Here is a 57671-nt window from a genome sequence, read left to right on the forward strand (position 1 = left end):
CGGGCCAGAAACGTGCCGACACGCCAGGCCCAGACAGCCACGTCAATGAGCAGCGGTCCTTCGATCAGCTATCCGATCGTATCGCGCCTATCCATTTCCGGAACCAATCATGTCCGACTTCAAACCGTTCTCCGATCGAAACGCCAACTTCACGCTGCCACCCAACACCGATTTTCGCGCGATCTTTTTTGCCAACTCCCCGCCGGACTACCAGCAGCACATCAAGCTGTTTATCGGCGACAGTGCGGAACCGGCCGCGGAGTACAAGCTGACCACACGTGACGGCACGCGCGAGGCCACCCTGAATTCCGGCAACGGCAAGATTCGGGTGGAGGTGTGGGTCAACGGCAAACTGTCCGCCGCCGACGCTCGGTTGGCGCCCATCAGCGGCAAATCCGCAAATGGCACGCCGTTCACCGTCAATTTCGGCATCGTCGTCACGGAGGATCGCCAGACCGGCACCGACTATAACGACGGCATCGTCCTGCTCCAGTGGCCGATCGACAAAGCGGTCGAGCAATCGACCGGAGAGCATGAAGCGCAAACAGGTGGTGAAAGTCCGTCAGACCAGGCAACCGGCGGAGGTCAGCAGGCTGAGGCAGGCGATGGCAAGCCGGCGACGCAAGCACCGGGTGACGGCCCGGCGGCCCAGCCAGGCGGCAACGGTCCGGCAGATCAGGTCGCCGGCGGAGGTCAGCCAGCCCAGCCTGGCGGCACAAGTCCGGGCGCTCAAGCTGGCGGCGTCCCGCAAATCGACGCCAATACGTTGAAGTACGGCGACAGGGTTCACCTCCTGAACGGCTACAACAACTGGAATGGCGGCTATCTCGATACCTATGACTACGCCAGGCAAGCTGGCGCCAAGCACGGCGTCATCACGTCCGGCTCACCGACCCGGGATGGCGGCAGCGGCACCTGGATCGTCGAATCCGTGACCGGAAAGGCAAAAGGCACGGCAGTCCTCAGCGGCGACGCCATCCGGTTGTTCAACGCGTACGGCAACAACGGCGGCTATCTCGATACCAATGGCCATGCGGGCGCCCCTGAACTCTATAACGTATCCACCGCGGACAAGACGAGCCGCGGTGCCTACAAGACCCTGGACTGGGTCGTGCTTTCCGGTACCGCCGGCACCCCGGTGAAGATCGGCGATCAGGTTACGTTGCGCAACGAATACAACAACTCTCAAGGCGGCTTCCTGGACACCTGCCATGTCTTCGAAGGGCAAACCACCAAGGCCTTCCGGAAGGGCACCAATACGAAGTATGCGGTGTACACGCACGCCACTTCGAATCGCGCCGGGCAAGGCACGGGACACTGGAAATTCTTGCGATCGACGGTGTAGCCGCCCGTCGCCGGGTTCACCGGTTTCAATGTGATCGGCGCGTCGCCGGTCATCGTCCGCTTCATGCGCAATAGCGATATTGCGCATGAAGTATCCGGGTCGGGGCAGGTGAACCGGCCATACTCTCGAATGGAGCCGATCATGGCAAACGCTACTGAAGTACCCAATGGGCGCGACGGCAAACGCAATGGCGAAGCGGCACGCGAAGCCGAGACGCGGGCATTGGACACGCCCTCCATCGACTCGACGGGTTCGATCGGAATCAAGGAATCGGGCGATAGAGTACTCAACGTGAACACCTCCAACCCGAGCAATCCTCCCCCGGTCGCGGGTTATGCATATGACATCGCGCTTGGTCAGAGCGGTACCGCAAGTGCAGGCCCGGCGGTCGCGGGTTCCTACAGGCCGGCGATTGCAATCGGGACGCCGGCAATTGCCCAAGGTTATTGGACAATATCGATTGGACTGAGTGCCGGTGCACGCAGCGAGGCAGCGATTGCATTGGGCGCTTATTCGAGTGCAAGCGGCCAAAATTCGATTGCCATTGGCCGTAGCTCGACCAGTTCGGGTAACAACAGCGTCGTTGTCGGGTTCAGCGCCAGCACGACAGGCGTGAACTCCGCCGTTTTCGGCGCCAATGCGAGCAGCGGCGGTGCATCGCTGGCGGTCGGCTTCGACGCGAGCACGGGCGGCAGTTCCACCAACGCCAATGCCGGTAGTTACAACACCGCGATCGGCAACACCGCCAAGGTCACGCAGCGCAACATCAGCGGTGTGCCGACCAACTCATCCAACAGCAGCGCCATCGGCTACGGAGCCACTGTCAGCGGCACCGGCAGCAATGCCTTGGGAAATGCCGCAACCGTCAACGCGGGTTCTGGCACAGCGCTGGGCCATGTATCCCGCGTGCTGGCCGACAACGGCACGGCGATCGGCGCAACCGCACAAGTCACTGCGAATGGCACGAGCGCAGTCGCGCTCGGCGCGGGATCGGTTGCAGACACGGCCAACACGGTATCGATCGGCACCTCCGCCATACAGCGCCGGATCGTCAACGTGGGCGTCGGCATGAACAGCAACGATGCGGTGAATCTGGGCCAGCTGAACAGCGCGCTGGCTGCGAAGGCAGACGACGCGCGTGTCAAGGTGGGCGGTACCGGGACGGCCACCATCAGCGGCCGGCCAGGGAACATCGCTATAGGCAACAACGCGGAATCGACGGGCATTGCGACCAACAGCGCAACAATTGCCTTGGGGGAAAATGCCAGGGCAACCGGCATTGCCGGCGCGATGGCGTTGGGCACCGACACCGAAGCGGCCGCCCAGGCCGCCATCGCCCTGGGTCTTCGTGCCAAAGCAAGCGCGACGAACGGCATTGCCGTCGGCCTGGACAGCAACGTCACGGCCCAGAATGCCGTGGCGCTCGGTAACGGTTCTTCGGCCGACCGGGAGAATACGGTTTCCGTCGGCTCGGCCGCGCGACAGCGACAAATCGCCAACGTGGCCAACGGTACGCAAGCCACGGACGCCGTGAACCTGCGCCAACTTGACAATGTCGACGGCCGGGTGACGACACTCAACACCACCGTGGATGGCATCGGCGTCCAGGTGGCGAACAATAGCCAGGAAATCACGCAAATCCGCGCCGACCTGAACGGCGGCGCTATCGGTCTGGTGCAGCAAGCGTCAGCGGGTGCAGACCTCACCGTCGGCAAGGCTACCGATGGCCCTGCCGTCAACTTCACCAGCACGGTCGGCGACCGCAAACTGACCGGCGTGGGCGAAGGCGAATTGTCGAGCGCCAGCAACGATGCAGTCAACGGCAAGCAACTGAATGCCACCAATGTCAACGTGAACAACCTGTCGGCCCGGGTAGATGGTGTCGATACGCGCGTGACAAACAACGAAGCGGCCGTGACCAATATTCGCAACGAAATTGGTAGCGGCTCGCTGGGCCTGGTCCATCAAGACCCGGTGACGAAGACGATCACCGTGGCCGCGGACAGCGCGGGCTCGTTGACCAACTTCGCCGGCACGGAAGGCGTGCGCAGACTGACGGGTGTGGACGAAGGCGAACTATCGAGTTCCAGCAACGACGCGGTCAACGGCAAGCAACTGAACGCGACCAACGTCAGCGTGAAGACCCTGTCGAACCGCGTGGATGGCGTTGATGCACGCGTGACGAACAACGAAACGGCGGTCACGAACATCCGCAACGAACTGGGCAGTGGCGAGGTGGGCCTGGTCCGGCAAGACCCGGACACGAATGCGATCACCGTGGCAGCGGACCGCGCGGGCACGTCGGCCAACTTCGCCGGCGCGGAAGGCGCACGCAAACTGAGGGGCGTGGCCGAAGGCGAACTGTCGAGCGCCAGTAACGACGCGGTCAACGGAAAGCAACTGAACGCGACCAACGTCGACGTGAAGAACCTGTCGACCCGCGTGAACGGGATCGATGCGCGGGTGACGAACAACGAAACGGCGATCACGAACATCCGCAGCGAACTGGCCAGCGGCGAGGTGGGCCTGGTCCGGCAAGACCCGCTCTCCAACACGATCACCGTGGCCGCGGACCACGCGGGCGCGTCGGCCAACTTCGCCGGCACGGAAGGCGCGCGCAGGCTGATGGGCGTGGCCGACGGCGAGCTGTCGACTGCGAGCACTCACGCGGTGAACGGCAGTCAGCTGCACGCCACCAACGAGGCTGTCGACAACAACACCGCCGACATCGCCAAGCTGAATACCGACATGGGCGAACTCACCGGTCGCGTGACGATCATCGAAGGTAATGTCACGACGATCGACGCGAAGTTGAACGAGCTGGAAAGCGGCACGGCGGGCCTGGTGCAGCAAGCGAGCGCCGGCGCGAATCTGACCGTGGGCGCCGCGACCAATGGCGCAGCGGTCGACTTGCGCGGCACGGGAGGCGAACGCAGGTTGACAGGCGTTGCAGATGGCGTGCAGGACGCTGACGCTGTCAATCGGCGCCAAATGAACGCCGCGCTAGCGACGAAGGTCGACAACCGGTATGTCGACGTCAAAGGTCTCGGGCACGCTGCCACCGCAAGCGCAAACTCCATCGCGCTCGGTAACGCCGCCGTTGCTGGACCGGACGGTGGAAACGTCGCGGCTACCGCAATCGGCTATGCAGCGAAAGCGCCGGGAGAAGGTGCAACTGCACTGGGCCGCAATACGGAAGCGAATGCGTGGGGAACCATTGCGGTTGGGTGGAGAGCAAACGCGACCCCGCAGCGAGCCATCGCAATCGGCAGCTCCGCCACCGCTGGCGCGGAAAACAGCATCGCGCTTGGTTTCAACTCTGTAGCCAATCTCCCGAATACGCTCTCGGTCGGCTCGACGGCGCAGCTACGTCAGATCGTCAACGTCGCGGATGGCGAACAATTGACGGACGCAGCGACCATCGGACAACTCCGCGCCGCGCTTCTCGCCGAATCGGAAAGGGTCACTGCAGAATTGAGCGCTCAGTCGGCAATCATTGCCCAATTGAGAGCCGAAATCCTGGCACTCCAAGGTCGTCTCAACGCGGGCTGATTTCTCTTTACGGGTGACGCCGATTGCGTTCAGCCGCAAACCCGGGCGGCCGAACTCGAAGCGCATCGGCATAGCTGTGGCGACGCGCTCGGCCATTCCACATCGAAAAAGGGCTCCGGAAACCCGGAGCCCTGATCGAAACTCCGGCGACATCATGCCTGCGGGCGTCAATAGCCATATTCAATAAATAACCTCGCACTCCGTTTCTGGTCCGCGCGCCAGTCTTTCTGGAAAACTTAACCACTCCAACCGAATTCCAATCAACGTCCGTAATTTTCCTTGAAACCGGCATGACGATTTTCTAAGCTTCGTTGGCTCATAAAGCGACAAGCGCCGAGCAAGCCTTGTCTGGCTTGACGTTGAAACCCCGAACAATCAAATCAATATTTTCAGTTCCAGGAGTGATCATATGTCGTCAATCCCGTCGCACAATCGCAATACGCCTAGAACACGCGGCCTGGATCTCGCAGCATTGATTCCCGATTTTCCATTTCACTACGGCAGGTTCCTCGATAATGCCAAATCAGCCAACAAGCCGCTTTTTCAGGTTTCGTCCGATGCGAAATCGAAACGCGTGCTGGTAGTGGGTGCCGGCGTGGCAGGCACGGTCGCAGCCTACGAATTGTTGCGGCTGGGCTTTCGCCCAGTCATCGTCGAAGCGTCGGATCGCATCGGTGGTCGATTGAATGCGCAACGTCTCGGTTCGGACCCCGACCATCAGGTATTCGCCGAGCTTGGCGCAATGCGATTTCCGAGTTCCGGAAAGGCCGGCCTCCACTATTTCGAAAAAGTCGGCATGCTGAAAAATTGGGCTCCGTTTCCCAATCCCGGCAGTCAAGCCGCCTTCAGCACCGTCATCGACTACAAGGGCGAGCGGACCTATTACCAGTCGGTTCCGAGCGGCACCGAAAACCCGTTCCCCATCCCCGAAAAATACGTGGAACTCGAAGAATCCATGTTCGGCCCCCACGGGTGGCTAAACAACGACGACATCAAGCTTGACGAACTTCAGGCCGCGATGTCGCAGGATCCGCCCGATTACGATGCAATCAAGGCGACATGGAAAAATCTGCTGCACACCAAAGGCTGGGACAACCTGAGTTTTCACGGCGCCCTGGTTGACGTGGCGCAATGGGACCGCGAGACGATCGATCTATTCGGGCAAATCGGTTTCGGCACGGGCGGCTGGAATACCGATTACCCGAACGGTTTCCTGGAGGTGTTGCGCGTGCTCTATACCGGCCTCGACGTCGATCATCGACTGATGTACGACGGCACCTCCACGCTTCCGAACACATTGCTGACCCAAACACCAACCGAACTGCACGACGTCACGGATCCCGATACGCAGAACGAGTCCGTGTTGAAGACGACGATGCAGGCGCTCGCAACCGCCTTCCCCGGTAACCCGATACCGCACGGCAAGGAAGTTCGCCACTTGTCGCGCAACCCGGACAACACACTCACCGTGACGATCACCGATGTGTCCACTGGCGCGATACAGGAGATGCTGTTCGACGCGGTAATCTACACGCCGCATGTTCGTATTCTCGACAAACTCCGCCACTACGGTACGCATCAACAATACCAACAGACCACGAACCTGTTCGACGCCAGGACGTGGGAGGCCATTCAGTACACGCACTATATGCAATCGGCCAAGATCTTCATGGCGACGAAATCGGCGTTCTGGAAGGAGACCGATCCGGAGACCAACATGCGAAAAATGAGCGTGACGCTCTCCGACCGGCTCACGCGAGGCACGTATCTCGTCGATTACAGTGAGAGCGCCGGCAGTACGAGAGGGACCGGCATCTTCCTCTCGTACACGTGGAATGACGACGCACTCAAGCTTCTCGGCGATCGAGACGGCGCGGTTCACTCGCACGCGCACCTGTGCCGCCAGGTTCTCAAGGATATTTACCCGAAGGTCGATCTCGAGAGCGAGCTCGCCCCTGGCGGCAACGCAGAAGTCGAGATCAACTGGGAGAACGAACCGCTCTATCTCGGCGCATTCAAGATGAACCTGCCCGGTCAGTACGAACTGCAACGACGCCTCTTCTCGCAATTTATAGACGGTGTCGAACCGGACGAGCCGCCGCGCCCACACGCTAATCCAATGATCCTGGCCGGCGACGACATTTCGTGGGTGGCCGGCTGGATCGAAGGCGCCATCGGCACGGCGATCAACGCCGTGAACAAGGTGGTGCGCATGTTCGGCGGCGCGGACGCCGCGCTTGACAATCCCGGTCCGATCACGATGTGGGATCAACTGAAACCCGTTCAGCTTCCCCAAAGCACATCGATCCATTCCCGCCCCTGACTGGCTCCGGCGCGTCCCTTTCGCAACCGCGACACGTCGGCTATGGAATGTCCTGGGACGGGCCTGCGCCCGTCCCGTTCCCTGAAACCGTTCGTCATCCGCAAAACCGTTCCACGACCTCGACGACACGCATCCTTGCACTCCAGCTTCGAATAACCTCCTTACATCCCCCATGCATCGGTCCGGATCGATGTTTACGTCGATATATTCGCATTCCTCTTTTCGCATCACCCGCGTACAACTACGTCCAGTGGCGACGCGGCGCATCGAGACCGACGCTGACCACGTTCTTGCCGATCGCACGAAAGGAGACAACAAAATTGAGACAGCTGACGCGGTGATCCCTCCCGGCACCGTTTGCCCCGACATGTCGGCGCTTGCCGCAGTGCCGACACCGGGCTGCCGGTCCCGCATGCCCGGCTGACACGTCGATCCCCACGTACGACCGGTCGCCCACGCAGTCCCTGATCATACGAACATTCATCAAGCGCCACGCTCGTTGGCGCGCAAACATGCCGCCTGCCGCGGCATGCTCACGGAGACATCGTCGTCATGCATCGCCCCGAGACCCTCGACCTCGCTCGCGCCGAACCAACCGGCCTTCAGATCGAGCATCATTCGATCGACTACATTCCGGAGAGCGAGCGCCATGCGAAGCTCGCCAGCCAGGGACCGTTCTGGTTTCTCGGCAATTTCCACTTTTTCACGATCTCGATCGGTTTCGTCGGGCCCGGCATGGGCCTGTCGGCGGGCTGGACGACGCTCGCCGGCGCGCTCGGCATCATGTTCGGCACGCTGTTCATGGCGTTCCACGGCTCGCAGGGGCCCGAAATGGGGTTGCCGCAAATGATCCAGTCGCGCGCGCAGTTCGGCTATCGCGGCGTCATCGTCGCGCTGCTCGCCACGCTGTTCGTGTTCGTTGGCTTCAATGTCGTCAACGTGTCGCTGATGGTCGACGGCGTGCACAACGTCTTCGGCATCGACGGCGGTTTCGTCGCCGTCGCGGCGGTCGCCATCGGCGCACTGCTCGCGATCTACGGGCATGACCTGATGCATCGCACCTTCACGTGGGCGCTCGTCGCCACGCTGCCGCTCTATGCGCTCGTCACGCTCGCGCTCGTGTTCGGCCATGCCGCGCCGTCGAGCGCGCCCGTGTCGTCGACGCCATCCGGTTTCAACTGGATCGGCTTCGCGACCCAGTTTGCGATTGCCGCGAGCTACAACATCTCGTATGCCCCGTACGTATCCGACTATTCGCGCTATCTGCCGAAACAGACGAGCCGCGCGAAGCTGATCGCGGTGATCTTTGCCGGCGCGTCGCTGTCGGGCGCATGGATGATCGGCCTGGGGGCATGGCTCGCCCAGAAGTTGCACGCGGCCGATGCGCTGGTCGCGATGAACGACGTCGGCGCGTCGCTCGTCCCCGGTCTCGGCAAGCTGATCGCATTCGTGTCGCTCGCCGGTTTCCTCCCGATCATCGCGCTCAACGCATACAGCGCAATGCTGACGGTGCTGACCGGCATCGATTCGATCGTGCCGATCAAACCGACGCGCCGCGCGCGGGTCGCGTCGATTCTCGCGATCAGCACGTTCGTGCTCGCCTGCGTGTTCGCGATCCGAGGCAACGGCATCGCGCTGCTTCAAACATTCCTCACGCTGATGCTCTACTTCCTGGTGCCGTGGACCGCCGTCAACCTCGTCGACTACTTCTTCGTGCGTCGGGGCCATTACGCGATCGCGCATTTCTTCACACCGAGCGGCTTGTACGGAGCCTGGCAATTGCGCGGAATCCTGTCTTACCTGATCGGATTCGCGTCGATGGTGCCGTTCTTCTATGTGTTCGACGCGGAGGTGAACCGGGAGGTATTCGTCGGGCCGTTTGCACGGATGCTCGGGGGCGTCGATGTCGCCTGGCTCGTCGGATTGATCGTCTCCGGTGGCGTCTACTGGCTCATGTCGCGCTCGCTCGACCTCGATCGCGAACGCCGCATCATCGCTGAAACGCCCGCCGTCGACGTGCCGTCCAACTGAGCCTGCCGGTCAGCCTGTCCCGGCTCTGTCGCCGGAACCGCTTCCGTCATCCTCGCCATTAACTGTCATCGAGTACCGACAATGAGTATCTTGCGATTGCGCCTGATCCAGTCCACCCTGAAGGACGGCGCGCACGCGTCGAATCTTGCTCAGGCCCTCGCGCATATCGAAGCGGCGCGCGGCAACGCCGATCTGGTCATCTTCTCCGAGACGTACCTTCCGGGGTTTCCGACACCGGATGACGTCGCTCAACTGGCCGAGCCGCTCGACGGGCCGTCCGTACGGGCAATTCGCGCCGCCGCGCGTGACGCGCACGTCGCCGTCGTCATCGGATTCGCCGAACAGGACGACGGGCGCTACTTCAATACGGCGATTCTGGTCGATGAATTCGGCGAACTCCGGCTGCGCTATCGCAAGTCCCACCTGTACGAATCGGATGTGGGCGTCTTCGAAGCGGGCAGTACGTTCGACGTGTGCGAATGGCGCGGCGTCAAGGTCGGCATGTTGATCTGCTTCGATCTGGAATTCCCGGAAACCGCCCGGGCGCTCGCGCGGGCCGGCGCGGATCTGATCGTGATCCCCGACGGCATGATGCAACCTCATGGCCATGTCCATCGGAAAATGATTCCCGTACGCGCGCTCGAAAATCAGGTCTTCGTCGCGATGGCCAATCGGGTCGGCCCGGGCGATCGCTATACGTTCAGCGGAGAAAGCATCGTCGCTTCGCCCGACGGCGACGTCATTGCCGCGGCGCCGTCAGACCGGGACGCGGTGGTCGACGTCGGTATCGATCTGGATGCGATTCCGCGCAATCGCGCCGCTTTCCGCTATCTCGATCTGGTACACCCGGCCCTCTGGCCTGCGTCGTGCCGGGACACCGCAACCGACGCGGCGTCACGCGGCGACTAGCGCGCCTGGCTGCCACGGCTCCGCCAAATCGGACCAGGCTGATTGGCCTGCGTGGCGCCGGACGCTACTCTATCGCTGCGCGGTTCCGGATCGGCACGCTACCGACGGCGTGGGTTTTGCGGCGCATGCCTCGACCGCCTGCCATCCGGAACCGCGCACGATGTGTGCCGTGGCACGGGCACTGGATGGTGGCCGACGGCACGGCCATCTGGTTCAAACCCTGTTCCGCCTCAACTTCCAGTCCTGTGCCGTATGCGCGCGTCGAGCTCGCGCTACGGCCCGATCACACTCCGAGGCCGAATGTCGGTCGGCGCGCTTCGTCGTCACCATGCCCACCGCACGCCCGCATTGCCGGTGATCGTGCGCTGATGCTCGCCGCCGAGGTTCGTCAGGTAGCTGACCGTCGCATACACACTGCCGCGCTTCGTCAGTTGCGCGACGAGCCCCGCGCCGATCTGCCCGGCCGTCTGCCCGACTTGCGTGCCGATCGTCGTCGAGCCGCCGAACGTCGTCCTGTCATCGCTGCCGAACGAACGCAGCACATTCACGCGCAGATACGGCTTCCAGCTCACGCCATTCGAATCGAACGCGTATTGCAGCCGAGCGCCGATCCGGCCGAGGAACGTATTGCCGTTGTTCCATCCGATGCTCGACACGCCGTCGTTAAAGCGATCGAGCGACAGCCATTGCCACACGAGCTGCGCCTGCGGCTCGAGCGTCAATCCGTTGCCGAGCGCGATCGGCAGCCCGGCTTCGACGGAGCCCGTGAATGCGTTGCCGTTCGTCGAGCCGTTCACGTTGTCATTCGAGTGCGTACGCACCGTGAGCGCACTACCCATCAGCACCGCGTCCGTGTACCAGCCGCCCGGGCCGATGTGCGTCCAGTAGCCGCCGAGGTTGTATGCGTTCACCTGCAACGTGCCGACGCCCAGGTCCGGCTGCGCGAGCGCGAAGCCGTTCACGTCGCCAACCGCGCGCGAGAAACCGAGGAAGAAACCGTAGTGATTGCGATGGCCGCCGGCGGTCGTATCGGCGTAGAGATCCTGCCCGACCTGCATCCCCCACACCGTGCCGTCGAACGACGGCGTCGCGTCACCCTTCTGCTTGATGTTGCTGTTGCCGCCCCATACACGCGCCCACGACGCGGGCACCGACCCGTTTTCGGCGAGCAGGCCTTGCTCGCCCTGACGATCATGGAACGTATCGATCTGCAGCAGGCCAAGCTGGCGTGCGACGGCCGGCGCTTCCGCGTATAGCGGCACTTCGGGGCGATAGATCGGCTCCGGATTGGCGCCGATGCCGGCATGATCGACCGCCTCGACGATCGATTCGGGCGTGCCTTCGGCTGCGATCACCGGCGGCTCGGCCGGCGGCGTCGGCTGGCCGGGCTCGACGACGCGCGGCTGCGGTCTCGGCGGCACCGTGTTGCGCAGATACCAGCTGTCGCCTGTGCCATTCGACTCGCCCCCCTTCGCGAGGAAGTACGTGTACGCGCCGGCGCTGACCGTCCCGCCGGACAGCGAGAACGCGTTCGTGCTCGTGGTCGCGCCATTCGTCGCCTGCACGACCTGAATGCCGTCGCCCGTCGTCTGCGCGCCCGCGCCGTCGACGTTCGTCACCTTCAGCGTGCTCGAGCCGCTCGCCGTGCCGCCGCTGACGACCAGTTTGTCCGACGGCGTGCCATCGCCGGCCAGCGTCGTGTTCAGCGCGAGCGTCGCGTTCTGGCCGACGTAGTTGCCCGCGACCGTCAGCGTGTTGCCCACGCCGCTGCCGCCGAGCTGAACGAGCCCCGCGTTGGTCAGATTGCCGTTGATCCGGAAATTGCCGGTGGCGCCGCCGGCGACGCTCGCCAGCGCGTTCGCGACCGAGAGCGTGCCGTTGTTCGTCACGTTGCCCGTCACGCTGCCGTAGCCGCCGAGCGTGGCGCCCGCTGCTACCGTCACCGGCCCGCCACCGCCCAGCGCGGCCGACGCATGCGCGGCGTCACCGACGACGAGCGTGCCGGCATTCAGCGCGGTGCCGCCGGCATAGGCGTTCGCGCCGTTCATGGTCAGCGTGCCGGCCCCGAGTTTGGTGAGCCCGCCCGCGCCGGTGACGTTCTGCGCGATCGTGGAATTGAAACCCTGCGTGTCGATCGTGCCGTTGTTCGCCGTGATCGACACGGCGCGGCTCGCCGCGAGATCGAACGCGCTGCCGAGTTGCAGCGTGCCGCCGTTGAAGGTCAGCGGTCCCGACGCCGCGCCGAGCGCGTTGTCCGCCGCGACCGACAGCGTACCCTGCGTGATCGTCGTACCGCCCGAGTACGTGTTGCCGCCTGCAGAAGAAGGCGCGACCGTCAGCGTCCCCGCGCCGGTTTTCTCGACCGCCCCCGACCCGCCAATCGTGCCCGTGTACGTGCCGGCGCTGTCCTGCTGGAAGCGCACGAGCCCGTTGTCGGTGACCGACAGCGGCAGGTTCGACGCATTGGCCTGCAGCGTCGCGCCCGCGTTGACGGTCGCGACGACCGATGCCGTCGTCGTGCCGAGCGTGCCCGTGAGGTTCAGCGTGCCGCTCTGCACCAGCGCGGTCGAGAACGTGCCGGTGCCGCCCCACGTCCAGTCGGTGCCGGCCATCGTCAGGCTCTGGAAATTCGTGAACGCATTCGACGCGGTGCCGGTGCCCTGCAGCGTCACGGTGTTGGTGCCCGCGCCGCCGTTGGCCGTGCCGACGATCTGCGAGCCCGTCTGCAGGATCAGCGTCACGTTGCCGTTGCCGCCCTGGATCGCGGTGCCGCCGCCGCCCTGGATCAGCCCCGCGTTGGTGATTGTCGTCGCGCCGTTGGTCGAGCGCACGCCGATGCCGTTGTTGCTGATGATCCGGCCGCCGGCCTGGTTCGTGATCGTCGCGGTGAACGAGCTGCCGAGCGTGTTCGATACGACCGCGTCGACGCTGCCGCCGCTGGTCGCGGTGCCGGTGGTCTGGATCGTGCCGCTGTTGACCAGCGTGTCGTTGTTGCCCTGCATGTAGACGGCCGGCGCATCGCGGCCGTTCGACGTCAGCGTGCCGCTGTTGGTGATCGTGCCATTGCCGCCGAGCAGCGACGCGGCGCGCGCGTTGTTGCCGGATGTCGTCACGGTGCCCGTGTTGACGATCTGGTTGCCCGATGCGCCGGGATTGCTTTGCCCCCACGCGGCCGTCATCCCGTACGCGTTGTTGCCGGTGGTCGTGATCGTGCCGTTGTTGACCAGCGTATTGTTGTTGCCGTTCGCGGCCATCCCGTCGTTGTAGGTGCCCGACGTCGAAATCACGCCGGTCGCCGCATTGGTGAGCGTGTTGCCGTTGTTCACGCCGAGCAGCACCGCGCCGCGATTCGCGACGCCCGTGCCGTTGCCGGACATCGACAGGTTGCCGTTGTTGGTGATCGTGCTCGACGTGTCTATGGAGAACGGCGTCGGCGTGGACGTCAACACGTAGCTGCCCGTCACGGTCGAATCGAGGTTGATCGTCACGCCGGTGCTGCCGGCCGTGGCCACGACCGACGGCGCGTTCGCGCCGGTACACGTCACCGTCATGCCACTGCCCGGCGCGGTGGCCGAGCACGCCGCATACGCACTGACCGGCACCGCGCCGGTCAGAATCGCCATTCCACCCAAACCCAGGTTCCGCGCCTTTCTTTTCATTTTTCCGCTCGCATTTATTGGTGACGTTATTGCTGCAAATCGGTGCGTGAAACGGGTTATATCACTTGTCTTGAAATAATCGCAAGATCCATTGGCGTGATATCGGAAATCACGTCGCAATTCATTGCGGAACGGGAAATAAGGAAAATGGTCGCGTTGTTGCGTCGCGGAAAATGCTGCGGCACCGGCATCATGAAAGCGAATGGGAGCGAACCGGTTTAATTTTCCGGTTATCGCGAGACTGCTGAAAGTCGTGACGACGAGATTCGGGCGAATCGGAAAATATGACGCGATACCGCAATCGCACGGGTCGTGCAAAGCAACATGGACAACTCGGCCATGTTGCCTTGCACGAAGCAATGCCACGGGCTTTTGGACGACTACATGGCCAGAGGTGTTCGTCGATGCGCTCGACGATCCCGCCAGCAGATGTTCCGGATAGCTGGACGGCCGCCGTCGAAGCCGCCATGCGACGCACTCCGCCGACGATCGAACGACGGGCTACTTAACCGCGTTGCCGTCCACCACGTGCCATGCTGGAAAAAACGCCGTCCCGGTAAATCCACGCATGGACCAATGCGGCCGACAGATGGGCCAGCACGACGACGAACAGCAGCCGCGCCAACAGGCCGTGCGCATCGCGCAACCATGCAAAGAGCGTCGGGCTGGCCGGTACGATCGCAGGCAGGTTGACGCCCTTGAACAGGACAATCGGGAAACCGCCCGCCGACAACAAGGCCCAGCCGATCAGCGGCAATGCCAACATCAGCACATACAGTGCCCAGTGCGACGCTTTCGCTGCGAGCACCTGCCAATACGGCAGACTAGCCGGCAGTGCCGGCGGCCGGCTGCGCAACCGGTTCGCGACGCGCAGCAGCGCCAGCACGAGGATCGCGATACCCAGCGGCCGATGCAGGTCGATCAGCCAGATCCGGTGATGCAACGACGTCATCATGCCGGCGCCGATGAACAGCATGGCCAGGATCATCGCGGCCATCAGCCAGTGCAGACCGCGCGCCAGCGCGTTGAAATGGCGCGGTGCGCCGTTGCTCGCGAGCTTGTGCGTATTCATTTGACCTCCTGCTTGCCGACCGCCTCGGTCGCCTTGCCGTATCCGATTTCGCGTTCGCGGCGATTGAACGAATGCGCGTACGCTCCCGAGCGCGCGTTCAGGATCGGATCGTTCGACACCGCGACGCCCGCGGGCACGATCGACGGATCGAAGTTGATGTCGCGACACGCGCCCTCGGCCTGTTCGACGACACGCGTCATTTCCAGCGTGCCGGCGACGAGCTGCTTGCGATCGGCCGGCCACGGCTGCGACGCGTCGTCGACCGGATCGCCCGGCTGCGCGAGTTGCAACACGTAATCCCAATGGAGCGGCTTGCGCGCGAGCCGCTCGCGCACGCCTTCGAACAGGAAGTCGTGGTCGGCCTTCTGCCGCTGCGCATCGCTCATCGGCATGAACGGATCATGCGGGCGCATCATCCAGCGCACCGGCTGCCGGTGGCCGTCGGCGGCCACGAGATAGAAGGCATTGACGCTGTAGAACGTCGCGCCCGCGAAACTGCCGGGCGCCGGTTCCTGAGCCGCCCATTTCATGAATTTCTCCGCCTCCGGGTACGTTTTCAGGAACGCGGACACCCGCGCCGGGTCTGGCTGGCCCGTGGCCGGATCGGGCGCGGTCGCCTGCTGCATGGCCAGAAAGCCCTCCGGTTCGTGTGTCGCGAAGTACGGCTGGTTGTTCATCGCCATGCGCCATTGCTGCTTGTCATCGGTCGTCAGCAGCAGAGCCATGCTCAGCGTCGTCGTGGAGTTGTCGGCCGCGTACGGGCTGCCGGTGCCGATCGAGAGTCGTCCGACGACCGGGATGTCCGCCTGCGTGAAGACACGCGCGGTCGACAACGGCACCGCCGCGCGGTCGGGACGGAACGTGCCGACGAAGCAGACGCCCTTGCCGTGCGCGCGGCGAAAGCCGGGCGGAAACGGCTGCGGGGTTTCCGATACCAGCGATACGCTGGTCGTGCGCGAACCAATCCAGCCGGCCGTCCACGCAAGGGTCGACGTCAGTGCGCCGGCCACGACGGCAATCGCCGCCAGCGCCCCCCACGTGCGTTTCGACGTGAAATCCAGTTTTGACATAGATGGTTTTCATCCCGTTGTGTCGTCGTGCATGCCGCGCCGTGTTTTGCCCAGCGCGGTCGTCTATGCATGAAGCGCGCGACCGCGCTCACGGGCGCCGCCGGGTGCGCACGATCGAGTCGATTGAGGTACGAACGCGGTCGCGATGACTCGCTGTGGGAATCGCCACGCGCGTTGCATCCGAAAATCTTAGCGACGGGGCAAAAGCGGAACCATCAGACCAGGCTGAAATCGTCAACGGGGTGTAGGACCAGTCCGGCCGCGCGCGCAGCGTCGTTGCGCGCATGCCGAGACGGCGGGTGTCGGTTGGCCCATGCAACGATGCCGGCCATTGCGGCCAGCATCGAGGAGCGGGCAACTGCTAGGGGTCAGCCCGCATGGGATGCGGAGCGCGTCGACATCGCCACGGGTTGCGCCCAAGTGGCCGACGCCAGTTGAATGCGCGCATCACGCGCCACGCGGTTGAACGCCACGCGTTGCGCGCCCTTCAGTTTCGCCGCTCGGGCTGCGTGCACGAGCTCGATCGGATCGACGAGGCGCGCATGCCGGCGCACCTCGAAGTGCAGATGCGGGCCGGTCGCCGTTCCCGTGCTGCCGACCGCGCCGACGCGTTGACCGCGCATCACGCGCGCGCCGGTTCGCAACGTCGGCTCGAACGCCGACAGGTGCGCATAGTACGACGCGTAACCGCCGTCATGACGAATCACCACGTACTTGCCATAGCCGCGCGGCTCGGTGCCGATGAACGTCACGACGCCGCGCTCCGACGCATGAACGGCGCGGCCCGCCGGCGCCGCGAGATCGACGCCCGAATGCACGTGACGCGCACCGCTCACCGGATGCACGCGCGCGCCGAACGGCGAGCTGATGCGCGTCGCGGCGACCGGCATCGCGAAGCGTGCGCCGGCGAGCGGCATGCCGTCAAACTCGTAATAGGCGCCCGGCGAGCCGGCCTGCGCGGCGAACCACACGGCCGCGACGCGCTGCCCGCGAAAGCGGACATCGAGCGCCGTCACGCGTACGCGGCCCGGCCGCGTTGCGCCGTGGTCGGGCTCGAATGCCACGCGGAAAGTATCGCCATGCGCGCCGCGCTGCTTCGAATCGATGCGCCCGGCCAGCATGCGGGCGATCTGCGCGGCGACGCCGGCCGGCAGATCGGCGCGCGCCAGCGACGCGTGCAGGCTGCCGACGATCGCGCCGGCACGCGTGCCGCGATCCGGCTGCGCGAGCGTGAACGGCTCGGCGGCGGCCAGATCGACCGGACCTCGCGCGAACGCCGGCTGCGCGCCCGTCGCGGGCAACGCCGACGCCAGCCCGTAATCGAACCGCGATGCATAGCCGCGTTCGACCGCACCGCGCGCGGTATTGCACAGCACGCGATACGCGACGCAGGCGCCGAAGCGCGCCACCGGATCGTCTCGTTCGATGCCCGCCGACACGTTCAACGCGTGCGATGCATAAGCGACGTCGAGCGGCGCGGCGGATGATGCACGCAGGCCGCCCCACGTCGTGCGCGCGGAATTGAAGAAAGGCACGTCGCCAAGATCGGTGGTTTCCGCCGTCGCGGGCGCGGCCGGCGCGGCGTCGTGAAACGCCTGCGCTGCCGCGCCCTGTGCGCCGGCCACGCACGCCGCCGCGACGATGCCGCGCAGGAACGCACGACCCATCGGAAAACGGTGAACGCCGCGTGACGCGGGTCGACCTTGCTCGCGTGCGACACGGAAACGCAGGTCTGACCGCATGACGTCGTCACTCGCTATTCAATGAAAAATCGGGAAAGAACCGGACATCGCTGAGGAACGATCGTCGCGATCCGGCTACTCGACAGCGAGTGTATCGGCGTGGTCGAAACGGCTAAATAGGACTCGTCTTATTTGTTAATAATGATGCTTAATACTCGTACCAAAACAATGCCGCCGGGACGCCATGCATTCGCGCGAAACCCGCCACGCCGTGTACAGTCGAGGGCTGCCGGCGCGCGACACGCGCCGCGCACTGTGTCTTCAACACCGGAATCCCGTCATGTTTCTCGATCATCTTCATCCGGAACGCTGGACGTTCCTGTGGAACGCATTGTCCACCCTCTCCCTCAAGCTTGCCGCCGGCCTGGCGCTACTCATCGCCGGCTGGTGGCTGTCGAAACGCATCGGCAACTGGCTGAACCGGCTGCTCTCGAACAAGGAGCGCGTCGACGACACGCTGCGGCCGATCCTCTGCGACGTCGCGGTATGGGGCATCCGCATCGTCGCGATCGTCGGCGCGCTGTCGCAGCTCGGCATCGAAACCGCGAGCATCGTGGCGGTGCTCGGCGCCGCGGGCCTCGCCATCGGGCTCGCGCTGCAGGGCACGATGCAGAACATCGCGGCCGGCATCATGCTTCTGCTGCTGCGGCCGTTCAAGGTCGGTGACTACATCGACGGCGGCTCAGGCGTCGCGGGCACCGTCGAAGAGGTCGGGCTCTTCATGACGCGCCTCACGAAGCCGGATGGCATCTGCGAGTACGTGCCGAACAGCGCGCTGTGGGGCAGCTCGATCCGCAACTACACGCGCAACCCGACGCGCCGCCTCGATCTCGAAGTGGAAGTGTCCGTGCACGACGATATCGATCGCGCGCTCGCTGCGCTGCATGCGTTGACCGTGGCCGATCCCGACGTGCTGCAGGACCCCGCGCCGGACGTGATGGTGATGCGCTTCGACGACAGCACGGCCGTCGCGAACATGCGCGTGTGGACGCATACCGACAAGTTCTGGACGATGCGCTGGCGCCTCGCGCGCCAGGTGCGCAAGACGCTCGCCGACGCGGATTGCGCGCTGCCGATCCGCACGCGGGAGCTGCACATCGTGCACGACGCGGAGCGCCGCGCAGGCGACGCGCGCGTGCGGGTCTTGTAGTGCCGCGAGGCGCGCCGCGCCCCGGCTGCGGCGTTACATCCGGACGATGTCGAGCAGCGCCTTCCTGCCGCTCTTGTACGTGAACACCGAGATCGCGCCGTGCTTCAGGTCGCCGTGCGGCGTGAAGCGCCCTTCGCCGAGTGCGCCGCGATAGACTGTGACCGGCATCGCGGCCAGCCCCTTCGCCGGGTGCCTCGAGCGCGTGCTGAGGAAGCAGGCCGGCGTGTCGTCGATCCAGTCGAGCCTCGCGTTGCGCGAGGTGAAGTTCTCGTCACGCGTGCCGGTGCCGGACGCGTGACCGTTCATGCCTGTCAGGCGCCCACACACGGGCATCCGCCGTCGATCGTCATCCCATGGAGCGCTACCCGATGAAACGTTACTTTCCCACCGCGTCGTTTGCCGCCGCGATTGCCTGCGCATTCGCATTGAGCGCCTGTGCGGCGCAATCGTCCGCGCCGGCCACTGCTTCGGCGCCGGCCGGTACAGCCGCGCCAGTGGCCCCGCCGCTGGTCGGCGGCGATCGCGACGCACACGGCTGCATCGGCTCGGCCGGCTCCGCGTGGTGCGAGCGGACGCAGCAGTGCGAGCGTCCGTGGGAACTCGCGAAGGCGCGGGGCTTCGCGAATTCCGCGCAGGCTTACGAGCAGTTCTGCCGGAACGGCGGAACGAAGTGAACTGAAGTGGTGCGCGTGAACGGGTCGCGGTGCAACGCCGCGATCCGATAATGTTCCGGTCTGCTGCATGGCCCGTCCATCGCACGCATTCGACCCCGCCGATTCCCGTCGATTTTCCCGCGTCGCGCCCCGTCATTCCGGAAACCCGGACGCACAAAAAACCCCACGAAAACAGGGATATTCGCCGCCTGCGACACGTTGTCCGAGTTCGGTTATATTACGCGCCCCTTGCCACCCCGCCCCCGCAAAACGCGTCGCACGCGGCCTCTTTCAACGCAGCCTGAAGCGCCGTCCGCTCAGGCTTGCCACCCGGGCCCGGGCGCGTGGCGCACCCTCGCGACGCAGGCGCTTGCCTGCCCGCGGGAAGCCGATCCGAAGGTGTCCTTCCGAATCGCTTCGCGTGCGCAAATGCAACGGCGCGCCGCGCCGATCCGGAATTCCGGATTCGCGATCCGGATCTCCGGACCCGTGTTCCGGCGCCACGGAACCGCGCGCCGGGCGGCATGGCAAACCGATGCATCCAAGTTGAAAAAGGGATCTGCTGTGATCAAAACGTTACGGGTAATACTGTCGGCGCTCGCGCTGTGCGTCGCGACATCGTCGGCGCACGCCGCCGACACGAAGAAGGTCGACGTCCTGCTGGTGGGCGGCGGCATCATGAGCTCGACGCTCGGCGTCTGGCTGCACGAACTCCAGCCCGACTGGTCGATGACGATGGTCGAGCGCCTCGACGGCGTCGCGCTGGAAAGCTCGAACGGCTGGAACAACGCCGGCACCGGCCACTCGGCGCTCGCCGAGCTGAACTACACGCCGGAGAAGGCGGACGGCAAGGTCGACATCTCGAAGGCGATCGAGATCAACGAGTCGTTCCAGATCTCGCGCCAGTTCTGGGCGTGGCAGGTCAAGCAGGGCGTGCTGAAGAACCCGCACGCGTTCATCAACTCGACGCCGCACATGAGCTTCGTGTGGGGCGACGACAACGTCCGCTTCCTGAAGAAGCGCTACGAAGCGCTGCAGGCGAGCCCGCTGTTCCGCGGGATGCAGTATTCGGAAGACTACGACCAGATCAAGCAGTGGGTGCCGCTGATGATGGAAGGCCGCGATCGCAACCAGAAGGTGGCCGCGACGTGGACGCCGATCGGCACCGACGTGAACTTCGGCGAGATCACGCGCCAGTTCGTCGGCTACCTGAAGACGCAGCCGAACTTCACGCTGTCGCTGTCGAGCGAAGTGCGCGAGATCACGCGCAACGCCGACGGCACGTGGCACGTGTCGTGGGTCAAGCTGCACTCGGATGAACCGCCGCAATCGGTCGACGCGAAGTTCGTGTTCATCGGCGCGGGCGGCGGTGCGCTGCACCTGCTGCAGGCGTCGGGCATCCCCGAGGCGAAGGACTACGGCGCATTCCCGGTCGGCGGCTCGTTCCTCGTGACCGACAACCCCGAGGTCGTGAAGCAGCACCTCGCGAAGGCGTACGGCAAGGCGTCGGTCGGCTCGCCGCCGATGTCGGTGCCGCACCTCGACACGCGGATCATCGACGGCAAGAAGATCATCCTGTTCGGGCCGTTCGCGACGTTCTCGACCAAGTTCCTGAAGAACGGCTCGTACTTCGACCTCGCGAAGAGCACCAACCTGCACAACGTCGCGCCGATGATGCGCGTGGGCGTCGACGAATTCCCGCTGGTGCAGTACCTCGCCGGCCAGCTGATGCTGACCGACGACGACCGCTTCAACGCGCTGAAGGAATACTTCCCGAACGCGAAGAAGGAAGACTGGCGCCTGTGGCAGGCCGGCCAGCGCGTGCAGATCATCAAGCGCGACCCGGTCAAGGGCGGCGTGCTGAAGCTCGGCACCGAGATCGTCGCGTCGCAGGACGGCAGCATCGCGGGCCTGCTCGGCGCGTCGCCGGGTGCATCGACCGCCGCGCCGATCATGCTGAACCTGATGAAGAAGGTGTTCAAGGACAAGGTCGCGACGCCCGAGTGGCAGCAGAAGATCCGCCAGATCGTGCCGAGCTACGGCACCAAGCTGAACGACAGCCCGGCGAAGGTCGTCGAGGAATGGACCTACACGAGCGACGTGCTGCAACTGTCGCCGCCGCCGAAGATCGACCTCGGCGCGCCGTCGCAGGCCACCGGCAACGCGCCGGCCCGCCCGGCGAAGGCATCGGCCGACATGGCGCTGTAACGCGCCCGACGCCGCGCAACAGCCGCGCGGCACCCATGCGGCACCGTCATGCCGCCCGACACGGCCGCCCTCCGGGGCGGCCGTTTTTCCTGGTGCGCGCCGGGCGCGAGCACCGGCTTCCGCTAGAATTGCGGCACGCGCGACCCCGTCGCCGCCCGATCCATCACCCGCATCGACCCAACCCGAGCCACCGCCGGTGCGGCCCGCGCCCGAGCCGCGCGAGCGCCGCCTGCCGTGGCCGCGCCCGCCCGGGCGCGCCATCAACCGAATTCAGCTGGAGAAAGACCGTGTTTACCTGCCGAAACCAGAGCTGCGGCACGCAGTGGGAGCAGTCCGACGTCGTCATCAAGGACGAAGGCCAAGGGCTGCTGTTCCGCTGCCCGCTGTGCGGCGCCCGCAACTATCTCGAACGCTTCGAGGACGACGAAGGCAACGTCGTCTATGAACAGATGGAAGGCCGCCCCTACCTCGGAGACCTGTCTTGACCCAACCGACCGCCACGCCGTTCAGCGCGCTGCCGCTGACGCCCGCCACGCTCGCGAACCTCGCGCAGCTCGGCTATGTCGACATGACGCCGATCCAGGCCGCGAGCCTGCCGATCGCGCTGGCCGGCCAGGACCTGATCGCGCAGGCGAAGACGGGCAGCGGCAAGACCGCCGCGTTCTCGCTCGCGCTGCTCGCGCGCCTCGATGCGCGCAGCTTCGACGTGCAGGCGATGATCCTGTGCCCGACCCGCGAGCTCGCCGACCAGGTCGCGCAGGAAGTGCGCCGCCTCGCGCGCGCCGAGGAAAACGTGAAGGTGCTGACGCTGTGCGGCGGCACGCCGATGCGTCCGCAGGCGCAGAGCCTCGAGCACGGCGCGCATATCGTCGTCGGCACGCCGGGCCGCATCATGGATCACCTCGATCGCGGCAACCTGAAGCTCGACGCGCTGAACACGCTGGTGCTCGACGAAGCCGACCGGATGCTCGACATGGGCTTCTTCGACGACATCGCGAAGGTCGCCCGGATGTGCCCGACGACGCGTCAGACGCTGCTGTTCTCCGCGACCTACCCGGACGGCATCGCGAAGCTGAGCCAGCAGTTCCTGCGCAATCCGAAGGAAATCAAGCTCGCGGAACGCCACGACGACAGCAAGATCCGCCAGCGCTTCTATGAAGTGACCGAGGACGAGCGGCTGCATGCGGTCGGCCAGTTGCTGAACCACTACCGGCCGGTGAGCACGATCGCGTTCTGCAACACCAAGCAGCAATGCCGCGACCTGCTCGACGTGCTGCACGCGCAGGGCTTCCATGCGCTCGCGCTGCACGGCGAGCTCGACCAGCGCGAGCGCGACCAGGTGCTGATCCAGTTCGCGAACCGCAGCTGCTCGGTGCTGGTGGCGACCGACGTCGCCGCGCGTGGTCTCGACATCGCACAGCTCGAAGCAGTAATCAACGTCGACGTGACGCCCGACCCCGAAGTGCACGTACACCGCATCGGCCGCACCGGCCGCGCGGATCAGGACGGCTGGGCGCTGAGCCTCGCGAGCATGGACGAGATGGGCCGTGTCGGCGCGATCGAACAGGCGCAGAAGCGCGAGGTCGAATGGCATCCGCTTGCTGAACTGAAGCCGGCGGACGACAGCGTGCTGCTGCCGCCGATGGAAACGCTGCAGATCCTCGGCGGGCGCAAGGACAAGATCCGCCCGGGCGACGTGCTCGGCGCGCTGACCGGCGACGCCGGATTCGACGGCAAGCAGATCGGCAAGATCAACGTGACCGAGTTCTCGACCTATGTCGCGATCGAGCGCGGCGTCGCGCGCGACGCGCTGCGCAAGCTCAATGCGGGGAAGATCAAGGGCAAGCGGGTCAAGGTCCGGTTGATGGACGAGGAGTAAGCGGGCCGCGGCGCGGACGGTCGCAACACCGCCGGGCGCCGCCCCGTGTGTCACCTGAGTTCGGGATAGCCGTGCGTCGCGGCGGCCTGCTCGAACCGCGCAATCGTGTCGTAGTCGGCCGGCGACAGCCGGTCGAATCCCTTCAGCCTCAGCACGCGCGCCCGCTCCGCATCGGCGGCAGCCGCGCGCTCGAGCGCCTCCTGCAACGCGCCCACCTGCGTATCCGCCAGCGCCGCCCGCGATGCGACGAACGGCAAGCCCGGCGCGGATGCCGTCGTGCCGATGATCCGGATGTCAGTGAGCAGGTCGGGCCGCGCGTCGCGCACATACGCGAACGTCACGCAGTCGATCGCCGCGCAATCGGCCTCTCCCGAGGCCAGCGCACGCAGCACGTTCAGGTGCGAACCGAACGGCGTGACCGAGCCGAAGAACCGTCCGTCGTGCGCATGCGGCGCAACCGCGTGCCGGAATGCGTTCATCCCGCTGTGCGAATCCTCGCCGTTGAAGGCGGCCCGCAATCCGCGGCAGGCGGCGAGCGTCGTCGCTCCGCCCGCATGCACCCGCGCCGATACGACCAGCACGCTGCTGTAGCGCGCCCCGTCGCAGCCCTCCGCGTCGAAAATCGGGGTCGCAATCAATCGCACGACGTCGTGCAAGCCGAGCATCCGGTACGGGTAGCCGCAGGTCTGCGACAGCAGCAGGTCGTCGCGCCGCCACAGTGCGTGCAGATCGTCGAACGGCGCGTCGGGCAGCACGACGTCAGCCGGCCCGCCCGCGTTCGCGAACGCATCGAGCGCATCACGCAACAGCGCGCGCCACAGGGCGGCGTGGCGCGGCGTCACGTTGTACATCGGCAGGACAGCGATCCAGGGGTTCATGCAGGCATTCTACGCATCGACGGCGCTCCGGATGCTTATCGGCCGCAAGACGATAAGCAAATGCGAATCGATTGGTTGGCGTAGCCGCGCCGCCCCGGTACCGTTCGAAGGCCTGCCGGCGCCGCCACCGTGCGCGATGCCGGGCAAGCCGACCGTGATCCGCGAGACACCAGCGCACCCGGGCCGAGCGCCCCGGTTCCATCGCTCGTTCCCCGCACTGCCCGATCCACCTGCCTCAACGCCATGGCCGAATACTTCGACGTCGACCACGCGCGCGCGATCGCCGCGCTCGACGCCCGCTTCACTGCCCGCACCGAGTGGCCGACCTGGCTGCTGGTCGTCGTCATCTACGGCGGCTGGCTCGCCGTGCTGCTGCTCGCGCGCGACGGGCACCTGTCGCTCGGCGCCGCGACGCCGCCGCTGATCCTGCTCGGCGCGTGGCACCTGTCGCTGCAGCACGAGCTGCTGCACGGCCATCCGACGCGTTCCGCCTTCGTGAACAAGCTGCTCGGCTATCCGCCGCTGACGGTCTGGTACCCGTATACGCTGTATCGCGACACGCATCTCGAGCATCATCGCGACGAGGACCTGACCGTGCCGGGCGTCGATCCCGAAACGAACTACGTGACGCGCGAACGCTGGGCGCGGCTGCCACGCTGGCGCCGGGCGCTGACGGTCGCGCGCAAGACTTTCCTCGGACGCATCGTCGTCGGGCCGCCGCTCGCCGTCGCCGCGACGTTCCGCGATGCGTTCGTCGCGTTCCGCCGTGGCGACTTCCGCTATCTGCCGATGTGGTTGACTCACGTTGCCAGCGTGGCCGCGCTGCTCGCGTGGCTGCAATGGGCGATCGGCGTGCCGTGGTGGTACTACCTGCTGGCCGTCACGTGGCCCGCGCTGTCGCTCGCGATGATCCGCTCGCTGTACGAGCATCGCGCCGCGCCGCATCCGAAGGCGCGCATCACGATCAACGAAGCCGGCTTCGCGATGCGGCTGCTGTACCTGAACAACAACTATCACCTCGTCCATCACGACCTGCCGAAGCTGCCGTGGTACGACCTGCCACGCGCATACCGGATGCGACGCGACGCGTATGCGAAGAAATGCGGCGGCTTCGTGATCCGTGGCGGATATCGCGAACTGCTCGCGCGCCATGCGTGGACGCCGACCGATCCGCCCGTGCATCCGTTCGACCAGGGCACAGCGTCGTTGTCGACGGGGAGCGGCGTGAAAGTGGCGGTGGTCGACAGGGTGTTGCAGATCAGCACCTGACGTCAGAAGTTTCCGCGTTTCGGCACCGATCCTTACGAAAAGCCGACGACGCCGATCGTCGCCCGCGAATTGCCAATTGCGTCGGCAATGCCCAGAATGGCCGCTCCTCCGGGGTTTCCGATCATCATTCGCCCCGGCTCCGCCGCACGGCCGCGCGCCGCATTCCCCGACGACGATGCAACCGAACACCCCACCCGGCGCGATCCGCACGATCGGCAACGACTGGTCCGTTTCCGCAATCACCGCAGGTTTTCTCGCGGTCCTGATTTCGTATGCGGGCCCGCTCGCGATCTTCTTCCAGGCTTCGCAGGCCGCGCATGCGTCCAACGACATGGTGTCGTCGTGGGTCTGGGCGATCTCGATCGGCGCGGGTGTCTCGGGCCTGTTCGCCAGCTGGAAGCTGAAGGTGCCCGTCATCACCGCGTGGTCGGCGCCCGGCACCGCGCTGCTCGTCGGCCTGTTCCCGCAACTGACGCTCAACCAGGCCGTCGGCGCGTACCTCACGGCTGGGCTGATCATCCTGGCGATCGGCGTGTCCGGCTATTTCGACCGCCTCGTGCGCCACATTCCGCGCGGCATCGCCTGCGGCATGATGGCCGGCATCCTGCTGCCGTTCGGCATGCATGCGTTCTCCGCCGCGACCGCGCAGCCGGTGCTCGGTTTCGGGATGATCGCGGCGTACGTGATCTTCCGGCGCCTGCTGCCGCGCTACAGCATCGTGCTCGTGCTGCTGACGGGTGCCGCGCTCGCGACGCTGCTCGGGATGACGCATCTCGGCAACGTGTCGCCGAGTATCGCGCGGCCGATTTTCATCGCCCCGGAATGGACGCTCGGCACGACGCTCAGCCTGGCGCTGCCGCTCGTCGTCGTCAGCCTCACCGGCCAGTTCCTGCCGGGGATGACGATCCTGCGCGTGTCCGGCTATCACACGCCGGCGCGCCCGATCATCACCGCGACCAGCGTGATGTCGCTCGTCGTCGCCTGCTTCGGCGGGATCACGATCGTCGTCGCGGCGATCACCGCGGCGCTCTGCACCGGCAAGGACGCGCACGAGAATCCGGACCGGCGCTACGTCGCCGGGCTCGCGAACGGCGCGTTCTATCTGATCGGCGGGCTCTTCGCGGGCACGATCGTCACGGTGTTCTTCGCGCTGCCGAAGGCGTTCGTCGCGATCCTGGCGGGGCTCGCGCTGATCGGCGCGATCAGCGCGAACGTGCACGGGATCTTCGAGGACGAGGACCATCGCGAAGCGTCGATGATCACGTTTCTTGCGACCGCGTCGGGGATGACGTGGCTCGGGCTCGGGTCGGCGTTCTGGGGGATCGTGATCGGGTCGGCGGCGTATGCGGTATTGAACAGGGTGCGGGGGCCCGCGTGATGCGTGCCGCGCCCCCTTCACTCAACACGCATGCCGGCGCACCAGTTGCGCAAGCGCTTCCTCCAGCATCGTCGTCCCGTACACCCGCTCCGACACGTCGGCTTCCACATCGATCCGCCCCGCGTTATGCACGTCGTACAAATCGACGATCAGCTGCGCATGACGCTCGCTGAGCCCGGCGCGCAGCAATGCCGCGCTCCACGTATCGCGCGGCAGCTCGTGCGCAACGATCGCGCGGCCCGCCGCCGTGCCCAACGTCTCCGCGATCGCCGTCACGCTCACCCGCCGCGGCCCTTCGACACTGACGATGCGCGGCCCGCTGCCGCCTTCCGGCGCATCGAGCATCAGCCGCGCCGCGACGATGCCCACATCGGGCGCCCAGACCGTCGGAAACGCCTTGCCGACCGGATGATGGAAGCTCGGCAACACGCCGGTACCGAGCGCGACCGGCAGCACGCGCGCCCAGTTCTGCAGATGCTCGGCCGAGCGCAGCAGCGTCAATTGCGTCGGGATCGTCTTCAGACGTGCCTCGAAGTCATGGAACAGACGCGTGATACCCGTATTGCCTTCAAGCTCCGCGCCGTAATCCGACAACGCGAGCAGCGCCGGCGGCGGATTCGCGGCGAGCGCGGCAGTCGCTGCGTCGATCGTGCGCGTCATCGTCGCGGCCGGATCGGGATCGGCAGCCGGCACCGGACACAGCATCTGCACGGCCTGCGCGCCGTCGATTGCCGCGGCGATCGCGTTCGCGTCCGTCAGGTCCGCGATCGCGACATCGCAGCCGAGCTGCACGAAACGTTCACGATGGCGCGCGTCGCGCAGTACCGCGCGTACGGAATGGCCTGCGTTGCGCAAGGTCGTCACGGTCGACAAGCCGACGTTGCCGGATGCTCCGAAGATCACGAACACGGTTCGCTCCTGAGGGATGAAGGTGCTGTGATTGTCGGGTTGCGCGGCCGAGAAGGCGCGCACGGGCGGATGAATCGAACAGGAAAGGATGACGCGTTGAATACGCCGTAACCATGCGAGCTCCCCGATACAAGCGCGTCAAAACCGGAGAAGCCGAACGCGACAATTGTCCAACGACCTGTTGGACAGTTGCCCTCGGATCAAACGCAACGTCCATGTATTGCTGTTGCGTCATGCGTCTTTCCCGCCATCCTCACCGTCATACGCCAGCCGCAACCCGCCCCGCACGCCCGACCGCGCAATCTCCGTCGGCGTCGCACCGAGCACGCGGTTCATCCAGTTCGCCATGTGGCTCTGATGCGCAAACCCGGCCTCCAGCGCGATCTGGCTGATGCTGAGCCGGCCTTCGAGCAGCAGCGTCTTCGCGCGCTCCACCCGGCGCCGCACGACGTACTGGTGCACGGGCATCCCGAGCGTTTCGCGGAACAGCACCTTGAAATGCGGCACGCTGATCGACACGAGCGCCGCGAGCTCGGCCAGCGTCATGCGCCGGTCGAGATTCGCCTCGACATAGTCGATCACGCGCGCCGCCGCCTTCGGCGCCAGCGTGCGCCGGCGTTCGCGAAACACGGGCTGGCCGTCGACCAGCCGCGCGACGAGCGCCGTGCACAGGCTCTCCGCGTAGAGCGGGTCCGATGCGTCTTCCGCTTCGAGTTCGGCGGCCATCGCCCACGCGATGTGCTGCAGCCGCGGGTCGCGCACCTGCAGCCGCCGGCGGATCTGCGCGTGCGACGGCTTCAGTTCGAGCTGTTCGACGGTGCGCCGCACGAAGGTGTCGCTGAGCGCGATGTGCAGAATCCGGCAGTCGGCGCTGTCGGTCCATTGGCCGGGCAGGCCGGCCGGAATCACGTCGACGTCGCCGTGCGCCTGGATGCGCGACACGCGCTCGCCGTCGCACACGCAATCCGCGCGCACCGGCGCGCCGATATGCACGCCGATCCGGTGATGCTCGGCCGCCGGAATCCGGTACGTACCCGCGCGAATCTCCAGCAGCGACGCGCCGAAGCCGCGCCAACCCAGCCCGCGGCTGGAGCGCAGGCTGACCGGGACGCCGTTGTCCGTCGGCGCGGCAAGAATCGGATCGCTCATTGATGGTCTCCACCAGATCAGGTGCCGAACGCGCATTGTGACGCGTTTCGGGCCGGCGTGCCGGCCGTGCGCGAGCGCCGCCGGATCACGCAGAAAAAGATCATCCGTTTCTGCTCGGGACGATCCTTGCGTGCGCGCCGGCGGGCGCCGCGCCGCTTACGATCCGTTCATCCGACACCTACGGAGCCCGTCATGCCTCATTCCTGCCCGCAACGCGCGGCGTTCATCGCGCGTTCGCCGTCCACCGTTCGCCCTTCATCCGGCCCCGACGTCCGCAATACACGCACCGCCATCGCCGCGTGGTGCCTGCGCGTGGTCGGCTGGTACCGGCTCGAACGGCTGCTCGCATCGATTCCCGACAGCAACGACGATTTCGGGCTCGCCTGACCGCCGGTCGCGCCTACTTGCGTCGCCGCTCGTGCGACGCCACCGTCGCGCCGTCGATCACCGGCGCACCCTGCTTGATCAGGAAGTCGCGGAACAGCCCCGTCACTTGCGAGATCCGCCGGTCGGCGAGCGTCACCACATACCATTCGCGTTCGATCGGATTGCCGGGAAACGGCAGTTGGCCGAGCAGCCCCGTTCGCAATTCAAGTGCACACGCGTGCAACGACAGGAACGCGACGCCGAGGCCCGCTTCGGCCATCTGCTTGATCGCCTCGTTGCTCGACAGTTCGGAACCCACATGAAAGCGATGGCCCGCGTTCTTGAACAGGCTCTCGACGGTCGAGCGCGTGCCCGCGCCGCGCTCGCGCACGAGCAGGTGCGCGGATTCGAGATCCTTCAGCGCGACGCGCTTGCGCTGCATCAGCGGATGGCCGGGCGCCGCGACGAACACCATCGGATGCTTCGCGAACTCGACCGCGTGCGTGCGCAGTTCCTTCGGCGCGCTGCCCATCACCGCGAGATCGATTTCATGCGTCGCGAGCATGCGGATGATGTCGTCGCGGTTGCCGACCTTGAAATACGTCTTCACGTGCGGACGCGTCGCGGTGAATTTGACGAGCAGCGGCGGGATCAGGTATTCGGCCGTCGTGATCGCGCCGATCCGCAGCGTGCCGCCGAGATCGCCCGTCAGCGCGGCCACTTCGTCGCCGGCCTCGCTCCACAGATGCAGGATCTCGCGCGCGTAGCGCGCCACGATCTCGCCGGCCGCCGTCAGCTGCACGCCACGCCCCACCCGCTGCAGCAACGCGGCGCCCACGGCCTCCTCGAGCAGGCGAACCTGCAGCGACACGGCCGGCTGCGTCAGGTTCAGCTCCTCGGCCGCGCGCGACACGCTGCCGAGCCGCGCGATCATGTCCAGCGCCTTCAGCTGCCGGAACGTCGCGGTCTTTCCTATAAGTGAATACATATGAGTCGCTTATAAACATTAAATTGTTCGAGTGGGTTCGAAACTATATCGTCGGTTCTTGAGCAATGTCATCCGAATCGTCATTCAGCGGGAGCCCAACATGGACAACACCACGCCCACCCTTGCAACGGACCGCGCACCGCGCGTTCCGCGCATCGTGATCATCGGCGGCGGCGCCGGCGGCCTGCAGCTCGCGACGCGTCTCGGCGATACGGTCGGACGCCGCGGGCAGGCCGACGTCGTGCTCGTCGACCGTTATCCGACGCACTTCTGGAAGCCGCTGCTGCACGAAGCCGCATCGGGCCATCGCGATCCGGCCTCCCACACGATCGAATACGCGGCGCAGGCGAAGCGTCACGGCTTCCGTTTCGTGCAGGGCGCGCTGCGGCGGGTCGACCGCGCGGCCCGCACGGCGACGATCGCGGCCGTGCGGGATGCGGACGGCACGGAAATCCTGCCGCAGCGGGAACTCGACTATGACGATCTCGTGCTGGCGGTCGGCAGCGTGACGAATTTCTTCAATGTGCCGGGCGCCGAGCGTCATGCGCTGCCGCTCGAAAACCTCGACCAGGCCGAGGATTTCCGCCGCAAGTTCCTGGCTGCCTGCACGAAGGCGAATCATCTGGCCGAGCAGCAGCCCGCACGGCGCGCGGCGCCAATCTGCATCAACGTGATCGGTGCAGGTGCGACGGGTGTCGAGCTGGCCGCCGCGCTGCGCCATGCAGTTCAGCAACTGACGACGTACCGCTTCAAGGCACTGGTGTCCGCGCGTGACGTACACATCCGGCTGATCGAAGGCGGCCCGCGCATCCTGCCCGCGCTCGACGAACGGATGTCCGGCAAGATGCACGCGCAGCTTCGTGCGCTGAACGTCGACGTGCTGACCGATACGCGCGTGGCGGAAGTCGGCGCGGACGCCGTGACGACCGCGACGGGCGAACGGCTCGCGAGCGACATCACGATCTGGGCGGCCGGCGTCGCGGGCCCCGCGATGCTGCGGAGCATCGGCGACATCGCGCTGAACCGCTCGAACCAGGTGATCGTGACCGACACGCTGCAGACGCCCGACGATCCGCACGTGTATGCGTTCGGCGACTGCGCCGCGTGCCCGTCGGCCGGTGCAGGCGAGTACCTGCCGCCGCGCGCGCAGGTCGCTCATCAGCAGGCGGTGTATCTGGTCAACGCATTCGCGCGGCGCGTCGCCGGCAAGCCGGTGGCCGGCTTCACGTTCCGCGATGCAGGCACCGTCGTGTCGCTCGGGCATGCGGGCGCCGTGTATCAGGCGGACATCGGCGGGCGCTCGCGCTCGCTGATCGTCGACGGGCTGGCGGCGATCGGGCTGTACAAGTTCCTGTATCGCAAGCACCTGTTCAGCGTGATCGGCATGAAGCGCGCGCTGTTCCAGTCGCTGAGCCACTGGCTGCAAAGCCGTAACCAGCCGTCGATCAAGCTGCACTGATCGCGCCTGTTCGCGCGCACCCTCGCAACGCGGCATATCGGGCGGGCATCGCTCGATATGCCGTTTCCTTATATGCATATGCGTGATGCATCCAGAATGTGCGCCATGCTGGTGCATCACATTGAAGGCCGTCGATGCGCTGCCATTCGCGCGGAAAATGCCGTGCGACACGTGTCCCGCGCCCGCTCTGGCTTGCCGCCCCATTCATTAGTCGAATCGTATGAGTCGGCTAAAAATATTAATTGGTCGCATTTTCCGGATCGACGCTAAGGTGTGTGGCATTCCCGTCGGCGAACGGATCATCACGTTTCTGAAAAGGAATCACCGTGGTCATCGAAGCCATCGTCACCCGTCTCGACGCAGCATTCGCCCAGATCGAAGCAACACCGGATTCGCGCGAATCGCGCCATCAGCGCGACGCAATCATCCAGTGGCTCGACCGGGCATCGGAAGAAGGATATCGACTCGGTCTCGTCACGACGCTGCCGGCCGCACGGCTCAGCGACATGTTCGAAGGCCAGTTCGGCCGCGCGAACCTCGACCGCTTCTCGGTCGTCGTCACGGATTCGGATCAACAGGACTCCGGATCGAATCAACATCCGTTCGATGTCGCGCTGCAAGCGCTCGGCGTGCCGCCGGAGCGCGCGGTCGGGATCGCGAGCAGCGAACCGGAACGCCGCGAAGTCGAACATTTCGGCCTGTCGCGCTGCGTGAACATCACCGATACGGTGCGCTCGATCGCATCGGCCGGGCTGCACTGAACGCCCGCCCCCGGGCCGGCCGCAGCCGGCCATCATCGTCGATCCGGCGGCAATCCGACGATTGTCCGACCGCATCCTGACATTCTGCTGTCAAAGTCGCTTGCAACACTCCGGGGCTCGACCACATTGCCCCGGAGACGGCACGACGCGCATGCGCATCGTGCCGTCCGTTGCCCGCCACGATGACACGCCCGACCCGCACCGCCGCCGCCCTCACGATCGCCTGTCTGTTGCTCGCCGCCTGCGGCGGGGATGATGACCCGACGCCGCCCGCCACGTCGGTCGACAACAACGGCACGGCGCCCGCACCGCAACCGCAACCTCAGCCCACGCCTGACCCGGCGCCCGCGACCTACTACCAGACGAAGACGCCGTACCGCCCGCAGCAGGACGCCGCGACCTACGAAGCGCCGCCGGCCGACTACGCGCCGGTCTACACCGAACTCGTCGCACGGCACGGCTCGCGCGGGCTGTCGGGCTTCAAGTACGACGGCGCGATCTACGCGATGCTGGTCAAGGCCGAGGCCGACGGCGCGCTGACCGCGCTGGGCGCGCAACTCAAGGCCGACACGTACGCGATGATGAAGGCCAATGCGCTGCTCGGCTACGGCGTGCAGGGCATCTCGACACCCGGGTACGGCAACCTCACGCAAACCGGCATCCGCGAACATCAGCAACTCGCCGCGCGTCTCGCGCAGCGGCTGCCTGCGCTGTTCGCCGCGGGCAACCGGCAGGTGGTCGTCGTCAACTCGGGCCAGGATCGCGCGGTCGACAGTTCGACATATTTCTCGGCGGCGCTCGTTGCCGCGCAGCCGGCACTGGCGCCGGCCATCACGCTGCCGGCCGCACCGGCCGGCTATCCGGCGAACGCACCGGTCGCGCAGCCGGCCGGCACCAATCGCTTCCTGCTGTATTTCCACTCGCTGAAGCCGGCCACCGATCTCGTGACCGACACGAGCGATCCGTACTACGCGACCTATCAGGCGAGCCAGGCATACCAGGCCTATGCAAACGACGCGACGGTGGCCGCGAAGCTGAAGGCGATCAAGGCCGCGCCCCAAGCGGCCGACGTCGCGCGAACGGTGCTGACCGCGCTCGTGTCGCCGGCCTTCATCGCGAAGCTCGGCACCGACGGCTACACGTTCGCGAACACCGGCACCTATGCGTTTACATCGACGGACGGCAAGTTCACCAACACGCTGAAGGGCGACGGCAAGACGAAGATCGCGACGGCCGTCGATGCGGTGAACGTGCTGTACAACCTGCTGCAGGTTGCGCCGGCCATGACCGCGGAAACCGGCGGCGTCACGATGGAGAAATACATCGGTGCCGAGCAGGCGCAGTATCTCGCGTACCTGCAGGACGCCGAGGACTACTACCAGAAAGGGCCCGGCATCCAGGAAGCGAACCCGGTGACGTACCGGATGGCGAAGGTGCTGCAGGACGATTTCTTCGGTGAAGTCGATGCGATCGCGCGCGGCGACCTGACGCATGCCGCGAAGCTGCGCTTCACGCACGCGGAGATCGTGATTCCGTTCGCGTCGATCATGAACCTGAAGAACGTGTTCGTGCCGACGCCGCAAGCGCAGACGTACACGTACGCGAACAACCCGTGGCGCGGCGACCAGGTGTCGCCGATGGCCGCGAACATGCAATGGGATGTTTATCGCAACGGGACGCGGCTCATCGTGAAGATGCTGTACAACGAGCGCGAAACGGATTTCCAGGCCGCGTGCGACGGCGCGAAGATCGCGCCAACCAGCCACTTCTACGACTACGCGGGGCTGAAGCAGTGTTACGGGTATCAGTGACGCATGGTGACGACAACGTATGCCGGATGCGCGATGCATCACGTCGACGACGTCCGCCCTTGTCCTTCATGCCCGCAATCACCGTCGACAATCTCGAATATCGCGGCCAATTAAAATATCTGATTGCGACCTATCAAGTTTTATCATCTCTGGTCGTTACTATGAATTTCGACCAGGGATGGCATGAATTCAATCATTACGCGCTCGTTTGGCGGACTCACTCGCCCCTACTATATTCGTAACTTTCTTTTCAGCTTGATCTTCCCCACGGTTTTCATCTTCATTTCCAGCTTCGGGAAAGAAAGCCTTCCCGGAGGATTGCTCGCGCTTGTATTGATTTTCATGGCGGTGAGTTGCCTCCTCTACCCTTATTCCCGATTTGTCTACGAAAGCGTCGTGAACTACATCGTTGGACGCAATATGTTCTTTGTCAATGCAGCATTGATGCTGGTTGTCAAGTTCATGACCATGTTCCTGTGTTGGTATCTAGCCATTTTCATCGCACCGCTCGGCCTGGCATACCTTTTCTTCCGTCATCGCCCGACAGGCGCCAACTGAAAAACCGGCCCCGCGCGGTCAAGTACCGCGCTCGGTCATGTCCGCCCGACTCGCCCCTTCCCCCCCTTTCCGCTCGACGCTCCACGTATGGATCGGCCGATGCCCGGGCCGCTCCCACTCGGGCGGCATCCACAGATGCTTCAAGCGCTGCAGAACCGGCCCGGGTGCGAGCACATCGCGCCACATGTCGACGAATTCGTGCACGTTCAGAACAAGAAAGTTGTACGAACGAATCTGCTGCGTGATGCCGTAGTCGACCGGCTCCGTTTCCTCGACATAGGTGCCGAACATCCGGTCGAAGATGATCAGCACGCCGCCGTAGTTGCGGTCGATGTACCGCGGATTGCGGCCATGATGCGCGCGATGGTTCGACGGCGTGTCGAACACGTACTCGAACCAGCGCGGCAGCCGGCCGATCGCTTCGGTATGCACGAAATACTGGTACGCGAGATCGACGGCAAGCAGGAACAGCACGACGGCGGGCGGAATGCCGAGCCACACCGGCGGCAGATAGAACAGGAACACGCCGACGAACGCGTTCAGCAGTGACTGGCGCATCGCCGTCGTGAAGTTCATCACCTCGCCGCTGTGATGCGGCACGTGTGCGGCCCAGAACCAGCGCACGCGGTGCGACGTGCGATGAAACCAGTAGTAGCAGAACTCGACGACGACGAAGATCGGCACGATCGTGAAGCCGTTCACCGGCACGTCGAACAGCCGGTGTCGATAGACCCACGCGAAGATCGCACCGCTCAACAGCAATCCCGTCACGGTCTCGACCACCTGATAACCGGCGCCGAGCGACAGGTTCGCGACGATCTCTTTCCAGGAAAACGGTTCGCGGCGGCCGCGCCGGGTCATTACCGCGTACTCGACCGCGAAGGCGATCAGGAACACCGGCGTCATGCCGATCAGCAGCACCTGCTTCCAGTCCACGTCGTTACCCAGGAACGCATGGAGCCACGTCATCAACTCGGTCGGCATGTCGGCAGCCTCGATCGGGAACTGCCGCGCAGTATGGTCGCGCACGGGTCGGCCCGCGTTGACACTTGCCGACGATTACTTGACACTTTCCGCCATGCCCGCCGCCTCCCCGCTCGCGACCCAGCGCATCTACTACTCGAGCACGTACGTGCGGCTGCTGTTCGACTATCTGTCCGGGCAGGGCAAGGATGCGGCGCGCGTGCTCGGCGAGGCACGGCCACCCGAGGACGACCGCGGGCTGACGCTGTACGCGAGCGCGCATTGGCGGCGTCTGCTCGAACGCGCGGCCGATGCGCTCGACGATCCGCTGCTCGGCCTGCACGTCGGCCAGCGGATCACGCCCGCGCATCTCGGCGCGCTCGGCTATGCGCTGCATGCGTGCCGCGACGCCGGCGCGGCGCTCGCGCGCTGGCAGCAATACGAACACCTGATCGCGAACGTCGCGCGCATGGAAGTGCGCGTCGAGGCAACGTCAGTGGCGATCGAATGGCACGATGCACCGGAACCACTCGGCCCGCTCGTCGACGAAGTCGCGCTGACCGCCATCGTGCAATTTGCGCGCAATATCACCGGCACGCGCACCGGGCCCGACGAAGTCTGCTTCGTGCATCCGTCGCCCGGCGACGAACAGCCGTACCGCGACTACTTCGGCTGCCCGGTTCGGTTCGGCCAGCCGGTGAACCGGCTCGCGTTCCCGTTGCGCTTGCTCACGCAGCCGCTGCAGCGGCCCGACGACGCGCTGCGGCAGATGATGGAGCGCCAGGCGAGCGCGCTGCTCGCGGAACTGCGGCAGACGGACGATCTCGAACAGTCGGTGCGCGAGGCCGTCGCGCGTTTGCTGACGCAGGGTGAAGTGAGCATCGAGCAGATCGCGTCGGATCTGCATGTGTCGTCCCGCACGCTGCATCGCCGGCTGGCCGGGCTCGGGCTGAACTTCCGGCGCCTGCGCGAGGATACGCGGCGGCGGCTCGCGATCGATCATCTGAACGATCCGCGGCTCACGCTCGCCGAAGTGGCCTGGTTGCTCGGCTATTCCGAACACAGCGCGTTTACACGCGCCTTTCGGCGCTGGACCGGGGAATCGCCGCAGCAGTGGCGCAGCCGTCAGCCGGCGCGGGCAGCCAGCGTCGCGCGCGGCTGAGCGGCTGTTGGGGCGGGTGCACGCATCGCGCGCGGACGAACTCGCATCGGCTCGCGTGGTCGAACCCGCATCGCCGGAGAACCCTCATGAAACGCGTCGCCCTTGCCGCCGCCCTGACCCTGTTTGCCGCCTTCAACGCGCCGGCCATCGCCGGTGCATCCTCCGGCGCTGTCGCGCCGGTTCCGGCTCAGGCCCACGCGAAAAATTGCGTGCCGTCGCGGGATGCCGCGCCAGGCGCCCGTTCGCCGTCCGGCGCACCGCCGATCCGCGTATGCGTCGGCGACGCCGACACGCAACTGAACCTGCCGTGGTTCCTGACCGACGTGCTCACCGCGGTGGACACGCATCAGTCGCCAAGCGGCCTGCTCCACAAGATGCGCAACGACTTCTGAAGCGCAGCCGCACTCCATCGTTCATGGCCCGTCGGCGCGCTTCAGCACCTCGATGAACGTGCCGACGATGCCGGCCCACATGGCAGGATCGGCAATACGCTCCAGCAGCACCCGCAATGCCCGTCGTTCTTCGTTCGACAGCACGCCGTGCGTGCCGCGGATGCTGTCGTAGCGCGGCGTGCCGCGCGACGCGAGTGCGCGATCGAGCGAGTAGTCGCGCGCCTGTCCATCCACTGCAATCCTGATCCACAGCGAACCGCCGTCCGCCACGGCGGCGCCATCGGTCACGATGACCGTGGGTCCGGCATTTTCTTCCATCGTCACGCTCCGGTTTGAGGCCCTGGCAGAAGTCTGCCGCCGGCCGCGCCACATGGAAATGTTTCTTTTTGAGACACAATCACAAAACCACATCAATATTTAAACAACAATATTTCGTAATATCGCGCCGCGTCTTATACTTGCCGCGCACCATCCTCGTGCCAAGAGACGGTGTTTTTTGTCCCGGCTGCACACACTGTGCGGCCGGGGCTTTTTTCGGTACGCTGCGTCGATATACATGCTCAATGCACGCATGTTATTGAGGAATGCTGCCAGATGAAGGGTCGATCGCGACAGGCCGAGCCGATGCCGTCGCGCCGGCCGAATCGACCGGCGTCCCGAAACCGGCGCGCGAGCCGCATGGCCCGAATCGGGCATGCGGGATGCGCGCCGTTGGCGCATCGACCGGTTCGACTTGCCACGCCATGCGTACAACACCAAAGGCAACCGCGGGACTGTGGGCGCTCGCGCCCGGCTCGAAGCCCCTTTTCCATCGCCGCGGCGCGTGGCCGCGCGTCGTGTTTTTCGCCGCCGTGATCATTTGCGTGCTCGTGCCCGCGTTCGCGATCGTGCTGGCCGACCGCTACGCGCGCGATGCCGTCACCGCGCATGAACGCGTCGTGGCAAACGACATCGTGGCTTCCGTGGACCGCATTCTGGACGGCGTGCGCCTTCGACACGCGGACGAGCTGACCGCACTGGTCGGGCGGCCGTGCGCGACGGTGTTCCGGACACTCGCCGAAGTGGGCACTCGCCTGCGCTATCTGCGGGCGGTCGCGCTGGCAAACGACGGGCGCGTGATGTGTTCGTCGGCGCTCGGCTCGATCGACCTGCCGCTCGCCGCATATGCGCGCGAACCCGAACCGGGATCGATGATCGTCACGCTGCTGCGCCAGACGCCGTTCCAGCATGGCATTCCGGTACTGTCCGCGTTCCGCGCGACCGCGCGCGGCGCGGGCGTCCTGTACCTGATCGAAGGCGACTACGTCGCCGACGCGCTGAACCACGGCACCGGCGATGGCGCGGAAACGGCCACGCTGTCGATCGCGGGTTCGGGCCGTCTCGATCAGCACGGCAAGTTCGCGCCGGAAACGGCGGCCGGCCCCGCCGGCGGCAGCACGATGGCGTCGCAGCGCTGGCCGTTCACGGTGTCGGTCATCGCCTCGGCGCGCTACGCGGCACAGGTGCAGCGCCACTACCGGCTGATCTGCGCGACGATCGTGCTGCTGGCCGACAGCCTCGTGATGGCCGCTTACCTGCTCACGATGGCCCCGCGGCGGCTGTTGCTGAAAGCGGTGCGCCACGCGCTCAGGCGCAACGAATTCCATGTCGTGTACCAGCCGATCGTCGACGTGCAGACGCGCAGGACGGTCGGCGTCGAAGCGTTGCTGCGCTGGCACCATCCGAAGTGGGGGGCCATCAGCCCGGCCGCCTTCATCCCGCAGGTGGAATCCAGCACCGTGCTGCCGAAGGTCACCGAATTCGTGCTGCGCACGGCCGTGTCCGAACTGACCGCGCTGACACCGTCCGCGCCGCTGCGCATCGCCGTGAACGTTGCGCCGCAGGATCTCGAGCGCGGGCGGTTCGTGGCCGTCGTCGAGGAGGCGATCCGCGCGCTGCCGCCCGGCTTCACGCTGGTGCTCGAAGTCACCGAACGCATCCTGCTGGAGAAGAACGCGCGAACCACCGAGATTTTCCAGACGCTGCGCTCGAAAGGCGCGAAGTTCGCGATCGACGATTTCGGCACGCATCACAGCAATCTCGACATGCTGTCGCGCTTTCCGTTCGACTACGTGAAGATCGATCGGCAGTTCATCTCGCAACTGGACGGCGGCAGCGCGAGGCTGATCGAGGGGATCGCGGCCGTCGCGCATCACTACGGCCTGAAGATCATCGCGGAAGGCGTGGAGACGGAAGCGCAGCATCGCGCGCTGCATGCGGTCGGGATCCAGTATGCGCAGGGATATCTCTACCAGCGGCCGCTGCGCGCGGAGAACCTGAAGCGCGATTTCGCATGGGCGCCGGTGTAGCGGCGCCGCCGACGGCGACTACTGCGCGCCGTATCGACCGTCGAGGCGCACGCGGCCCTGCTCGACCCATCCTTCGAAGTCGTCGCCGGTCTTGCCGTTCACGTACATGATGTTGTACCAGCGCCCGTGCGACTTGTAGACGGTCACCGAATCGCCGGGAACGATGAAGGTCTGCTTCGTCATGCAGTGCGCGTCGGGCGCCGAGTAGAAATACGCGCGCCCCGTGCCGATCACCGTACCCGACGCCGGCGGCCGGAAGTTGTCGTCCGGGCCGCTCGTGGCCGCATCGAGCTGCCCGCAATCGACCGCGCGCGTCGCGTGCGCGCCGCTCGCAGCCAGGCTCGCGCCGAGCACCAGCATCGCGATGCCCATGCGCATCGTCATTTTCATCTGCATGATCAAGTTCTGTATGCCGTATGGTTGTTTCGGCGTGCCGGTTCGCGCCCGGCACACGCTCAATCCTGCGCGATGGTCGTCGCTTCGACGCCTACCGCTTCCGGATGATGCCCGAGCCGGGCGGAAATCGCCTGCCCGGCCTCCTTCAGCAACGCGACGTAATGCGCCTTCGTGTCCGCGCCGCACCGCATCGTCGGGAACGACAACGACAACCCCGCGATCACGCGACCGAAACGGTCGAACACCGGCACCGCGAGACACAGCAGGCCGTCTTCCTGCTCCTCGTTGTCCTCGCCGTAGCCCTGCTGCCGCACGTGCGGCAGGATGCTCATCACCGCGTCCGCCGACGCCAGCGTCTTCGCGGTCGACTTCCTGAACTCGATGCCGGCCAGCACCGCACGCGCGTCGCCGGGCGCCATCCATGCGAGCAGCACCTTGCCGATCGCGGTGCTGTACAGCGGATTGCGCCGGCCGATCCGCGACTGCATGCGCAGCCCGTAATCGGCGTCGATCTTGTGGATGTAGATGATCGCGTCCTCGTCGAACGCGCCGAGATGCACGGCTTCGCGCGTCAGTTGCCCGATGCGGCGCATCTCGAGATCGGCCTCGCGCACGAGGTCCACGCTTTCCAGCGCCTTGCTGCCGAGCTCGAACAGCCGGATCGTCAGCCGGTAGCGGTCGGTCTCGCCTTCCTGCGCGACGTAGCCGAGCGTCTTGAGCGTCTGCAGGAAGCGATGCACCGTCGTCTTCGACATGCCGAGCTGGTGCGACAGTTCGCTGATGCCGATCTCGCGGCGCTCGCCGAGCGCGGCGAGGATCGTGAAGACCTTGCCGACCGCGGCGACCGAATCGGGCTTCTCGACGCTCCCTGCCGCCGACGGGTCGGCCCCCGGTTGGCCGCCACCGGTTTCCTGGTTCGCCTGATCGCACTTGCGCTGCCTGGGCGTTGCTGTCATGTCCGTGAATCCGTGAGATGCGAATCGGGAGAGCATAACGCGTTCATCGCGCGAGCCGGTCAGCGCGCGAGCCAACCGCCGTCGACGGCCAGCGTATGGCCGTGCACGTAGTCCGACGCGCGCGACGCGAGAAACACCGCCGCGCCCGCGAGATCGTCCGGCATGCCCCAGCGGCCGGCCGGGATGCGGCCGAGGATTTCGTCGCTGCGCCGGCTGTCCTCGCGCAACTGCGCGGTGTTGTCGGTCTCCATGTAGCCGGGCGCGATCGCGTTCACGTTGATGCCGCGCACGGCCCATTCGTTCGCGAGCAGCCGCGTGAGGCCGAGCACGCCGCTCTTCGACGCCGTGTACGACGGCACGCGAATGCCGCCCTGGAACGACAGCATCGACGCGACGTTCACGATCTTGCCGCCGCGCCCCTGCCGCACCATCTGCCGCGCGACGGCCTGCGACAGGAAGAACACGCTCTTCAGGTTCACGTCGATCACGGCGTCCCAGTCGGCTTCGGTGAACGCGAGCGCATCGCAGCGGCGGATCATGCCCGCGTTGTTGACGAGGATGTCGACGTGACCGAACGCATCGACCGCACCCTCGACGATCCGCTCGACCGGCTCGAGCGTCGACAGATCCGCGCGCACGTCGACGAAGCGCCGCCCGGCGGCCGCGACGCGCGCCGACGTTGCATCGGATGACGAACGATTCGCACCGACGATGTCGCACCCGGCCGACGCGAGCGCGACGGCCATCGCCGCGCCGAGCCCCGTGTTGCAGCCGGTGACGATCGCGACCTTGCCGGTGAGGTCGAACAGGCGGGCGAGCGCGGCATGCGCGCCGGCGGCGGGAAGATCGGGCGTTTCGCGTTTCATGATGTCAGCGCAGGTCGGCGACGGCGATGTGATCCATGTCCTTGAACACCTGGTTCTCGCCGGCCATCCCCCAGATGAACGTGTATGCCTGCGTGCCGACGCCGGAATGAATCGACCAGCTCGGCGAAATCACGGCCTGCTCGTTGTGCACCACCACGTGACGCGTCTCCCTCGGTTCGCCGAGCAGATGGAACACGGCCGCGTCGGCGGCGAGATTGAAGTAGAAATACACCTCCATCCGCCGCTCGTGCGTGTGACACGGCATCGTGTTCCACAGGTTGCCGGGATCGAGTTTCGTCATCCCCATCGACAACTGGCAGGTCGGCAATACGTCGGGCACGATGAACTTGTAGATCGTGCGACGGTTGCTCGTGGCCGCGTCGCCGAGCGTTTCGGGCGATGCCTGCGCGAGCGTGATCGTGCGGGTCGGATAGGCCGTGTGCGCGGGCGCGCAGTTCAGGTAGAACTTCGCCGGCCGCGCGTGATCGTCGCTGCCGAACACGACACCCTGCCCGCCTTGCCCGATATAGATCGCCTCTTCGGTGCCCACCGCATGACGCTGCCCGTCGACCTCGACCCAGCCCGGCCCGCCGATGTTGATCGCCCCGAGTTCGCGCCGCGCCAGCAGATGGCTCACGCCCATCGCGGCGCCGAGCGACGCCGGCACCTCGACCGGCCGCGTGGCCGGCCACGCGCCGCCGACGATGATGCGGTCGATATGGCTGTAGGTGAGCGACAGCGCGTCCGGCGCGAACACGTTCTCCACCAGGAAATGCCGGCGCAGGCCGGCCGTGTCGAGCGCCTTCGCGTGTTCGCTGTGTATGCCCTGTCGCACGTCCATGCCGGTTCTCCGTTGGGGAATGGGCAGGGCGCCGGCACCGTCGCCGCCGCTCGCCCTGATGAAGATTGAAGCACACATTTGTCAAATTCGGAACGCCGATCCGGATTTTCGATCCAGCTTCGTCGGTCGATCAATTCCTTTCCTGCCACAGCCATCGCGTCTTACGGGTATACGACTACCGATGAAATTCACAAAAACGGACCACCGTTCCAAATCTGTCCTATAGTCAGTCAGCAGACATCATTCGACAACGGGACGCATCGACGTCCACGGAGGAGACGTGAAGCTGAAACAGGCCATCGACCGCATTCCGGGCGGGCTCATGCTGGTCCCGATGCTGCTGGGCGCGTGTGTGCATACGTTCGCCCCGAACGCCGGAAAGTACTTCGGCTCGTTCACCAACGGCCTGATCGCCGGCACGGTGCCGATCCTCGCCGTCTGGTTCTTCTGCATGGGCGCGACGATCAACCTGCGCGCGACGGGCGTCGTGTTGCGCAAATCGGGCACGCTGCTCGCGACCAAGATCGTGGTCGCGTGGCTCGCGACGCTGATCGCCGCGCAGTTCATCCCCGACGACGGCATCCGCACGGGCCTGTTCGCGGGCCTGTCGCTGCTCGCGATCACGACGTCGATGGACATGACCAACGGCGGCCTCTATGCGGCCGTGATGCAGCAGTACGGCAGCAAGGAAGAAGCCGGCGCGTTCGTGCTGATGTCGATCGAATCGGGGCCGCTCGTCAGCATGCTGATTCTCGGCGCGGCGGGCGTCGCGGTGTTCGAGACGCGGCTCTTCGTCGGCGCGGTGCTGCCGTTCCTGATCGGCTTCACGCTCGGCAACCTCGATGAAGACCTGCGCGAGTTGTTCGGGCGCTGCGTGCATCCGCTGATTCCGTTCTTCGGCTTCGCGCTCGGCAACGGCATCGATCTGAACGTGATCGCGAAGAGCGGGCTGCCGGGTATCGCACTCGGGCTCGCGGTGATCGTCGTGACGGGCGTGCCGTTGATTCTGGCGGACAAGTTCGTGGGCGGCGGCAACGGGACGGCCGGACTTGCCGCGTCGTCGACGGCCGGCGCCGCGGTCGCGAACCCGGCGATCATCGGCGAGATGATTCCGAAGTTCAAACCGATGGTGCCGGCGGCGACGGCGATCGTCGCGACCGCGTGCCTCGTGACGGCGATCCTCGTGCCGATTCTGACGGCGATGTGGGCGAAGCGGGCGGCGAGGGTGTCAGGGGTGCCGGTGAGGGTCGCCGCGCGGGTCGGGAATGGCGGGGCGATCGAGCATGAGGGGCATGTCTGAGGAGGGACAGCGATCGCCCGGTGATTCGCCGCCTTCGGCTTCTACGACGACGGCATTCCGTGGGACGTTTCCGCCGTGTCGCGGCTCACGGGAGCGTAGAACACGCGGCACCACACCCGGTAAACCACACGGGCGCCGCCGAGGGTCACGATCGCCATCGTGATCGGCAACACGCGCATGCCGATGTGGACTCCGGGATCAATCAGTCGTCAGGTACGCGATGCCGGGTTGGCCGGGCGGGTGGTCGACGGACGGCAATGCGTTGTCTTGGTGAAAGGGGTGCTGCGTATCGTCAATCTGGTCGGTTTGGGGGTCGCGCAACCTGCGTCGTCTTGCGGGCAGGGTTGGCAGTCCGCGCGCGCGTAGCATTCTCGCTCTTCGAGCACGCGGCCAGCAGGCACGAAACAAGCAAGGCGATAGACGTTCTACGCACGATCAATCGAGCCTGCTGCGCGTGGCCGCAATCGAACGAGCGGATTGGCCACGCAGCCTTGACGCATGAACCGGTCAAGCCTGATCAAGGTACGCAACGAGTTCCCACGCAACTTGTTCAACGTGCTGGCGCGTCCCCATCATGCTGTCGAGCACCGCCAGCTTTCTCGGTTCATGCACGACGACAGACGGCAGCGCGTCGCCCTTGAGGAATCGGCGCTGCGTATCGCCAAACTGACCCGCACCGAGTTTCGCGCACCATACGCCGTCTTCCGGGCAGGTCTGGCCCGTGTGAGCGACCGTACCCAACGGCAGGCGGGATGCGACGTTTTCCGGTTGCTCGGCCTGCGAAGTCTTGTCCGCGGATCCTGGGAGCGGTAATCCTGTCGCGGGATCGAGATGTTTGGCTTTCGCCATCTCGTTGATGAACTCGTCTGAAGGCTTCTGCGGTGGCGTCGCTGCGTCTTGTTCCTTTTGCCATTGGAACGTGCCGTCCCACGGCGGCAGTTTTGCCGGCGGCAGCGGAACAATCTTGTCGATATCCGGGACCTTGGGATTGCGGCCGTCGTTGTGGTCGAGAAATCTCGCAATCAGATCATAGCGTCGAGTGCGCTCCGGATCTTTAGAGAGAGCAAGGTAATACAGGCGATCACTCTCGGGAGGTGCTTCAAACCCGTTCTCCAGGAACGATGCTGACTGAACATCCCCCGATTCAACCCCTTTCTGGAACGCCTTTACCGCCTCCGCATAGTGCTTATCTGTTTTCAGATCAATTCCCAAAGCACTTGCAGCTTTACCGAACCCTTGGGCTGTTGCGCATTCGCGCATTTGCTTTGCCACCTCAGGAGCCTTATCCATCGGCGCCAGGAGGTCCGCCACATAGTATTGCGCCTCCGGACTCCCCAGATCGGCAGCTTTCCGAAAATAACGCAACGACATTTCCGGATTTTTCTTCAATCCATATCCCCCCTCCAGATAATGACCAATGTCATAGTATCCCGAGGGTATCCCTTTATCGACAAGCCGCGAGGCAAGATCGACCGACTCTTTTTCTGCGTCGGGAGAACTAGCAAGTCCCTGCGAAATCAACAATTGCGCGTTCGTATTGGCCTTATAGTGATCATAGGCCGCTGCAATACGATAATATCGAAGAATATCATCGTAGTCCTTAGGCCCACTATTTTTTTGCAAATATCTGGCATATTTGAAAAGAATATCTGCATTGGGATCCAATGATGGCAAATGATCCGATTCGTGAGCGCAGACAAACGCCAGATTTGCGCGAACGGCACTCAGATCAGGCAATTGAGACACTTTCGACTCCTTTTCGGTACATGCGCACAAGCTTACGGATAGAAAAACGATCAGGATATGTCTGTTCATCAATTAGTCTGCGTATGTACGTTTGGCCGACGTTCTCACAAATCTTACGAGTGACTTTTCCGGTGGAAGGTTCTTTGTTTTGTTCACCTTGTTCTGCTCGACGATGTCATGCCACGCCATAAAAGATTTGAAAAAGTCTTCCTGTGCGCCTTTGTCCCCGGCATGCATGCTCCACAGCCTTTGCCTCAACGACTTTGTCACGGCCGAGTTTTCGTGGCAAATATTGAGCTCACTATCGACATTCATGCTCCGGAGGTTCACATTCGCGGAACCAATCGTCATGAACGCGTCGTCAATCGTCATCAGTTTCGCATGAACATAGACAGGTAACCAGTTTCCTCCGGGTGAATCCGGAGCAACGAGCGTACAAACTTGTACCTTTAGACCCTCGATGTCCAACGGCGGAGCATCCGGGTCGATGTGTGCATTGAGCTGCTTTTTCCTCTTCAACTCGTTCAATGCTTGCTGCAGTTCTTGTTGCTTCGCCATATTATCCTGATAGAAATTCATGGCACCCTGTAGCGAAGCTGCATTGATATCAACGCCCTGTGCTGCAAATTTTTGCTGTATCGATTGTTGAGCGGCAAGCTGAGCTTCCAGGTCCTTTTTCTGTGCAGCGTAGTCATCGCTGCGCTGGAGTTGAGCCACTCCAGGCATCGAATTTCCACATCCGAGCGACTCTAGCATTTGATACGTTCTTACCGTTCCATTTCCAACCGCGTCGTCGCTGGAGTTGGTGATGACGAACAAATAAATCGAACCATCCCTGCCGAAATCACGGCCTGCCTTTGCATGCGCCTTTGCGACATCTTTTATCTTCAGTGCAAGGTCATTCCATCGAAAATATTGATTTTGGATGAAAATGCACTGAGTAGCGTTATTGACTGCATTCAAGTACATCACTTGAATTTCCCGCTTATTTTTCTCCGATTGCGTGCGAACAATCTGTGCCATCACGGAAACATCATCGGGCGCATCGTTTCTAATTTTGTGTATCCCGGCCAAATGTTCTCGCGACTTCGCCAATTTTTGGCCAGTTGCGTCATCCCATGCTTCACAGAAATTCTTGTTTAGATACTGCAGTATCGGACCGGTCACTCGACTAGAGATGTCCTGCCACGGATAAGGGCCGTTGCGTCCCTTGCTGGGCGCCATCGCCTGATAGCTGTGCTTGTCAGTGTCCCAATACTGATCGAGCATGTTGTGTCCCATGACGAAACCAGTAGCCAGATCCGAATCATCGTAGTCCACCAGCACCATTTTCTGGTGGTGCGACGGCTCCCCTCCCATTGCAGCCGAGGTCGTTGCCTTTGTGCCGCCACTCCACCCATCCATTGTCCCGTAACCGGATATTCTTCCCACGATTTCGGAGCGTACCGACAGGTCGAATCCTCGCGTAGCCAACTCGATGTTGGGGAATCCCGCAATCTTGTGCAGCACCGGGTTGGAGCCCGAAGTAAAGGGCTTCGACAAGGCAGCTACCACATTCAACGGCAAATTGACTGTGTCCTCGATAATTCGATCGGTGACGGAGTGAGACACGGGATTCGTGACATTATTTAAGTTGGCGCGCTGGTACCAATTGATGTCAAATACCCGCTCCTCATCCGTCTGATAGTCCCGCCCAAGCATCGATACGTGGTCGTAAACCCATTTCGGAAGGGCGCGTTTAAGTGGTGTTATAAAATCATTGCCCGGCATATTGTTTTCACTGAGTTCCGCCATATAAAACGGATCTCGCCAGCACAGCAGCCTTACTTTTACACCTTCTTTTCCTTTTTGCTCGAGCAGTTCGCCAATTCGCTTCCCCGTGCCATCACGGAGAAAATACATCGATGGCTGGAATCCCCAACAAATAATGTCAATCGAATGTTTTGCATCGGCTATCGCCTTGTAAACAGCGGCAAATGCATCGCGGCCATTGACCAATGACCGAAATCCTGCAGCCGACGGACTATATTCGCTATTACAAACAAACCATGGCAAACATGCCATCGCCGACGAAGTGTGATTCTGCGCAATCGGCGTGGTAATGGATTTATTTATATTGGCCATAGTCTATGCTTCCGACGAAGGACTGAGCAGTTCATTATAGATTTGCCGATGCGTGGCCCGATCTGGTGCAGCACCATCGTCCGGTGCACCTTCGTGATACTGAAACCCCTGATTCGCAAGTTTCCCGTTCTCGGCATCCCGATACTCACCCGGCACCGGAATCTCGTGCTTCACCCCGTTCGCCATCTCCAGCGTGTACTTCTGCGTGGTGACCTGATGATCGATCGGCAACTGCCCGGTCTTGTCGAACACCCCTTGCTTGACCAGCGCCCCGTCCGCGTAAAGCTTGTACGGCATGCCGACCGGAACGACACGGGTCGCGGACGGCGAGGCCATGGTATTCAGCATCAGCCGACGCGTCGGCAAATCCTTGAACGCGGGATGGGTCACATCCATCCGCGCAGGGCCGCTGAACGCATGCTGCGCGCCCTTGATGTCGATCTTTCCCGGCGCATGAATCTCGATGTCGCCCCCTTTGAGCCGAATGTACGCGCCGCCCGACGTCAACAGGATTTCCTGCTGCGCCGATGCCTGGACCTTCTCGGTCACGGAGGCCAGCAACAACGACTTCTGCGCGGTCACTTCGACATTGTCCGCATGAGTCTGAACCTCGATCTTCCCCTTCGCGGCAAACAGCTTCATCCCGGCATTCTGCACGAACAGGCTCAGTTTCTCCGTAATGCTGGCGACCAGCGATTTGCCGGTCGCCACGTGCGTGCTTTGCCCGCTGACGATATTGACGTGCTGATCCGCCGCAACGTGCGTCGACTTCTGCGTCGACAGGCCGATGCCGGCAGGCGCAGCCATGAGGATCACCGGCTGCTTGAACGCACTGGCGTCGCCCGTCCCTCCGCCGGCCGTCACACCGCCACCGCCCGTCGCACCCGATTCGCTGTGCTGCGTCGCATCCGCGAAGGCCTTGAAGGTGTCGTGGCCATCCTTCAGGCTTTCCGCCTTCGACGTTTCGCTTGCCTGCGACAAGCCATCGAGGATATTCGCGGAGCCGTTCAATTGACGCGTCGCCAGGCTGGCATCGAGTGGCTGGCTGGCCACCGGGTGCGTCGTCACGAACAGTCCTCGCCCGGCCCGCAGCGCGCCATAGGCTTCGGAGCTCAAGTCGAAGCCTTTGCCCAGATAACCGCCCCGTGCGTTGTCGTTCTGATCGATCAGGTAGCCCAGGTGCAACGCGGCATTCGTGCTGCTGCTATACAGATGCACGCGGTTCTGGCCCGTGGAGTCGTCCATGACCATCTGGTTGTAACCGCTTCCCGAAAACTCCTGGGACCGGTAGCCCGACAGCAGCGCATTCGAATGCCATCGCGGCTTCGCGGCCCCGTTGTAGACGCGGTGCAATGCAATCGGACGGTCGATGTCGTTCCCGATATGGCCGATCAGCAGTTCCTCGCCTGCGCGCGGCATGTGAACGCCACCGTACCCGTCGCCGGTGTCGGATTGCGCGACACGTACCCAGCACGACGCCCGCTCGTCACCTTCGTTGTGCCGATCCCAGATGAACAGCACCTTGATCCGGTTCAGGCTGTCGGTATACGCCTGCTGCCCTTTGGGGCCGGCCACGATGGCCGATTCCAGCTTGGCTTCCGGTTTCCGGTGTTCGAGCGGGCTGCGATATGGCACGGACGTACGCTGCGCTTCGATGGCAACTCGATAGAAGCCAGTCGAGCCGTCGTCATGCGATACGGTGAACAGCTTGTCGGGGTCGTCCGCATCGGCCTGTTTCACTGCCGAATAGAGGCTGTGCGGATAGTTGGCTTCGTGCCCGGAAAGCGGCACGTTGTTCACGATGATCCACTCGACCTCGATCACCGCGAATTCCCGGTGATCGGCCGCGTCCTGATCGTGCTCGGGATGCCCCGTCAGCGTGAATCGCCGCCCCGCATCGATGCGGCGCACCCCGCCGACACCATCGTAGCGCTTGGCTCGCGACTCCCATTCCTCCATGCGGATCTTGCCGAGATGATCGCCGCGCTCCTGTTCCGGGTACGTATAGCCGCCCGTGTATTCATACACCTCGGCCTGCGACGGCAGATCGCCCTGGTTCGCCATCGTGGGCACCGACGTCGCCTTCGGGTTGGCAGGGGTCGACGGATTCTTGTAGTCGAACGTTCGCGTCGACAGCAGGACGGACTGCAGCGTCCGGGTACCGGCCCACTGCGTCAAGGCGTCCACTTCGCCATGAACGCCCGCCCGCGAAAACTCGACCGTTGCCGGCGCAAGCGGCTCGAGCGTCTGCAGACGGTCGGTCATCACGAGCGTGTGCGATTTGCCGTCCTGCGCTTGTTTCCAGACGCCGTACAGACCTTCGGATTCGAGCAGCCGATGCACGAAATTCCAGTCGGTTTCGTCCTGACGGCAATAGGAACGCGAGGGCAGCGGTTGCGACAATTCAAAGCGATACATTCCGCGCGCCTGCGGATGCGCATCGAATACGTCGGCAATGATCGCGTCGACGGTCTTGTCTTGCCAGTGGCGCTGGTCCCGTCGGAATTTCAGGAAATGCAGCCATGACGAGAAACTGAGCTGATAACACGCGAGTCCGCCATCCACACCGAGTTTTCTCGCGGTATGAATATAGCCGTGGTGAGGAAGATAGGACTTGTCGGTTTGCTGGATCCACAGCGTGATGGGCTGCGAAATCAGTGCCTTGAGCTGGACATCATTCGATGTCGACACACAGTCGACCATGAACAGGTAATCGCGACCGATACGAGACTGCCCGAACACGCGATGCGGGATCAAGATGTTACTACCAAGCGGTGTATCGAGCTTGAGAAGCCGTTCCTGCTGAATCAGCCCTCCCGTGAGTGCCCCGATCATGCTGTGCGCATCCATAGCGCCTCTCTCAGAATTATGTTGTTCTCGACCGGCGATTCTACGAATGACGATTCTGTGACGTCAATTGGGTGGAATTCAAATAATTGAAAACTGTAATTGGTTATTCATTGGCGTGAATGCATTTAGTAATACCGAGATGCTGCGACAAGCAGATGCCATTCGTCCTGCACGATGTGGGCCGAGCATTTCCGCGTCGCCTGACGTCCCACTGCAAGCACCCGTGGCTTGCACGACGACACGGTTCCACCGTCACCGATCCCACCGCGCGATGCCCGAGCCGACCCACCCCGCGGCCCTGCTATGATCGTTTGCCTCGCGCCCGTTGCCCGCCTTTTCACAAAAGGTGCCGGAACAAACGCTACGCCGACGCGAGCCGCTGCAAAAGCCTAAAAAGAGCAATAGAGAGGCGACGGGGCGCCCCTGGCATACCCGCCGCGGATTTCCGATCCGGCCGTGCGGGCTTCGGTCCGCCATCAGGAGACATCTCCATGAATTTCATCTTGCGTGTCGGGCGCACCTGGGACACCCAGATCGATGCCATTCGCGACGCCGTTACCGAACACACGAACCTGATCCGCTACGACAACACGTACTACCGGATCTGTTCGAATGCGGCGCCGCCTTCGTTTACGATCAGCCTGCTTCCCAGCACCGGCGGCACACCGCTCGTGCTCAACATGCGTACGCGCGACCTGTACGTCGAGTTGATCGGCGGTCATCCGTTCGAAAACTACTCGCACAATCTCGACCGGATGCCGTTCGATGCGATCGCCACCAGTGGCAGCGACGCGGTGCGCGGCTTCTCGCTCGATAGCGCGATTCGCGGCCTGCTGCGCACACCCGGCGGCGACAAGCGCATGCTCACGCCCGATGATCGCTTCCTCGCGCAATCGCTCGTCGTGTTCTGCGTGGCCGAGTCGCTGCGATTCGACAAGATCGCGACCGAACTCGGGCAGTACTTCCGGTCGTCTTACGATCCGAATCATCCGGAAATCACCAGCTTCCTGAAGGGCGCCACGCCGATCCGGTATCTGCAGTCGTGGTTGAAGATGGCGAAGAACTGGGAAAAAACGACCCGGGACGTATTCGACGGCATCCCCGACAAGATGCGCGAGATCGTCGTCCAGCCGCGCGACCGGTTGTCGCCGGCCGACCGGCAGGCGTCCGCGCGCGTCGACACCACCGCGTTCGGCGAAGTCACGCAGAGGATCGCGCCGGGCATGCGCGTGCTGATGCGGCCGTCGTGACGCTCCGGCTTCCTGCCACCTGATGCCATCGACCACCGCCGGCGCAAAGCGCTTCCAGGCGCTAAAATCCGCCGCCTGAGCATCCACGACGAGCAAGCGTTTTGACGGCGTTCGAGCAGGGCTTCATCCTTACCCGCCACTGGCGGGACACCGCATCCGGCATCGAGATCGAGTTCTGGCTGGCAACCGGACACGGCCCGCGCCGCGTGCGGTTGCGCCCGCAGGAAGCCGTCGCGTTCATCCCCGCCGAGCAGCAGGCGCTCGCCGAGCACACGCTGGCCGGCGAGCGCGACGCCGAGTTGCGGCCGCTCGCGCTGCGCGACTTCCGGCAGCGCCCGGTCGTCGGCCTCTATTGCAAGCGCTACCGCCATCTGTCCGGGCTCCAGAAACGCCTGGCCGCCGCCGGCGTCGACGTCTACGAAGCCGACGTGCAGCCGCCCGACCGCTACGCGATGGAGCGCTTCATCACCGCCTGCGTCGAGTTTCGCGGCCAGCCCGGCCGCGACGGCACGCTGACCGGCGGCGAGCTGAAGCCGGCGACCGGTTACCGCCCCGCGCTGCGCTGCGTGTCGCTCGACATCGAAACCAGCGTCCACGGCGAGCTGTACTCGATCGCGCTCGAAGGTTGCGGGCAGCGCCAGGTCTACATGCTCGGCCCGCCGAACGGCGACGAACGCGATGGCACCGGCACGCTCGATTTCAATCTCGACTACTGCGACAGCCGGCCCGCGATGCTCGCGCGGCTGAACGACTGGTTCGACGAGCACGATCCCGATGCGGTGATCGGCTGGAATCTCGTGCAGTTCGACCTGCGCATCCTGCACGCGTACGCGGAGCAATACGGCGTGCCGCTGAAACTCGGGCGCGGCGGCAGCGTGCTCGACTGGCGCGCGCACGGCCAGCAGCCCGACCACTTCTTCGCGGGCGCGGCCGGCCGGCTGATCCTCGACGGCATCGACATGCTGAAATCCGCGACGTGGACCTTCCCGTCGTTCAGCCTCGAATACGTGTCGCAGTCGCTGCTCGGCGAAGGCAAGTCGATCGACAATCCGTATCAGCGGATGGACGAGATCCAGCGCCGCTTCGATCACGACAAGCCCGCGCTCGCGCGCTACAACCTGAAGGATTGCGAGCTCGTCACGCGCATCTTCGACAAGGCCGACCTGCTGTCCTTCGCGCTCGAACGCGCGAGCGTCACGGGCCTCGCGGCCGATCGCACCGGCGGGTCGGTCGCGGCGTTCACGCACCTGTACCTGCCGCGCATGCATCGGCTCGGCTATGTCGCGCCGAACCTCGGCGACGTGACGGGACAGAACAGCCCCGGCGGCTTCGTGATGGATTCGCGCCCCGGGCTGTACGACTCGGTGCTCGTGTTCGACTACAAGAGCCTCTATCCGTCGATCATCCGCACGTTCCTGATCGATCCGGTCGGGCTGATCGAGGGGCTCGCGCACCCCGCCGACGACACATCGGTGCCCGGTTTTCTCGGCGCGCGTTTCTCGCGCACCGCGCACTGCCTGCCCGACATCGTACGGCGCGTGTGGGAAGGCCGCGACGACGCGAAGCGGCAGCGCAACGCACCGCTGTCGCAGGCGCTGAAGATCATCATGAATTCGTTTTACGGCGTGCTCGGCTCGACCGGCTGCCGCTTCTTCGACCCGCGCCTCGCATCGTCGATCACGATGCGCGGCCACGAGATCATGCACCGCACGCGCAAGCTGATCGAAGCTCAGGGTTACGAAGTGATTTACGGCGATACCGATTCGACGTTCGTATGGCTCGGCCGCGCGCATGACGACGACGAAGCCGGCGCGAAGGGTCGGGCGCTGGTCGAGCACGTGAATCGCTGGTGGCAAGCGCACCTGCGCGAGCAGTTCGGGCTCGACAGCGCGCTGGAGCTGCAATACGAGCGGCATTACCGCCGCTTCCTGATGCCGACCGTGCGCGGCGCGGAAGAAGGCAGCAAGAAGCGCTATGCGGGCCTCGCGGCGACGGCCGACGGCGGCGAGGATCTCGTGTTCAAGGGGCTCGAAACGGTGCGCACCGACTGGACGCCGCTCGCGCAGCAGTTTCAGCGCGAGTTGTACCGGCGCGTGTTCAGGCGCGAACCGTATCAGGATTTCATTCGCGACTACGTGCGGCGCACGCTGGCCGGCGAATTCGACGATCAGCTCGTCTACCGCAAGCGCGTGCGCCGGCCGCTGCGCGAATACGAGCGCAACGTGCCGCCGCACGTGCGCGCGGCGCGCATCGCCGACGAGTTCAATCATGCGCAGGGCCGGCCGCTGCAGTATCAGCGCGGCGGCTGGATCAGCTACGTGATGACGACGGCCGGCCCCGAGCCGCTCGAAACGATGCGCTCGCCGATCGACTATGCGTTCTACCTGAGCCGCCAGCTTCAGCCCGTCGCCGATGCGATCCTGCCGTTCCTGCGCGACGATTTCGAACGCGTGATCTCCGGGCAGGGGCAGTTGTTCGGCGATTGACGGATCACACGCCAGCCCGTCCCGGTTGCGCACGCAACCGAGCCTTGCAGGCCATTCATCGTGCGTCGACCATGAGTCTGCGGATCGATCCGAAGCCGCATCGGTCGGCATTCGCACGTCCCCACCTGCCGCACGACAAGTAAAACCGATTGCCTCGATCAGGCGTCCAGCTTTGACGCCGCGCCGACCGGTCGCTCCGGCCGCATGCCGGATCATTGGCCTCGCGACCGATGCACGCACCTGCCGCTGAGCCGGGCCGTCCCGAGCGACACGATTGATGCAATCAGGGTCGCCTCACCACACGCGTCAGGAACGGCCCATGCGGCAAGCACCGCCGCAGCCATCGCCGATGCGTGATCGCCCCGGCATGCGCATTGCGCACTCTCACGCATTCTGGAACACAGCTCGCCAGGAATCGCCGTTTATCCGGCCGTTCCGGGTTCCTAAACTTGCTCCATCGATCTGGCGGCCTGCCGCAGGTACGCCGAATCGCAACGAAACCGTCTGAGGAAATCGTGAAATCGCTCATCGTTACCATCGCCGCCGTCACCACTACCGCCACCGCGCTGCTTGCCGCACCGACCCTGTCGTACGCGCAGTCGTCGTCCCACTCGACGCTCACCCGCGCGCAAGTGCGCCAGGAGTTGCTGGACCTCGAATCGGTCGGCTACAACCCGTCGATCGGCGACGGCGACAGCTATCCGGACGACATCGTCGCCGCGCAGGAACGCCTGGCCGCGAAGCGCCTCGCCGAACACAAGAATGCCGAAGCGGGCTACGGCCCGAACGGCGCACCGGGTTCGGATTCCGGCGCGCCGGCAGCGGCGGCCGTGGCGCACTGACGCGCCGCCGGTCACCGGGAGGAAGCCCCCAACTCCGCGCCGCCCCGCGGGCATGCGGCTAAAATACCGGCCTGCCGCGCGTCCCGCCGCGGCCGGAGGACACTCATCATGACCGCACGTCGCGGTGCCGCGGTCGCCATCGCACCCGGCCACGAGACAGCCAGCCTGTCGAAAGCCCAGCAAACGTTCAATACGCTCGTCAAGCAGATCGAGACGCGGCGCGAGCGGCTCGGCGCGTGGGAAGCCGTGATGCCGGCGTTCCAGAAGAAGTTCGTCGACGCTCTGCTGCCGCTCGAACAGGAAGCGACTGCGCTGCGCATCCGGCTGATCCATCTGCTCGACGACGCGTTCCTGCAGAAGGGCCTGAGCAAGGCCGAGCAGCGCACGCTGTCGGACCTGATCGTCGACATGGCGCGCGATTTGCTCGACGTCAGCGACGACGCGACGTTGAAAATCATCTACGACCGGCATGCCGGACCCGCGCACACCGGCCACGCGGCAGGCGCTCCCGAGCCCGCCAAACCGGGACGGGAACAGGAACCCGAGCCGCAACCGCCAGAAGATCTCGACACGCTGTCGCCCGACGAACTCGCGGCACGCATGCAGGCTGAACTCGACGCCCAGTTCGAGCGCGACATGGCCGCCCATGCGGCCCGCGAGGCGCAGCGCGCCAAGCGCAAGAAGGCACCGAAGCAATCGGCCGCGCAGGCCCGGATCGAAGCCGAGCAGGCCGAATCGAGCAAATCGATCCGCGAGATCTATCGCAAGCTGGCCAGCGCGCTGCACCCCGATCGCGAACCCGATCCGCAGGAGCAGCAACGCAAGACCGTGCTGATGCAGCGGGTCAACCGTGCCTACGAGAAAGGCAATCTGCTCCAGTTGCTCGAACTGCAGCTGGAAATCGAACAGATCGACCGGCGTGCGATCGACGGTCTCGGCGAAGCGCGGCTCACGCGCTACAACGGCATCCTGGAGGAACAGCTGCGCGAACTCGATCAGGAGATCGTGCACGTCGAGCACGACTTCCGGCGCACGTACGGGATCGCGCCGTCCACCAAGGTCGCGCCCGATACCGTGCTGCGCATGCTTGCGCGCGACATCGCCGGCATGCAGCGGAGCAACCAGGATTTGACCGTCACGCTGCGCGAGTTCGAGGATCCGGATCAGGTCAGGAACTGGTTGAAGGACATGAAACGCCGGCCCGCATCGTCACGCTTCGACGACGAATCGTATTGAGCCGCCTGCGCGCGCGTCACCGCACCTCGCCGATCCCGCCCATCAGCGTCATCAATTGCTCGCGCAGCCACTGGCTGCCCTGATCCTGATCGGCGCTGCGATGCCAGTAGCAGAAGTAGTCGAGCCCCGGCATCTCGAACGGCAGTTCCAGAATGCGCGCCGGATAGCGCTGCAGCAGCCGCAGCGGCGCCGTCAGCGCGAGATCGCTTCGCATCGCGATCAGTGGCGCGACCATGTAGTGCTGCACGCGCATCTGGATATTGCGGCGCAGCCCGAGCCGCGTCAGTTCCGCGTCGACGTGCCCGCTGCCCTTGCGGCGGCTCGACACGTGGATGTGGCCCATCGACAGGTAGTCGTCCATGGTCAGCGTGTCGCCGTTGAACGGGTGATCGTCGCGGATCATGCATGCGTAGCGGTCCTGCACCAGCAGCGCCTGGTGCAGATGCGGATCGCCGATCAGCGGCGCGTCGATCGCGATGTCGACCGAGCCGTTCGCGAGCGCGGTCGCGACTTCGCGGCGGTCCATCGTATAGCTGCGCACGTGCATGCCGGGCGCATGCGTCTGCAGCAGTTCGCCGAGCGCGGGCAGCAGCAGCGCCTCGGTCAGGTCGCTCATGCTGAGCCGGAACACGCGCTCGGACGAAGCCGGGTCGAACACGTCGCCTTCATGCGCGCTCGAATCGAGCAGTTGCAGCGCCTCGCGCACGCGGCCGACGATGTTCTCGGCCATCGGCGTCGGCATCATCCCGGCCGGCGTGCTGACGAACAGCGGATCGTTCAGCGTCTTGCGCAGC

Annotated in this window: 44 protein-coding genes and 1 pseudogene (1 of these 45 only partly in view); 26 read left to right on the top strand and 19 right to left on the bottom strand. The window is 64.6% G+C overall.

Annotated elements, in window-relative coordinates:
* Nucleotides 1-109 precede the first annotated feature (109 nt).
* The 5 genes from H0X95_RS07710 (at nt 110) to H0X95_RS07730 (ending at nt 10160) form a co-directional block, all read left to right on the top strand.
* Nucleotides 110-1345, top strand: a complete 1236-nt coding sequence (locus tag H0X95_RS07710; protein ID WP_196446015.1) for a fucose-binding lectin II — start codon at nt 110-112, stop codon at nt 1343-1345.
* Nucleotides 1346-1486: 141 nt separating this feature from the next.
* Nucleotides 1487-4897 carry a hypothetical protein gene (locus tag H0X95_RS07715; protein ID WP_164531328.1) on the top strand — a complete coding sequence of 1137 codons (3411 nt, stop codon included), beginning with the start codon at nt 1487-1489 and terminating at the stop codon, nt 4895-4897.
* A gap of 409 nt (nt 4898-5306) precedes the next feature.
* Nucleotides 5307-7220, top strand: coding sequence for a flavin monoamine oxidase family protein (locus tag H0X95_RS07720; protein ID WP_058902545.1), 1914 nt, complete (start codon nt 5307-5309; stop codon nt 7218-7220).
* Between the two features lie 552 nt (nt 7221-7772).
* Nucleotides 7773-9251 (top strand): purine-cytosine permease family protein, encoded by a 1479-nt coding sequence (locus tag H0X95_RS07725; RefSeq protein ID WP_058902544.1) that lies wholly within the window; start codon nt 7773-7775, stop codon nt 9249-9251.
* 81 nt (nt 9252-9332) lie between these two features.
* Nucleotides 9333-10160 (top strand): carbon-nitrogen hydrolase family protein, encoded by an 828-nt coding sequence (locus H0X95_RS07730; protein ID WP_059720929.1) that lies wholly within the window; start codon nt 9333-9335, stop codon nt 10158-10160.
* A 323-nt stretch (nt 10161-10483) separates the two neighbouring features.
* Here the strand turns inward: H0X95_RS07730 and H0X95_RS07735 are convergent, their stop codons facing one another.
* From H0X95_RS07735 to H0X95_RS07750, 4 genes are all read right to left on the bottom strand, one after another.
* Nucleotides 10484-13783, bottom strand: a complete 3300-nt coding sequence (locus H0X95_RS07735) for an autotransporter outer membrane beta-barrel domain-containing protein (protein WP_059720930.1) — start codon at nt 13781-13783, stop codon at nt 10484-10486.
* A 541-nt stretch (nt 13784-14324) separates the two neighbouring features.
* Nucleotides 14325-14891, bottom strand: a complete 567-nt coding sequence (locus tag H0X95_RS07740; protein ID WP_058902541.1) for a cytochrome b — start codon at nt 14889-14891, stop codon at nt 14325-14327.
* Nucleotides 14888-15961 (bottom strand): catalase family peroxidase, encoded by a 1074-nt coding sequence (locus tag H0X95_RS07745; RefSeq protein ID WP_059720931.1) that lies wholly within the window; start codon nt 15959-15961, stop codon nt 14888-14890. Before H0X95_RS07745 ends, H0X95_RS07740 begins: the two co-directional genes overlap by 4 nt.
* 368 nt (nt 15962-16329) lie before the next feature.
* Nucleotides 16330-17703 (bottom strand): M23 family metallopeptidase, encoded by a 1374-nt coding sequence (locus H0X95_RS07750; RefSeq protein ID WP_058902540.1) that lies wholly within the window; start codon nt 17701-17703, stop codon nt 16330-16332.
* 280 nt (nt 17704-17983) lie between these two features.
* On the opposite strand from H0X95_RS07750, the gene H0X95_RS07755 reads away from it, so the two are divergent.
* Nucleotides 17984-18853: a mechanosensitive ion channel family protein gene (locus tag H0X95_RS07755; protein ID WP_059720932.1), complete on the top strand. Its 870-nt coding sequence runs from the start codon at nt 17984-17986 to the stop codon at nt 18851-18853.
* A gap of 33 nt (nt 18854-18886) precedes the next feature.
* On the opposite strand, the gene H0X95_RS07760 is transcribed toward H0X95_RS07755, so the two are convergent.
* On the bottom strand, nt 18887-19021 hold the full coding sequence (locus tag H0X95_RS07760) for a hypothetical protein (protein WP_369718773.1): 135 nt from the start codon (nt 19019-19021) through the stop codon (nt 18887-18889).
* A 25-nt stretch (nt 19022-19046) separates the two neighbouring features.
* Between H0X95_RS07760 and H0X95_RS36265 the strand changes: the two are divergent.
* The 5 genes and pseudogenes from H0X95_RS36265 to dbpA all read left to right on the top strand — a co-directional run.
* Nucleotides 19047-19151, top strand: a pseudogene (locus H0X95_RS36265) (Lrp/AsnC family transcriptional regulator); the annotation flags it as partial.
* A gap of 70 nt (nt 19152-19221) precedes the next feature.
* The gene (locus H0X95_RS07765) at nt 19222-19527 is read left to right on the top strand and encodes a hypothetical protein (protein ID WP_059720974.1); all 306 of its coding nucleotides are present in this window, start codon (nt 19222-19224) and stop codon (nt 19525-19527) included.
* A gap of 543 nt (nt 19528-20070) precedes the next feature.
* Nucleotides 20071-21714, top strand: coding sequence for a malate dehydrogenase (quinone) (gene mqo / locus H0X95_RS07770; RefSeq protein WP_023474838.1), 1644 nt, complete (start codon nt 20071-20073; stop codon nt 21712-21714).
* 287 nt (nt 21715-22001) lie between these two features.
* Nucleotides 22002-22199 carry a hypothetical protein gene (locus H0X95_RS07775; RefSeq protein WP_006483193.1) on the top strand — a complete coding sequence of 66 codons (198 nt, stop codon included), beginning with the start codon at nt 22002-22004 and terminating at the stop codon, nt 22197-22199.
* Nucleotides 22196-23593 carry an ATP-dependent RNA helicase DbpA gene (dbpA, locus tag H0X95_RS07780; protein WP_011548605.1) on the top strand — a complete coding sequence of 466 codons (1398 nt, stop codon included), beginning with the start codon at nt 22196-22198 and terminating at the stop codon, nt 23591-23593. Before H0X95_RS07775 ends, dbpA begins: the two co-directional genes overlap by 4 nt.
* Before the next feature lie 50 nt (nt 23594-23643).
* Here the strand turns inward: dbpA and H0X95_RS07785 are convergent, their stop codons facing one another.
* Entirely contained in the window at nt 23644-24471 is an 828-nt protein-coding gene (locus tag H0X95_RS07785; RefSeq protein WP_058902537.1) for a phosphate/phosphite/phosphonate ABC transporter substrate-binding protein, read from the bottom strand.
* A 243-nt stretch (nt 24472-24714) separates the two neighbouring features.
* On the opposite strand from H0X95_RS07785, the gene H0X95_RS07790 reads away from it, so the two are divergent.
* On the top strand, nt 24715-25740 hold the full coding sequence (locus tag H0X95_RS07790; protein ID WP_058902536.1) for a fatty acid desaturase: 1026 nt from the start codon (nt 24715-24717) through the stop codon (nt 25738-25740).
* Between the two features lie 175 nt (nt 25741-25915).
* Nucleotides 25916-27118, top strand: a complete 1203-nt coding sequence (locus H0X95_RS07795) for a benzoate/H(+) symporter BenE family transporter (protein WP_058902535.1) — start codon at nt 25916-25918, stop codon at nt 27116-27118.
* A 21-nt stretch (nt 27119-27139) separates the two neighbouring features.
* Here the strand turns inward: H0X95_RS07795 and H0X95_RS07800 are convergent, their stop codons facing one another.
* Both H0X95_RS07800 and H0X95_RS07805 read right to left on the bottom strand, forming a co-directional pair.
* Nucleotides 27140-28027, bottom strand: a complete 888-nt coding sequence (locus tag H0X95_RS07800; RefSeq protein WP_058902534.1) for an NAD(P)H-binding protein — start codon at nt 28025-28027, stop codon at nt 27140-27142.
* Nucleotides 28028-28258: 231 nt separating this feature from the next.
* Entirely contained in the window at nt 28259-29176 is a 918-nt protein-coding gene (locus H0X95_RS07805) for an AraC family transcriptional regulator (protein WP_058902533.1), read from the bottom strand.
* 192 nt (nt 29177-29368) lie between these two features.
* On the opposite strand from H0X95_RS07805, the gene H0X95_RS07810 reads away from it, so the two are divergent.
* On the top strand, nt 29369-29563 hold the full coding sequence (locus tag H0X95_RS07810; RefSeq protein ID WP_006483197.1) for a hypothetical protein: 195 nt from the start codon (nt 29369-29371) through the stop codon (nt 29561-29563).
* Nucleotides 29564-29576: 13 nt separating this feature from the next.
* Here the strand turns inward: H0X95_RS07810 and H0X95_RS07815 are convergent, their stop codons facing one another.
* Nucleotides 29577-30530 (bottom strand): LysR family transcriptional regulator, encoded by a 954-nt coding sequence (locus H0X95_RS07815; RefSeq protein ID WP_006483210.1) that lies wholly within the window; start codon nt 30528-30530, stop codon nt 29577-29579.
* A gap of 100 nt (nt 30531-30630) precedes the next feature.
* Here H0X95_RS07815 and H0X95_RS07820 point away from each other — a divergent pair, with 100 nt between their 5' ends.
* The 4 genes from H0X95_RS07820 to H0X95_RS07835 all read left to right on the top strand — a co-directional run bounded on the left by H0X95_RS07820 (nt 30631) and on the right by H0X95_RS07835 (nt 35119).
* Nucleotides 30631-31989 (top strand): NAD(P)/FAD-dependent oxidoreductase, encoded by a 1359-nt coding sequence (locus H0X95_RS07820; protein ID WP_059720934.1) that lies wholly within the window; start codon nt 30631-30633, stop codon nt 31987-31989.
* A 326-nt stretch (nt 31990-32315) separates the two neighbouring features.
* Nucleotides 32316-32750, top strand: coding sequence for a hypothetical protein (locus tag H0X95_RS07825; protein ID WP_006483196.1), 435 nt, complete (start codon nt 32316-32318; stop codon nt 32748-32750).
* Nucleotides 32751-32932: 182 nt separating this feature from the next.
* On the top strand, nt 32933-34561 hold the full coding sequence (locus H0X95_RS07830) for a histidine-type phosphatase (RefSeq protein ID WP_012493022.1): 1629 nt from the start codon (nt 32933-32935) through the stop codon (nt 34559-34561).
* Between the two features lie 183 nt (nt 34562-34744).
* A complete protein-coding gene (locus tag H0X95_RS07835; protein ID WP_006483192.1) occupies nt 34745-35119 on the top strand; it encodes a hypothetical protein in 375 nt (124 codons plus the stop codon).
* 18 nt (nt 35120-35137) lie between these two features.
* Here the strand turns inward: H0X95_RS07835 and H0X95_RS07840 are convergent, their stop codons facing one another.
* Nucleotides 35138-36148, bottom strand: coding sequence for a sterol desaturase family protein (locus H0X95_RS07840; RefSeq protein WP_230204557.1), 1011 nt, complete (start codon nt 36146-36148; stop codon nt 35138-35140).
* 49 nt (nt 36149-36197) lie between these two features.
* Between H0X95_RS07840 and qhpR the strand changes: the two genes are divergently transcribed.
* On the top strand, nt 36198-37244 hold the full coding sequence (gene qhpR, locus H0X95_RS07845; protein ID WP_006494522.1) for an AraC-like transcriptional regulator QhpR: 1047 nt from the start codon (nt 36198-36200) through the stop codon (nt 37242-37244).
* 86 nt (nt 37245-37330) lie between these two features.
* Complete coding sequence (locus H0X95_RS07850) at nt 37331-37636, top strand: hypothetical protein (protein WP_006483216.1); 306 nt, start codon at nt 37331-37333, stop codon at nt 37634-37636.
* Nucleotides 37637-37657: 21 nt separating this feature from the next.
* On the opposite strand, the gene H0X95_RS07855 is transcribed toward H0X95_RS07850, so the two are convergent.
* A complete protein-coding gene (locus tag H0X95_RS07855; RefSeq protein ID WP_058902530.1) occupies nt 37658-37954 on the bottom strand; it encodes a hypothetical protein in 297 nt (98 codons plus the stop codon).
* A gap of 425 nt (nt 37955-38379) precedes the next feature.
* Between H0X95_RS07855 and H0X95_RS07860 the strand changes: the two genes are divergently transcribed.
* Nucleotides 38380-39984 carry an EAL domain-containing protein gene (locus H0X95_RS07860; RefSeq protein ID WP_058903559.1) on the top strand — a complete coding sequence of 535 codons (1605 nt, stop codon included), beginning with the start codon at nt 38380-38382 and terminating at the stop codon, nt 39982-39984.
* An 18-nt stretch (nt 39985-40002) separates the two neighbouring features.
* Here the strand turns inward: H0X95_RS07860 and H0X95_RS07865 are convergent, their stop codons facing one another.
* From H0X95_RS07865 to kduI, 4 genes are all read right to left on the bottom strand, one after another.
* Nucleotides 40003-40374: a hypothetical protein gene (locus tag H0X95_RS07865; RefSeq protein ID WP_034203450.1), complete on the bottom strand. Its 372-nt coding sequence runs from the start codon at nt 40372-40374 to the stop codon at nt 40003-40005.
* A 65-nt stretch (nt 40375-40439) separates the two neighbouring features.
* Nucleotides 40440-41336 carry a DNA-binding transcriptional regulator KdgR gene (kdgR, locus tag H0X95_RS07870; RefSeq protein ID WP_196446016.1) on the bottom strand — a complete coding sequence of 299 codons (897 nt, stop codon included), beginning with the start codon at nt 41334-41336 and terminating at the stop codon, nt 40440-40442.
* A gap of 59 nt (nt 41337-41395) precedes the next feature.
* Complete coding sequence (gene kduD, locus H0X95_RS07875; protein WP_059720937.1) at nt 41396-42202, bottom strand: 2-dehydro-3-deoxy-D-gluconate 5-dehydrogenase KduD; 807 nt, start codon at nt 42200-42202, stop codon at nt 41396-41398.
* Between the two features lie 4 nt (nt 42203-42206).
* A complete protein-coding gene (gene kduI / locus H0X95_RS07880) occupies nt 42207-43043 on the bottom strand; it encodes a 5-dehydro-4-deoxy-D-glucuronate isomerase (RefSeq protein WP_048986385.1) in 837 nt (278 codons plus the stop codon).
* Between the two features lie 280 nt (nt 43044-43323).
* Between kduI and kdgT the strand changes: the two genes are divergently transcribed.
* Nucleotides 43324-44343: a 2-keto-3-deoxygluconate transporter gene (kdgT, locus tag H0X95_RS07885; RefSeq protein WP_006494531.1), complete on the top strand. Its 1020-nt coding sequence runs from the start codon at nt 43324-43326 to the stop codon at nt 44341-44343.
* Between the two features lie 507 nt (nt 44344-44850).
* On the opposite strand, the gene H0X95_RS07890 is transcribed toward kdgT, so the two are convergent.
* The 3 genes from H0X95_RS07890 to H0X95_RS07900 are packed head-to-tail and all read right to left on the bottom strand — an operon-like array spanning nt 44851 to nt 51063.
* Nucleotides 44851-46158: an SEL1-like repeat protein gene (locus H0X95_RS07890; RefSeq protein ID WP_230204558.1), complete on the bottom strand. Its 1308-nt coding sequence runs from the start codon at nt 46156-46158 to the stop codon at nt 44851-44853.
* Between the two features lie 3 nt (nt 46159-46161).
* A complete protein-coding gene (locus H0X95_RS07895; RefSeq protein WP_058902527.1) occupies nt 46162-48213 on the bottom strand; it encodes a phospholipase D-like domain-containing protein in 2052 nt (683 codons plus the stop codon).
* Nucleotides 48214-48216: 3 nt separating this feature from the next.
* On the bottom strand, nt 48217-51063 hold the full coding sequence (locus H0X95_RS07900; RefSeq protein ID WP_059720939.1) for a type VI secretion system Vgr family protein: 2847 nt from the start codon (nt 51061-51063) through the stop codon (nt 48217-48219).
* Nucleotides 51064-51554: 491 nt separating this feature from the next.
* Here H0X95_RS07900 and H0X95_RS07905 point away from each other — a divergent pair, with 491 nt between their 5' ends.
* The 4 genes from H0X95_RS07905 to H0X95_RS07920 all read left to right on the top strand — a co-directional run bounded on the left by H0X95_RS07905 (nt 51555) and on the right by H0X95_RS07920 (nt 56877).
* The gene (locus tag H0X95_RS07905) at nt 51555-52313 is read left to right on the top strand and encodes a hypothetical protein (protein ID WP_059720940.1); all 759 of its coding nucleotides are present in this window, start codon (nt 51555-51557) and stop codon (nt 52311-52313) included.
* A 101-nt stretch (nt 52314-52414) separates the two neighbouring features.
* Nucleotides 52415-54799: a DNA polymerase II gene (locus H0X95_RS07910; RefSeq protein ID WP_059720941.1), complete on the top strand. Its 2385-nt coding sequence runs from the start codon at nt 52415-52417 to the stop codon at nt 54797-54799.
* A 515-nt stretch (nt 54800-55314) separates the two neighbouring features.
* Nucleotides 55315-55641: a DUF4148 domain-containing protein gene (locus H0X95_RS07915; protein WP_006483102.1), complete on the top strand. Its 327-nt coding sequence runs from the start codon at nt 55315-55317 to the stop codon at nt 55639-55641.
* A 108-nt stretch (nt 55642-55749) separates the two neighbouring features.
* Nucleotides 55750-56877, top strand: coding sequence for a J domain-containing protein (locus H0X95_RS07920; RefSeq protein ID WP_006483103.1), 1128 nt, complete (start codon nt 55750-55752; stop codon nt 56875-56877).
* 16 nt (nt 56878-56893) lie between these two features.
* Here H0X95_RS07920 and H0X95_RS07925 read toward each other — a convergent pair whose 3' ends face one another.
* Nucleotides 56894-57671 carry the 3' portion of a LysR family transcriptional regulator gene (locus H0X95_RS07925; RefSeq protein ID WP_006483110.1) on the bottom strand. 128 nt of this gene lie beyond the right edge of the window, so 778 of the gene's 906 nt are visible here — the last part of the coding sequence; the start codon falls outside the window, past its right edge; the stop codon is at nt 56894-56896.

The organism is Burkholderia sp. 9779_493 (genome assembly GCF_015712215.1).
Classification (GTDB): Bacteria; Pseudomonadota; Gammaproteobacteria; order Burkholderiales; family Burkholderiaceae; genus Burkholderia; species Burkholderia cenocepacia.

Excerpts from the sequence above, each read along its gene's own strand:
- H0X95_RS07740 (WP_058902541.1), bottom strand. The coding sequence starts at position 14,891 with ATGAATACGCACAAGCTCGCGAGCAACGGCGCACCGCGCCATTTCAAC.
- kduD (WP_059720937.1), bottom strand. The coding sequence starts at position 42,202 with ATGAAACGCGAAACGCCCGATCTTCCCGCCGCCGGCGCGCATGCCGCG.
- H0X95_RS07730 (WP_059720929.1), top strand. The coding sequence starts at position 9,333 with ATGAGTATCTTGCGATTGCGCCTGATCCAGTCCACCCTGAAGGACGGC.
- H0X95_RS07790 (WP_058902536.1), top strand. The coding sequence starts at position 24,715 with ATGGCCGAATACTTCGACGTCGACCACGCGCGCGCGATCGCCGCGCTC.
- H0X95_RS07835 (WP_006483192.1), top strand. The coding sequence starts at position 34,745 with ATGAATTCAATCATTACGCGCTCGTTTGGCGGACTCACTCGCCCCTAC.
- kduI (WP_048986385.1), bottom strand. The coding sequence starts at position 43,043 with ATGGACGTGCGACAGGGCATACACAGCGAACACGCGAAGGCGCTCGAC.
- H0X95_RS07710 (WP_196446015.1), top strand. The coding sequence starts at position 110 with ATGTCCGACTTCAAACCGTTCTCCGATCGAAACGCCAACTTCACGCTG.
- H0X95_RS07920 (WP_006483103.1), top strand. The coding sequence starts at position 55,750 with ATGACCGCACGTCGCGGTGCCGCGGTCGCCATCGCACCCGGCCACGAG.
- H0X95_RS07850 (WP_006483216.1), top strand. The coding sequence starts at position 37,331 with ATGAAACGCGTCGCCCTTGCCGCCGCCCTGACCCTGTTTGCCGCCTTC.
- H0X95_RS07725 (WP_058902544.1), top strand. The coding sequence starts at position 7,773 with ATGCATCGCCCCGAGACCCTCGACCTCGCTCGCGCCGAACCAACCGGC.
- H0X95_RS07815 (WP_006483210.1), bottom strand. The coding sequence starts at position 30,530 with ATGTATTCACTTATAGGAAAGACCGCGACGTTCCGGCAGCTGAAGGCG.
- H0X95_RS07905 (WP_059720940.1), top strand. The coding sequence starts at position 51,555 with ATGAATTTCATCTTGCGTGTCGGGCGCACCTGGGACACCCAGATCGAT.
- qhpR (WP_006494522.1), top strand. The coding sequence starts at position 36,198 with ATGCCCGCCGCCTCCCCGCTCGCGACCCAGCGCATCTACTACTCGAGC.
- H0X95_RS07830 (WP_012493022.1), top strand. The coding sequence starts at position 32,933 with ATGACACGCCCGACCCGCACCGCCGCCGCCCTCACGATCGCCTGTCTG.
- H0X95_RS07810 (WP_006483197.1), top strand. The coding sequence starts at position 29,369 with ATGCCTCATTCCTGCCCGCAACGCGCGGCGTTCATCGCGCGTTCGCCG.
- H0X95_RS07820 (WP_059720934.1), top strand. The coding sequence starts at position 30,631 with ATGGACAACACCACGCCCACCCTTGCAACGGACCGCGCACCGCGCGTT.
- H0X95_RS07755 (WP_059720932.1), top strand. The coding sequence starts at position 17,984 with ATGTTTCTCGATCATCTTCATCCGGAACGCTGGACGTTCCTGTGGAAC.
- H0X95_RS07795 (WP_058902535.1), top strand. The coding sequence starts at position 25,916 with ATGCAACCGAACACCCCACCCGGCGCGATCCGCACGATCGGCAACGAC.
- H0X95_RS07750 (WP_058902540.1), bottom strand. The coding sequence starts at position 17,703 with ATGCGGTCAGACCTGCGTTTCCGTGTCGCACGCGAGCAAGGTCGACCC.
- H0X95_RS07895 (WP_058902527.1), bottom strand. The coding sequence starts at position 48,213 with ATGGCCAATATAAATAAATCCATTACCACGCCGATTGCGCAGAATCAC.
- kdgR (WP_196446016.1), bottom strand. The coding sequence starts at position 41,336 with ATGACAGCAACGCCCAGGCAGCGCAAGTGCGATCAGGCGAACCAGGAA.
- H0X95_RS07860 (WP_058903559.1), top strand. The coding sequence starts at position 38,380 with ATGCGTACAACACCAAAGGCAACCGCGGGACTGTGGGCGCTCGCGCCC.
- H0X95_RS07765 (WP_059720974.1), top strand. The coding sequence starts at position 19,222 with ATGAAACGTTACTTTCCCACCGCGTCGTTTGCCGCCGCGATTGCCTGC.
- H0X95_RS07735 (WP_059720930.1), bottom strand. The coding sequence starts at position 13,783 with ATGGCGATTCTGACCGGCGCGGTGCCGGTCAGTGCGTATGCGGCGTGC.
- H0X95_RS07715 (WP_164531328.1), top strand. The coding sequence starts at position 1,487 with ATGGCAAACGCTACTGAAGTACCCAATGGGCGCGACGGCAAACGCAAT.
- H0X95_RS07785 (WP_058902537.1), bottom strand. The coding sequence starts at position 24,471 with ATGAACCCCTGGATCGCTGTCCTGCCGATGTACAACGTGACGCCGCGC.
- H0X95_RS07760 (WP_369718773.1), bottom strand. The coding sequence starts at position 19,021 with ATGCCGGTCACAGTCTATCGCGGCGCACTCGGCGAAGGGCGCTTCACG.
- H0X95_RS07805 (WP_058902533.1), bottom strand. The coding sequence starts at position 29,176 with ATGAGCGATCCGATTCTTGCCGCGCCGACGGACAACGGCGTCCCGGTC.
- H0X95_RS07720 (WP_058902545.1), top strand. The coding sequence starts at position 5,307 with ATGTCGTCAATCCCGTCGCACAATCGCAATACGCCTAGAACACGCGGC.
- H0X95_RS07745 (WP_059720931.1), bottom strand. The coding sequence starts at position 15,961 with ATGTCAAAACTGGATTTCACGTCGAAACGCACGTGGGGGGCGCTGGCG.
- H0X95_RS07890 (WP_230204558.1), bottom strand. The coding sequence starts at position 46,158 with ATGAACAGACATATCCTGATCGTTTTTCTATCCGTAAGCTTGTGCGCA.
- H0X95_RS07855 (WP_058902530.1), bottom strand. The coding sequence starts at position 37,954 with ATGGAAGAAAATGCCGGACCCACGGTCATCGTGACCGATGGCGCCGCC.
- H0X95_RS07865 (WP_034203450.1), bottom strand. The coding sequence starts at position 40,374 with ATGAAAATGACGATGCGCATGGGCATCGCGATGCTGGTGCTCGGCGCG.
- H0X95_RS07900 (WP_059720939.1), bottom strand. The coding sequence starts at position 51,063 with ATGGATGCGCACAGCATGATCGGGGCACTCACGGGAGGGCTGATTCAG.